The organism is Pedobacter sp. ISL-64 (assembly GCF_018613605.1).
In the GTDB taxonomy this organism is placed as follows: Bacteria; Bacteroidota; Bacteroidia; order Sphingobacteriales; family Sphingobacteriaceae; genus Pedobacter.
Genome location: NZ_JAGGPU010000010.1, coordinates 123,946 through 181,616, shown reverse-complemented (window position 1 = coordinate 181,616; position 57,671 = coordinate 123,946). Strand labels below are relative to the sequence as shown.

Below are 57,671 nucleotides of genomic sequence, written 5' to 3'. Positions count from 1 at the left end.
GAGGTAATTTGGGATATTGTTAAAGACTATGATTTTCCAGTCTGCTTTAATTTTCCAACGGGACATATCGATAACAACCTCAGTATGGTTTTAGGAGCTGAGGTAAACTTAAAAGTAGAAACAAATAACGTTCAATTTAAATATTTATAGGATGGCAATTTTAGATAATTTAGGAAAATACCGCAATACCGGCTTGTTGCTGCTACGTATTGGTTTGGGCACAATGTTTATTATTCATGGTTTCCCGAAACTTGCAGGTGGCCCAAACGGTTGGACCGGACTGGGAGGAAGTATGAAAGTAATCGGCATAGACTTTTTACCTATATTTTGGGGTTTTATGGCCGCCGCTACCGAAACCTTTGGTGGTTTCCTGCTAATTGTAGGGTTGTTTTTCCGTCCGGCGCTAATTTTATTAATCTTTACGATGATTATAGCAGCATTGGTTCATTTCGGTAAAGGCGATGGCTTACAGGGTGCCAGCCACGCAATTGAATTGGGCATTGTATTTTTTGGATTGATCTTTATCGGCCCCGGGAAGTATAGTGTGGATAAGAAATAAACGGTTACTATATAAACAAGAAAGCCTAGCGAAGTAAATTCTTCGCTAGGCTTTCTTGTTAAAGAACAAATCTAATTCTGAACAATCAATTTATTGTTTTGAACCTCATTAGCCGATATTGGCCAAATATAGCCTGCAGTATTAAATGGAATTGCAGGAGCAGTACCTTGAGATCCACTTTTCGCCACGAAGCCAGCACCCAACCTCATTACATCTGGAGATCTAAAACCTTCCCCAAGCAATTCGATTCTTCTTTCGGTTAGGATAGTGTTTTTCAAATTAGCAGGCAATAAATCGGTTGCTGGAAATACATACCCTGGATTGGATCTTTGTCTAACTGCGTTTAATAGCGCAATAGATCTTACAGGATCAGTTACCACAGTAGCTTCTGCTAAGTTTAATAAAACCTCAGCATATCTAATTACAGGAATATAATCGGTATATGGAGACGGTCTCTTAAATTTAGTTAAATAAGTGTTAGCACCTGAAACTGTTGTTAAACTTTTTCTAGCATCAGTTGAAGCCGCTGCAAAAGCGGCATTTCCAAAAATCCCGGTAGGGTTTAAGAAAAACTCTTCATTACCACCTGCTCCATTCGGCGTAACATTATAATAGTATGCCAATTGGTTTTGTGTACCAGGAGCATCAAGATCGGCCATCGGAAGACTTAAAACAGCCTCTGCTCCTACATAAGTTCCCCCAAATACTGTTGCGATATTTGCTTCTAATTTATAAGTGGCACCGGTTGTAGCTTGAAATGGAGCTGTTGCGCTAACAATCTTATTTGCTTCAGTTACTACAGCAGGCAAATTGCCCATTGAGAGATACACCCGGGTTTTAAAAGCAATTGCGGTATTTCTAGATGCCCTGGTAGGACCAACTAGCGAAACAGCTAAATCTGGTTCAGCTTCGTTTAGGTCTTTTAAAATTTGCGTATAAACTTCTGCTACTGTACTCCTTTTTAAATCGTTACCTGTTAAATCCTTTTCGCCTTTAAGTCTAAGCGGCACACCTAAACTAGCACCGTTGTCGGTTATATAAGGTTTCGCATATAATTGCAATAGGCTATAATAACATAAGGCACGCAAAAATTTGGCTTCTGCAACATATTGTTTCGCTACTGCGGGGGTAAGTAAAGATGCGTTGGCATTTACACCTTCGATAACCAGATTAGCCCTGTTTACTGCAGCATAAACTGCACCCCATAAATTGACAACCTCATTGGTGTTCGAAGTTAAATTGAACCTCCAGGTATCTAAACCTGTTACCCCATTCGGTTTGTTTACAACAAAGTCCTCTCCACGGATATCGTTATAGATTAAATACCTTCCACCATAAAACTGACCATTTTTCACGCCTGCATATACACCATTTACCTGAGACAAAATTCTTGAAGGATTTGAAAAGGCATCTTCGATAGGCAAGGATGTATCGGGTGCGGCATTTAAGAAATCCTTTTTACACGATGTTGCGAAGAAAAATGGTGCGACAAGAAAAAGATATTTTACTTTATTATTTATTTTAATTTTCATGATCTCTAATTTTTAAAATCCAACATTAATACCAAAAGTAAATGTTCTGCCTGATGGCACAGAGTTTCTATCTACACCGGGAGCAAGGTTACCACTATTTCCAGTTGCTGTAGAGTTTCCGTTTACAGAAACCTCTGGATCTGGTCCTGGATAATCTGATATAATCCAAAGGTTGCTAGATTGTGCATATACCCTGATGTTCGAAACACCATATTTACTTAAAAGTGTTTTTGGTAGTGTATAACCCAAAGCTAAATTTCGAACTTTTAAGAAATTACCAGAGAAAACATTTTGAGATTGTGCAAAAGCCGATCCATTTGAAGTATTATCTCCATAAACCAAACGAGGAATATCTGTTACTTGTCCGGGGGTAGTCCACCTGTTCAATACACCAGCTTCATTGTTCCAAAAACGTTGATCGCGAAGACCTGCTAATGATCCGTAATAAATTTTATTACCGCCAGAGAAAGTTAAACCCAATGTAAGGTCGAAGTTTTTATAACGGAAATTATTATCAAGACCGCCAAACCATTTCGGAATTGATGGTCCGTCAATTATAGCATCAAGCGCGGCATCAATTGCAGGCGCATTTTGGCCTGCTTTTGGTCCATCAAGGTATTGATAACGGGCAGCTGTTGCTCTTTGAAAACTGAATCTCAATTTCTCACCATTTCTATTGATAAAAATTCGTTCACCTGTTGCCGGATCAACTCCAGCTGTTTGTACGGTATAAATTGATCCGATTGGATAACCTACACGGGTAATGTTTGCCGTTTCTAAAGAAGTGGCACCAAAAAGATCTGCATTGTTATTACCTAAGGCGGTAACTTCATTTTTTAGTGTACTAAAGGTAAAAGTGCTTGACCATGTAAAATCATCAGTATCGATATTCCTTGAATTTACAGTAAATTCGAACCCTTTATTATACATCTTACCAACATTTGTTGTAATGGCATTACCTGGGACACCTTTTGAAGGCGCTTGAGGAGCATTTTGAACAAGATTATCAATATTATTATGATAATAATCAACTTCTAATGAGAACCTACCATCCAAAAACTCTAAATTAACACCAACATCGGCCTTTTTACTGGTTTCCCATCGAAGATCCGGATTACCTGCCTGAGAGAATGATAATGCTGCATCAGATCCGTATAAACCTGGATTATACAAAAATAGAGAAGGGTAATTACCGATATTAATATTACCAACCTCGCCGTAACTACCACGTAGTTTAATACGGGTTAATACTTTGCTTAAGCCTGAGTTTTTATAGAAACCTTCTTCTGAGATTGCCCAACCTGCTGATGCACCTCCAAAGTTACCATACTTATTACCTGCTGATAAACCAGAATAACCATCTCTTCTGAATGAGCCTGATAAGTAATATTTTTTCTTATAGTCGTAACTTAAACTTCCAAAGTAAGACCGGAATGAATTATCGCCCTGTACTAATCCCGACGGGGTAATAATACCAAAGGCTCCCTGGTATACTTTAATAAAAGGATCAATTACGTTTTGTCTGGTGGCGCCATAACCATCCGATCTTGTTTGTTGATCTTCAGCACCAATTAAAGCACCTAAACTATGGTCGCCAAAGGTATTTGCATAGTTTAGGGTATTAGACCAGTTCCACCTTGAATTCTTAACAAAACTACTGGTAGCACCACCGTTATAGGCAACACCATCGCCCTGTAAACGGTTCACAAAAGCGTTATTGTCAATCTTTAAGTTATCTAATCCATAAGTGGTTTTAAAGCTCAATCCTTTAACCAATTGAATAGAGGCATAAACATTAGCAATAATCCGATCACTTTCTGATGTATTTTTATCCTCATTTACCAGAACGGCTGCATTTGGATAATTCGAAGCGATTGTGTTTGCGCCTAAACCAACAGCAGATCCGTTCACGTTATAAGATCCATCTTCATTATAAGCGGCAACGTTAGGGGGCAACACAATAGCTAACCTACCCAAACCTACTGTTGAAAAGGTTTGTCCAGGAAGCGAACCTGTGTTTGGAGCACGGTTCATCGTATTGCTATAAGAAAAATTAGTTCCGATAGTTACATTCTTAAATAACTTATGATCTAAATTTACCCTGCCATTTTTTCTTTCAAACGAATTCCCCAAAATAAAGCCTTCCTGATTGCTATAACCAAGGGATACATAATAAGATGTTTTTTCATTTGCTCCAGAAAAGTTTAAAGCATGGTTTTGAGATGTTGCTGTTCTATAGGCATAATCATACCAATTGGTTTCTACCTGCGATCCATCTGATCTGGTTTGTAGAAAAAATGCTGGTGCAAGGCCTATATTCGTTCTAGACTCATTTTTGATCTGAACGTACTCTGCAGCGTTCAATAAAGGAGTGAGGTTTTGAGCTTTAGTAGAGCCCACCCATCCTTCATAGTTAATTTTAGTACTGCCTTGCTTTCCTTTCTTTGTAGTAATTACAACAACACCATTTGCTGCCCTAGAACCATAAATTGCAGATGAAGCCGCATCTTTTAGGATATCTATTGATTCGATATCAGCAGGGTTGATGTCGCCCAATGCATTACCTGCAGCACTGTTAGCCGATTGATCGCCTGTAAATACAGGTATACCATCAACGATAATTAATGGGTAAGAACTTAAAGAGATAGAGTTAAAACCACGCACCCTGAAAACAGGAGGGTTATTTAAAACGCCGTTTGGCTGAATGATGTTTACGCCTGCTGCTTTACCGGCAAGTGCCTGCTCAAAACTCTGAACTGGTTGATTTTTAAGCTTTTCTCCACTTACACTTGCTATTGACCCGGTAACATCTCTTTTTGATTGTGTGGTATAACCTGTTACTACGACATCAGATAATGTTTTAGAATCGCTTTTTAACTGTACGTTAATCACATTACTACCGCCAATAGCTTTTGTCTGGCTTAAGAAACCAATATAAGAGAATTCTAGTGCGGTTGCTTGGTTGTTGACTTTAAGGGAATACCTACCATCTGCACCTGAAGTGGTTCCACCTGATGCACCCTTGATTTTAACACTTACGCCAGGGAGGGGTAATCCATCTTCACTGGCCGTAACTGTTCCTGTGATTGTTCGATCTTGCGCTATTGCTGAGGTGGCAATAAATAGCAATATGAACAAACTTTGTAGAAGTTTTTTCATAAAAAAATAATTTAGTTTAGTTAATAATAATGCAATATATGATTTAGTATTTTGTAATGCAAATTTTACATCACCAAAAGCCACACTCCTTAATCAGGAATAAAATACTCAAAATGAGCTAATTATGAATCGATAAAATCCAAAAATAGATTCCCTATTTTATCTTAATGTTAAATTAGAATAATGCATTAAAGCCACCTTACTTATCTGATTTAATAAGGCTGCTTTTTATTCTGATTGACAATTATTGTGGTGGTTAGAATTTTCTCGCATTAAACTTTTAGAGTAAAAAGTGAGTCATCATTTAAAGCAGGGGGTACTTTTGTGTCCGTATGGCTCTGGATCATTGCAAATGACGCAAAAAATAGCAACAAAAACGGATCTTGCAAGGGTTTTTTCATGAAATTTAATTTAGTTTGGTTAATAATTAATCCAAAATAACATTTAAAACTCTATAACACAAACAATAAATAGAAAAAAGATACAAATCAAGAATAAAGCAAAGAAAAAAGACTACTAATCTTACAAAAACAAAACTAATTTTAGAATATCGATAAAACAATAGCAAAACAAACAAAAAAGCTATCTGAATCATCAAAAAGCAAAAAAAACACTAACGAAAAGTTATTTTATACACCATATTGCATACACAAAGCTTATTTTTAGTGAAATAAAACAGACGAAAAATATCACCCTATTGACAAAAACATAAGGTATAGTGAATGTCCATAAAAAAAGGGCTGCCTATCTAGACAGCCCTCAAGAATCTTAAGATTTTGATTTATGGGTTTTGAGCGCTCTGTGGAATGAGGGGATTTGCATTCAACTCATCACGAGGAATTAAGAACAAAAATTTAACATCGCCCGCAGGAATAGTTAAAAGATTTGCTACTGATGTACCTACATAGTTAGGAACATTTGCAGCAGTTCTATCTAAAGGTAAATTTAAACGTTTTAGGTCCAAATATCTGAAACCTTCACCCCAAAGTTCTACTCTGCGATTAATCATGATTTCATCAATCAACGCAGTTCCGATTTTAACCGTTTTAACTGCGGTTAGATCTCTTACTTTAACCAAATCAAACAATGCAGTTTGCGCAAGTAGATCCTGACCGCTACGTGCATATGCTTCTGCTAAAATCAAATGCATTTCTGCACTTCTCATCCAAGGTGTATCTCCTAAAGAAGGGTCGCCAACCGTTTTTACAGAAAACTTTCTGCTCATATATGCACGACGTGTAAATGCTGCTGTAGGAAGTGGAAAGTTAGCCGCTGTAGGAGCTGGTTCCCATAATTTTCTTCTTACATCATTAACAGGTATTTGATTGTATAAATTTGAATTAATCATTTTTGGTGTACCACGCATGTAAGTGGTATTTGCGTTATAAGCAATTTGACCATAAAAGGATCCAAATGTATCTCCTTGCTCAGTAGTAGGCATTGCACACCACATGAATTCAGATAACGCATTATTATTAAAACCACTTACATAATCTGATTGGCTCATTAATGGATATTTACCACCATCAATCACATCTTTTGCAAATTTAATTGCGTTCGGATAATCTTGCATGGTTAAAGCAACTCTTGCCCTTAAACCTCTTGCCACCCAAACATCAGCATGTGTTTTGTTTGTCTTAGTGGTAGAATTTAAAGCAATTGCCTTATCCAAATCAGCTACTATCTGAGTGTAGACATCTTCTACCGTAGCACGCGGCTTTATAATGTCGGCTGTGGTTAATACCAATGGAACGCCCAATTGAACATTCGGTTTTGCTGCAGCATTATATCTTGTTCCGTAAAATTGCACTAAATACGAATATGCATAGGCTCTAATAGTTAAAGCTTCTGCTTTCAATCTAATTTTTTCCGACTCTAATCCTGTTACGCTTGGTAAATCTATGTTATCAAGCACATAGTTAGCGTTGTTAATCATACGGTAAAAGGTACGGTAATAGTATAGGTTACTCGGATGCGTATCAGTTCGTGGCGACACATAGTTGCCCTCACCAGTTGAAGTGAACCATGTAGCTGCTGCCTGATGCAAATCCTCTCCCATAAAATCAATACCCAACAGGATACCACCAACACCTGGTTTACCTTGTGCGTTTGAGGTGGTGGTTGTAGTTCTGGTATTCATATAAGCATAAATACCACTGACTACAGCATTTGCATTTGTTGTTGAAGTGAACACCTCTTCCAAAGCAATCTGATCGGTTGGCTTGGTTTCAAGGTATTCCTTTTTACAGCCGGGAGCGATTAAAGCTACCACTAAGCTGGTTAATATTAAAAGCTTTTTCATATCTCTTTCTACGCTATTTTTTAAGATTATAAGGTTAAATTAATACCCAAACTAAAGTTTCTGCTTTGAGGATAGGTATTACCATTTACACCGTCAAAAGATTCAGAAGGATTTAATCCTTTTCTTTTTGAATGAAGGTATAAGTTTTCGCCTGTTGCAAAAATACGGGCACTAGGCACCTTAATTTTGTTTAACCAAGCTTTAGGCAAATTATACGATAAGTTAATATTACGTAAGCTCCAATAAGAAGCATCAATTAACCACCTGTTGGATGTTGCGTTAGTATTTGCAGTAGCTCCAAAATCAGCTCTTGGTGTATTGGAAGTATTATTTGCTGGAGTCCAAGAATTTAAGATATCTTGATGTAATGCACCGCCATAAGAACCTGTACTCATTAAGCCTTGATAAACAGAATCATAAGCTTTGCCACCAACCTGGTAATTTACCATAAATGATAACGATAGGTCTTTGTAACTGAATGTATTTACAAACGAGCCCATCAAATCTGGAATTGCCGAACCTGAATAATCAAATTTTGCAAATGATTGATTGGTTACGTATTGTACACCATTCACCGTACGAATGTTGGCAGCAAGAGTTCCATCAGCAGGTACATACAATGCGGCGCCATCATTTGGATCAACACCGGCGTATTGTCTTAACCAGTAATCATAGATTCCATGCCCTACCTCTCGTTTTTTAGTTCCACTGATAATTGTTGGGGTTTCTGGAGGAAGCTTAGTAATCTTGTTCTTAAAAATACTCCAGTTGGTAATTAACCCCCAGGTAAAATTCTGTTCGCGAATAATGTCGCCGCCCAGCTGAAGCTCAACACCTCTGTTATACATGGCACCAATGTTACGATAAACACTGGTAACCGCTGCAGATAATGGCTGCGGAACACTGAAAATTAAATCATCTACTTGTTTGTTGTAGTATTCTAATTCACCATATAATCTTCTCCCAAAAAACGCAAATGAAATTCCTGTATTTAGCGTGTTTTGTTTTTCCCAGGTTAAATCAGGTGTAGCAATAGATGCCAATAAAACACCACCTTCAGTATTACTATTCGAACCTAGATCAAAAAAGGCTCTATCTCCGTAATACCTGTTATTTCCACTACCATCAAGCAAGGCATTATTACCCACTTGACCGTATGAAACTTTTAGTCTTAAATCATCTAACCAGCTTACATCTTTTAAGAAGTTTTCTTTTTTAATGGCCCAAGTAGCTCCTGCTGAGAAAAATGTTCCCCATCTTTGTTCTGCAGAAAATCTTGAAGAACCATCGCGTCTTAACGACGCATCAATGAAATATTTATCATCATAATTGTAGCTAGCTTTAGATAAATAAGACTCAATACGGTCGTTATCCTCTCTACCATATGAACTAGTTGATGTAACAAAATTTGCAAACTCTGTGTTACCACGAGCAACCATATTTGTTCTCTCAGCCTGGAATATTCTATATTTAAAATAATAGTTTTCGTGGCCTGCTAGTACTGAAATCGTGTGTTTTCCAATCGTTTTGTTATAATTTAAGATTTGGTTAAACGTATATGATTTAGTAACGGCATTACTTTGGAACTTGTAACCGTTCGAGCCTGCACCATCACCAACGATTGGATTTTGGAACTGATCAACATTATTGTTTCTCAAATCCATGCTAATTGTTGGTGTAAAAGTAAAATCTTTCAAGAACCTCACCTCAATATAACTTCTTGCACTTAACTGGCTTCTTCTATAAGCATTATCATTAAGCATAGTTTCATAAACAACGTTTCGACCCGGTGAAGCTCCTGCCGGGCGGTTCACAGCTCCTGGATGAATACCATAGTCATACCATTGTTCACCTGTTAAAGTATTAGCTATTGGCTCTCCAGCTGCATTAAAGGCATGTACTGGATAAATTGGGCCAATTCCTCTTGCAAATGAAAACGGATTGACAAAACTTGAACCGTTTCCTGTAGAAGCATCACTTGCAGTATTTGCATCAGACATTGCACCTGATAAATTCAAACCTGTTTTTAACCATGATCTAAGTTTAGTATTTACATTCACACGTGCGTTAAAACGTTCGAAGTCTGATTTCAGAATGAAGCCACTATCCTTTAAATAGCCTAATGACACGAAGTAATCTGTTTTATCGCTTCTTCCTCCTGTGCTAACATTTGCATCTGTTCTTTTTCCTGTGCGCTCTAAAGGTGCATACCAGTTAAAATCGTTATATAATAAAGATGCATTGGGATTAAGTTTACCATCAGTACCTACAACTTGACCTCCAGGAACATTGAATGGGTTATAAACTAAGTTTGTAAACACATCTGCCGACGCTTTTGTTGCCGCAGCAGCATCTGTTAGCGCTGGAGAAGCTGAAAACATTAAGTTATTCTTAATCGCTTGCCAAACCGCTGGATAGTATTGAGCAGCATCTAAACGCTCATACTCAGGAATTCCACGGGTAGACCATCCTTGATTAAAATTAACATTGATTGATGGCTCTGCACCTTTTCCTTTTTTAGTAGTAACTATAATTACGCCGTTAGCTCCTCTTGAACCGTACAAAGCTGATGATGATGCATCCTTTAAAACAGAAATACTCTCAACATCATTTTGATTAATATCGCCGACACTACCATCATACACCGCACCATCTAAAACGATAAGCGGGCTATTTGACGATGAGTATGAGCCAAAACCACGAATACGAATAGCTGAATTATTACCTGGCTGCCCATTAGAAGCTAATACCGAAATGCCTGGGGCTGCACCTTGTAATGAGGCTGTAATATTAGTTACAGTTCTTTTTTCCAAATCTTTTGCGCTAATACTAGAAACCGAACCTGTAATAGATTCTTTTTTCTGCGTACCATAAGCCACCACCACAACATCAGCAAGACTCTTCGAATCAGAAGCTAATCCTACGTTCAGGGTGTTGGATGAAGGAACATTGACTGTTTTGCTTGTAAATCCAATGTATGAAAATTGGATTGCTGTGACTGCAGAACCGACTCTTAGAGAGTATTTTCCGTCAGCGCCCGTTACTGCTACTGCCTGCGAACCGATGGCTCTAACACTTACACCTGGTAGGGGAATATTATCCTCAGCAGATGTTACTGTTCCAGTAATTGTTCGTTCTTGTGCCAATGCATTAAAAGCAACAAACATCAATAGGAACAAACTTTGTAAAAGTTTTTTCATGAAATTTAAGTTAGTTATTGAAATAGTTATTTGAATTCCTAAATATACTGGTGTTTGTTAATAGTTTAACAAATTTTAACAAAACCAACCCTCATAATGACGCTATTTTGACAATGATCCTGTCTGATTAAAAAGGCGGATTTGGGGAGTTTTTCCACAAAAGGTAGAATTTTGTGGGCGCCTACGGTCATATTTTAACCCCAGATAAGTGAAAAATAATGTTTAGAGGTCATAAACCGCGCTGTGTGAGTATAAAAAAACTGTGCCAAAAATCAGCCACTTACTAAACGATTGTTCCTCTATTGTTACAAACACTATTGAAAGCACTAATGCGGTTGTAATTGTACTGATGCTGGAATAGCTATTGGATCGGATTAAATTACTTAATGCGGACTGGTTTATGATACCTATTGTAATTATTCTATAAGCATGGTTAATCAGTAAAATTAACTGAGACTATGTAGGCAGACAATAAAGGATAGCTATGGTGGACTACAAAGAGAAAAAGAGTAGAGGAAATACCTATCTTCAAAAATGATATCGCCTTGGCTATTAGGTTTATCTCATCATAACCGAAGTGCTTAAAGAGTCATGACTTCAACCAACCAGCATCATTATAGTTGGATTTGTTCCAATCAATCTGTTTTAAAACATGCCCTTCTTAAATTTGCTCATAAGAATAGCCCGGCATGAAGGAGAGGGGCTATATGATGGAATAGAAGTTTTTTTAAACTTTCTTTTATACGCGAAACTTGGGCAGCAATAAATTAATTGGCTTTTATAACCTTAAGAACAGCACAAAATTATTCATTTTGGATTGTAGTGCCTTATTGATGTAATTGGGTTGAATAAAAACTAAACACTTTAATCAGATCTTCTTCTTTCTTTAAATTCAATTTATTTTCTTTAATATATTCAAGTAAAGGGGTGGCACTTTCACCAAAAGCCGCCATAATTGATTTATTATCCGCATTAAATTCAAATAGCTTATTTGCGGTATAATAGTAATATTTGGTTCTTTCAATAATTGATTTTGTAGTTGTTGCTGAGTTATATTCTCTATATTCTTCTACCCTTTTAGCATTCTTTTTAGCTAATTTTAATTGTCCATTGTATAAGACTTCATAATAACTTAATTCAGTAGAGCCCCTAAAAGGCTCGAATCCGTTTCTGAATAACGATGATTTTGCTAAGCCATTAACCACATAATCAATTTTAAATTCGGTTACAGGAACGGCAAAACCAAGCTCCTGCCCCTTAGCATCTTTAAATATCAATTCATCCTGGAGCTGGTCATATTTCAGATCGATATCCTTAATGCTTTGTCCGTTTGATTGTTTAATTATTCCTTTACTCCAAGTATTTACAAAATATGGCGATCCCTTGAGGTCAACATAGCTTCTGGACCTAAGTGGCATTCCGATTGACTCTTTTAATCTAAAAAACTCTTGAGCATCTACAATACTGATTGATAAGAAGGTTATAAAAATCAGCGCTTTAATAAATCTTTTCATAAATATATGGTTTAATAAAAAAGGAGCTTTATTAATAAAGCTCCTTTAAATTTAATGTTTATAATTCGATTATGGCTTATCCCACCACATTCTGTTGTTAATACTGTTACTTGTCCAGCCTTGTTGAGCTAGGGCCGCATTATAATTATCTCTATTTGTGGTTTGATCTGCTGTAGGATATCCAACACGTCTAGGAATAACTGTTCCATTTTGCGAGTTCGGCCCTGGAACCAACGCAGGAAAACCTGTTCTTCTAAATTCTGTCCAGGCTTCCCATCCATCCAAATACAGCGCAATCCATCTTTGCGTACCAATTTGCTGTAAAGCTGTTGCAGGGTTATAAACAATACCTGTAGCTGTTTTAAATGTTGGGTTCGCAACACCGTACTGAGCCAATGATGCATCTATACCCGCATTATAATATGTTGCGGCAGCTACATCACTACCAGCTATCCAACCTCTCTTAGCTGCTTCTGCTAAAGCAAACTGAACTTGTGCTCCAGTAAAAATATATGCTGGCGAGCCCGCACCTCTTAAGGTAGTTCCGATACGGCTATAAGAATTAGGAATGTTTGTCTGTACTTGCGTACCAAACTGTAACCCAATAACTTGATTTCCCGCTAAAACTTCACCGTAAATTGGCAATCTTGGATCAGTACCTGTGCCATTATTCTTCATAATGTCAACTAAAGTTTTACTGATTGCAAAATCATTACGATTAGAAATGCTATAATTATTATACCATGGATTATAGTTATTTGGATCACCGCTTAAAAACTTATAAGTTAATGTCTCACCCGCCGCAAGTGGGGTAGCTGCTACAGCAGAAGCAAACTCAGTTGCTGCTAGCTCACCTGCATTCGGATAAACTTTTGATAATCTTAATGCCATTAACAATCTTTGGGTAGCTGCAAATTTCTTCCATGAAGTCATATCGCCACCAAACAGAATATCACCTGTAGGTCCAGCACCACCATCTATCTGGGCAACCGCTTCTTTCAGTTCTTTAAAAAGATCTTTATAAATATCTTCCTGTTTCGAAAATTTAGGGGTAATGTTTTCACTATTTAAGGCCTCAGCATAAGGCACATCGCCCCATCTATCAGTTACTTTCCAAAACACATAAGCTTTCATGATACGGGCTACAGCTATTTGGTTATTTATAGAACCATTTGCAGCAGCATCTGCTTCTGGCGCCCCTGCCTTTGCAAACGTAATTACTTGGTTTAAGTTTTTAAGAACCTCAGAATAGAAAGAATAGTAGCTTGGGTTCAATGTACTTCCTGCATCATTAAAAGGAGACACGGTTAAATATGGGCCTTCAGAAATGTGCTGCCCAAAAATCGCCCCTGTTGAAGACAAAATTGTGGTAGGGTTAGCATTAGTAGCTCCATTAACCTGACTTTTTTGTATTGCGTAAGTTAACAATGCTTTCGTTGCTGCTTTTGCTACCCTTGTTTGATCGACATTCGTATCGCCGAACTCACGAAATTTATTACACCCTGAAGCTAAAATACTAACCCCAAGCGTCATAAATATATATTTTTTAATATTTTTCATATCCTTATAAATTAAAGCCCAACTCTTAAATTAAGACCAAATGTACGAGATGACGGTAACTGTCCGCCTTCCTGCCAGAAATTTTCAATTTCCGATGGGTCAACACCATATTTTTTTCCAGGAGCAGATATTAACCATGCATTACCTACAACCAAACCTAAGTTAGCTGATTTAAGGAAACCTGTTTTCACCAAAATTTTACTTGGTAAATTATAACCCAATCTAACTTCCCTTAATTTCAGGTAAGAAGCGCTGATCATAAAAAGTTCACCTGATCCGGTTTGCATACCATTGTAAAATGCGGTACTGGCATCTACATATCTTGTATTTGGTTGGCCGTTTGCCAGAACTCCAGCAAATTTATAACCACCACCTTGGGCAACAGGCAATCTCCAGTCGATACCTTTATCATTTACACCAACCGTTTCTTGAGATAAACCACTACCCATATTAAATGCACGAGTAGTAGAGTTAAACAAGCCACCTTTCTGGAAATCTATTGAAAATCCTAAATCGAAATCAAATACCCTTAATGAACTGTAAGCACCTCCATTGAATTTTGGACGGGCATAACCAATAAATTGATTCGTTGTTGAGGTAGGCAAACCACTTGCAGCAATGATTACATTACCATTAGCATCGCGGTTCCAGGTACGGCCTAATATATAACCCCATTCTTCGCCTTCACGTAAATTTAAGGTATTACCGAAGAATGTACTTGTTTGATAGATTACATTAGTTTGTTTATCTGTGATTTTGTTCACGATAGTTTTAGATTTACTAAAGTTTACTGTCAAATCCCAGCTCACATTTTTTGACTGAACCGGCGTACCAGTTAAGCTAAACTCGAAACCTTTATTTGTTAAATCACCTGCATTGATTAAGTTACTTGTATAACCAGTTGCACCATTTAAGGTTACGCCTAAGATTTGGTTTTTGTTTTTGTTGATGTAATAAGCAAAATCTAATCCGATTCTGTTTTTCAAGAATTTCAACTCAGTACCAACCTCAAACGAATTGGTTTTAGCCGGAATTAATCTTCCATTTCTAAATTCGTTACCAATCGCTAATGAAGGATTAGTCTCATAGGCAGGAGCAGTGTTGTATTGAAGATTTACTCTATAAGGATCTACATCAGAACCTACTTGAGCATAAGCCAATCTTAATTTACCAAACGATATAGCCTTTTTAATACCCTCTGGGAAAAACTCAGAGAATACAAACGAAGTTGAAACAGATGGATAGAAATACGAATTCAAATCTGGAGCGAATACAGATGACCAGTCATTTCTAGCTGTAACATCTAAATAAAGAAAGTTTTTATAGGCCAACGATGCTTTTCCGAAAATACTTCTAACTTCTTTTTCATAATAGTCGTTAGTTACTGTTGGGCGAGCTAAAGATGCGGCGATGTTAAAATAGTTAGGGAAGCTTAAACCGCCTGCAGTAGCCATGTCAATTCTCTCTCTTTTTTCATGACGGATGTTACCAGCTGCCAAAGCATTTAAAGTGAAATCGCCGAAAGTTTTATTATAAGTTAAGTTTAACTCATAGTTAAACTCAGTGTCAGTCCAGTTTCTTGTTTTGAAATAATCTTGTTGTAACCCGCCTGTTGCCATACGTTCGTCACCAGATTCGTTATTAATATTACCTCTTAAAAAACCTGCAATAGCTAAACCACTACCCAAATCATATTTTAAGCCTAAATTACCAACTAAACGATTATTTCTTTGCGTTCTATAGTTGTTATTTACAACCCAGAAAGGGTTATCCCAGTATTGAGGAGTTGTAATTGCGTCAAGATCTCCTGTACCATTTGGATTTCCAATATTCCATGAAGTCACAGTACCGTCGGCCAAAACTTGATGATCTCTTAGGTAATTCATGTCTAGTTGACGTTGAAACCACTGGTTAAATCCTTGAACCACATTTAAACCATCGTTGCGGTAAGTTTCATAAGGCTGTCCGATTCTATTCTCTTTAGCAAATTGAAAATCAGTGGATACTGTAAATCTTTTACTAATATCATATGACCCATTAACATTTAAAATATTCATTGATCGATTAGCATTCTCTTGGACAAGAGATCGAGTTTGATTAGTATACCCAACACGTAAATTATAACCTTCTCCGCCTGTTGTGAATGCAATACTATTATTATAAGATCCGCCTGTTTTTAAATAATCTTTGATATTATCTGGCTGAGCAGTTAAAGGAACCAGTTTACCAAATTCTTCACCAGGGTACCAGCTGTAATAAGGACGATAAAGGGTTGTGCCGTCGATTTTTGGTCCAAAACTTGCATCGGCTCCATAATCCAACATATTTTGTCCATTAAAAGCCGCCCAAGAAGCTGGGTGAATAGCTGGATTATAAACAAATTTTTCGAACTGTCCGGTATATCCACCAGCATACTCATTCTGATAATCAGGCAATAAAGAAGTTTTCTCGATTGCAAGCCCAGAATTAATTTCGATCGAGGTTCCTGCTTTTCTACTACCTTTTTTACTGGTTACAATTACAACGCCATTATAGGCACGTTGGCCGTACAATGCTGTAGCAGCCGCACCTTTAAGCACGGTAATGCTTTCAATATTATCCATATTGACGTTGGCCTGATCAGCAGGTGTTCCATCCACAACAAATAATGGAGATCCTACCGTAAAACCATTAATTCCACGAACAATAACTGAAGCATTATCGAATGATGAACTTGGTGATCCATTTAACTGAACACCAGCAACCTTACCCGCTAACGCAGTACTGATGTCAGTGTTTTTTGCAATTGTAAGTTTTTCACCCTTTATTTCAGTGGCAGCATAACCTAAAGCTCTAGCTTCCCTTTTTTCACCTAATGCAGTTACAACAACTTCAGATAATGAAGTGGCATCAGAAAGTAAAACAACGTTTATTGTTGTAGAGGAACCAATGGTTTTGGTTTGTGTAGCAAATCCTATTGAACTAAAGACTAATGCTGTTGCAGAACCTGAGACTCTTAAAGAGTATTTACCGTCTGCACCTGTAACGGTACCTCCTGAGGCACCTGAAATTTTTACGCTTACACCGGGAATTGGTAATTTGTCATCCGCAGCGGTAACCGTACCAGTGATTGTTCTTTCCTGAGCAATTGCCGTTACAGCAACGCACATAAGAATGAACAAACTTTGTAGAAGTTTTTTCATAATTTAAAAATAGGTTAGTTAATGATTCGCCTAATTTAGGTTATGAAAGTCAGGATCGAAAATTTTTTTTAACAAATTTTAACAAATCGCCGCATTACATATCTAATAAATTGATTTTAAGCATTTTACAAAAAAATAAATTTTGTTTCTTATCTGAATTAAATGACATAAGCAACAGATTCTGAGTGAAATTCTTAAAAAAAATGCTCTTTTTAAAGAAAAAAATTCAAGTCTTGAACCGAAAGTATGTTTAATTTGACGAAATAAGCTTGAGATTTTCTTTCTTAAGCCCAAAAAATGATTGTATATAGTTCATGTAAAGTATTTTACATACATGTGCAAAAATCTATTCAGAAAGATAAATCTGTGCGTATTAAAAAAAAGTAGAAATCGCGCCTAATACCCACAAAAAATTATATTCCCGAATAAGGTTTTTCCACCCTCCCAGAAGTTTCTAAACAGCGGGTCATTAGCCAAATAAATTACCTTGCCACGGCCGAAATCTTGTACACCGATTAAAAGCCCAGTTTTAAGCTCTTCCCTTGCCTTTTTACCCACTACACCGGCAATTAAACTTTTTTCGTTAATTAAACCCACATTCCAACCTTTAACAAAAGGCTCATAAATCTTACGGTCTGTTTTTAAACTGTAGTAAGTTTTACCCAAACCATAGGAAAACGGGTGACTAGCATCGAGATTGATCCGATAAATGGCACCTGGTATGGTAGTTTCGAAATCATCTCTGTCCTTATCCTTGAAAAGAAGTTTGTTTGCCTCTGGCTTTTCATCTTTTTTTACAACGGCCTCCTTCTTTTTAATATCAAATCCCTTTTTCTCGAATACACTTTCGATGGCATCTTCCATCAAAATCAATCTTCCTCCTTTATTCAGCCACGCGGTTAAACCATCGCCTATAAAAGCACTGTAACTTCCATCTGGTAAAATCAAGGTGTTTACCTTATTAATATCCAGGTTATTCAGATCCTTGGCATTAATAATACTTGGTGAAAGATTTAGATCATGTTCAAGAAAAAACCAAGCTTCGCCAAACGCAAGAGAAGAAACCTCCATACCAGATACAATGGCAATTTTAGGCTGTTTTAACAATGGATAAACGTTAGAGCCAAAATCTTTCCCCTTTTCTACAAAACCACTGCTAATTGCCTGAATTGGTCTGTTCAAGTTTTTGGCGATCGATGCAACCTTATCTTTCATCCCTTTGATCAGTCTTTCGTTTTCTGCCCTCAACACAATTAGGGTTCCGGCAGGATAGTCTTTACCATTTACAGAAAAGGGCTGATCGGCCTGCCTAACTTTTATGTTTTCTTTTTGTAGTGCCGTTAAAACCTGAACATCTTCGCTTGTTCCCCAACTAAACAACCAGGCTAGGGGCTTCTCAAGTTCATTACTGATTATCTTTGGCTCTTCAATCACTGAGAATTTTCCTTTTATGCTTTCTTTGCTGGCATAGCCCTTTAATCCGTACACATAAGGTAGGGCCCAGGCTGTAATATCATAAGTATTAGAATCCGTTACGAGGGTTTGGGGCTCTAATAAAACGTTAGCCAAAACTGCCCTTGGCTGCTGAATATTAACAATTAAATCGTTACGGGTGATGCTAAAATTTTCTTCCTTTTGGGTATCATAGTCATAACCTCTTCCCGTTTTATCACCACCAAAAGCAAATTCGATTTTATTTTTAGTTAGCAGTTCAGCCAGTTTTTTTAAGCGTGACAAATTAGTCGCTTTGATGATATAGCTTTTATAAATGCCAGGACTACTGGCCAATTCTTGCTGGAAATATTTTTTATACTCCTCTAATAATTTATTATGGTTTAAAGAGGTTATTTCAAGGGTCGACATCCCTGTTGTAAAGTGGTGTGCTATACGGTCTTTTAGGGTTAACGTATCGCCATCATTAGTTACTACAGATAACCCGGCCCTGATTCCTCCCTGCTCATAGGTCATACCAATTGATCCATTATATAAAGGATAAGTATCGCCATAAGATGGGTATAGCAAATCAAACCGTTCCTTGGTGAAGTATTGCCATCCTTCTGCATCAAAATATTTGGCATTATTTTTACCGACTACCACCTGGAAACTTTTTTGCCAAGGCGTAATGTCCTGATGAACCGGTTCTGCCGCCGGTGCAAAATAGTAAGGTTCATTATAGCTTTGCTCATGAAAATCGACATGCACCTGAGGCATCCATTGGTTATACAACGCTAACCTTTGCACGCTTTCAACCTGTGTTTGCCAGGCCCAATCGCGGTTTAAATCGAAATAATAATGATTTGGCCTACCACCTGGCCATGGCTCTATGTGTTCTCTTGATAATGGATCGGAATTGGGGGTTTTCCCCACTACACTATTAAAATAATTCACATAACGGTCTCTTCCATCGGGGTTTAAACAAGGGTCAATCACTACAACTGTATTTTTTAACCATTCTGTTGCAGGTTTATTATTACCCGAAACTAAGGTATAAAGCATCTTCATTGAAGTTTCAGTTGAGTTTGCCTCATTACCATGTACATTATAACTTAACCAAAGTAAAGCAGGCTGGTTTGTTAAATCTACACTATTAGTGGTGCCCGTTGCTAAAACTAAATTGTTGTTCCTAATCTGTTCGAGTTTGCTTATGTTTTCTGGTGAAGAAACAACTGCCACCATTAAGGGTCTGCCTTCATTGGTTTTACCGTATTCTATCAGTTTCATGTTTTTAGCAGAAGCCGCAGCGGTTTGCCTAAAATAATCGGCTACTTTATGGTGTGGAGTAAAGTGCGAACCTAACTGGTAGCCCAAAAAATCATCAGGACTTTGTATTTGGCTATAAACGTTTAGATTAGTGAATAAAGCAAGGCAGAACAGAACGTATCTCATGAAAAAATAATTGTTTAACCAATAATACATAAAATAAAAATGATTTGAACCCCCACATTCATATCATTTTTGTGGTCAAGTACTTCTTCTGAATAAAAATAAAGCCCCCATTACCGGAGGCTTTATTTTAAAATCAGATCATATAGCCACACCATATTGGCCTGCTATGTAAACCAAATCTAATTGGCCCACCAAACTTTAGTTGACGTAGCTATACTTTGCTGGGGCTGTGGATTTGACGTGATTTCTTGTGAAGGGTAAGGAAAGCGCTGTGGGATATAAGGCTTAAAGGCATTCTGTACCACAGATAAACTTGGATATCCTGTTCTACGCCAGTCGTTGTACACTTCAAGAGATAAAAAATCGGCAACATATTTTTCGCCAATTATAGTTTTTAACGGAGTAACGGCATCAAGTGTTGCGTGAGTTGCCAAATAAGTAGCCTTATCTGTTGCAGCAACTTTTAGCATATCCATATGGGCAGCAATGGCACTGTTATATATCGGCGTAGCCGCTGCCGCTCCTGATTTGTAAAGTGTAGCCTCCGCTTTAATAAATAATGCTTCAGCATAGGTAGCCAGATAAACCGGGGCTGCTTGTGCAATGCCCTGTTTGATCTCATCTTTGTCAACATACCCTCCATAAAAATAACCGACGGTAGCGTAAGTAGCTGGGTCCGTGGCTGCAGCAGTACCGCTCGTTCTGCCAATATAATCTTTACCAGAACCTGGATTTGCTAATATTGGTAATCTTGGATCGTTGTTTGATTTTAAAGCATTAACAAAATATGAGGACAAAACAACACCTCCCGCGCCTGGCAAAGTATTCTGGTACCAAGGATTTTCGGCTTTTGGTCCACCAGCATAGATTAGCCTGGCATTATCATCATTTGACTCGAAACCGTTTTGAAGAGCGGTAAGTGCCAAATCTGCCTGAGTTGCCGCATTGTAGCCTGCTGCTTTACTTAAACGCAGGTAGTACCTTGCTTTAAGGGTATAAGCAAATTTTTTCCAGGCAGCCAAATCCCCCCCGTAAATAAGGTCATCTCCGCCCATAGCCTTATTCGTATTTGGTGCATTTAGCTTCACAATGGCATCATCAAGAGTTGTTTGAATAACTTTATAAATGCTTTCTTGCGAATCATAAGCTGGCTTAAGTCCATCCAAAGCATTAAAAGCCTGGGTGTAAGGTATATCGCCCCACAAATCGGTACAAACGGCTAAATTATAAGCCAATAAAATTTTACCTACGCCCGAATAACTGGTATTACTTTTCTTATCCGCATCGCTGATCATATTGCGCAGGTTATAAAAAATAGCAGGATAAAGGTCAAAGCTCCAGGTATTGTTTACATCTGTTGGAGTAATACGATAGGTATCGATATTTGGCGATTCTTGATTTAGCGCCAGCTGTTGTGTCCAATAAGCCGTCGTTATTGAAGGGTACCCCCCAGCAATCTGCGTAGTGGTATAAAGCTCAACAGGGGTTAAAATTAACGATTCCTGTACTTTTAATGGATTATTGGGATCTTGATTGATATCAAGAAATTTCTTACAACTACTAAAAGAAAGCAGTAATAAAGTGGCTATTGAATAATATATAACTTTCATGTTTGCTTAGATTAAAAGGTTGCTTTTATTGCAAAATTATAACTCCTGTTTGTTGGGGTAACAAAATTGGTAAAACTTGCTCCATTACCTGTTCCATACAAACTCACCTCTGGATCTGAACCAGTATAATGGGGGGCATAGATCCATAAGTTTCTGCCAGTGGCAGCTATACTCAATCCTTTAAATGGAGTTCTCTTTAGAAGCGATGGATTAAAACTGTAAGATAAGGTTACCTGTCTTAATTTATAATAAGTGCCATCCTCTACACCTGTTTCATCTACCACGCTCTCATTATTTTGGTAGTATCCCTGATCCAGTTTTGCAACCGTTGTATTTACCTTCCCGTCACTTTCTCTGATTCCGTCGAAAACTGTTGTTGCTGTTCTATCTTCAGTCTTTTTAGTTGTCCCGTAAAAATCTAAATAATGGCCATCTAAATTATAAACATCACCGCCATACCTCATGTCGAATACGACTGATAAACTAAAACCTTTATAAGCGAAACTTGTAGTTAAGCCGGCATTCCATTTTGGTGTTGTGTTTCCGATTACGCCAAGTTGATCATCAATAATCGGATAGCCCTCATCATCAATCAATAACTTACCATCGTTATTTCTTTTATACCTGGAACCATATATTACACCATAAGGTTGGTTTTTGTAGGCAAAAATACCTGGGTTTGTAAAGCCGGCAAATTGGATATTATCCAAATCTTTACCCAGTTCTGTAACTTCATTTTTAATTTTTGAGAAGTTAAGTCCAATATTCCAGGTAATATCCTTTGTTTTAATCGGTGTGCCGTTAAGTATTAACTCTATCCCCCTATTGTACATGCTGGCGGCATTAATTGTTGCAGCATTAAAACCTGATGACGGCGTAATTGGAGTAGTGGTAATCAAATCAACGCTTTTTTTGTCGAAGTAAGTAGCTTCTATACTTAGTCTACTTCTGAACATCTTTAGCTCAAGCCCTGTTTCAAACTCTTTTAATCCTTCATTTTTAAGATTAGGATCACCATAGGTATTGGTCATTAAAAACCCGTTGTTTTTATCGTAAGGGAATTCGATGTTCGAAATTACAGGATGAAGATAAGGTGTAGTTAGTGCATATGGGCCTACGTTATCGTTTCCTACATAAGAGTACGACAGTCTGATCTTACCAAAATTTAATATGTCATTATCTTCTAAATGAAGTGGCTCGGTAAAAATAAAAGCTGCCGATGCTGAACCATATGGATAATAATTTTTATCCTGACTCAAAACCGAAGTTCCGTCATAACGCCCGGTTAATGAAAAGGATAACATTCTTTTATATTCGGTTGTTAATTGTGCATAATACCCAACTTTTCTTCTGGTGTAATTATTTATGGAAGATATTTGAGTAGAGGCATTGTTAATATTGTAAAAATCAGCAGCCGATAAACCTACTCCTTTATCAAACACAACCCTTTGCGAGTTGCTTAGAATGTTGTTACCTACTAATATGCTACCAAACCAATCTTCATTAAAGTTCTTCTTGGCCTCAACAATAATGTCATTATTAAATTGCTTATAATTTATTTCACGGTTATACATCTTACCATCTTCAGATTCTCCACCTACTATTCCTTGTGCCTCATGGTAGTTGCTGTTATCATTGTAAATGTCAGCACCACCACGTTCAGTTATGGTTAACCATGATAAAGGATTGTAACTCACAGTAAGTACAGGTAAAAAACGGTTAACTGCAGATACAAACTTAGTATTATCTACCAACCAATATGGATTGTTTCTGGCCGCTCTGTATACACGTTGCGAGCCATCAGGGTTTGTGGTTGGGAATGGATCCCAGGAGATAGGGGCAGCATAAACAGTCCAATAAGGGCTAGCCAATCCATTTCCTTCTGCTAAACGGTTATTCACAGAATTAACATAATTAAACTGTCCCGTAACAGTGATATCTTTTGTGATTTTATTGGAAAATTTCGTGAATAACGAGTGTCTTCCAAAATCTGTTGATGGCACTGTTCCGTTCGTTTTTAGATAGGAATAAGAAACCAGATAAGTTGAGTTATCTGTTGAACCATTTACTGCTAAAGTATTATCAGTTGTAAAACCTGTTTTAAAGAACTCCTTTCTAGGGTCGTGCTTTTGCACTGGCTGTCCATTTACCGTTAAACCATCAATAAGTGGCCCCCATGAAGATGAACTGAGTTGGCCATTATTCCCATCAACATAAACGCCATTGCTGCCTTGGGCATACTTATCTTGAAACTCAGGAAAAATAGGGTTATCAAATGTTATTCCAGAGCTTAAGGTTACGGAAGGTTTTCCTTTTCCTGTTTTGGTGGTAATAATTACTACGCCTCTAGCGGCAGCAGCACCGTACAAAGCACTCGCGGCAGCTCCTTTTAAGATGGTTACACTTTCAATAATATTTGGATCAATATCTATGGCACGGTTCGATGTTCCGCCGGCACTTAATGCTCCATCAGGATTACCTGCTTCGGAGTTATCAATTGGCACTCCGTCTAAAATAAAAAGCGCGCCGTTTTCTCCTGTTAATGAAGTATTTCCTCGAATTACAATTTTTGAGGAGCCTCCGGCAGCACCACTTGAATTGGTAATTTGCACACCAGCAACCTTACCTGCCAGGGCATTAACCAGGTTATTTTCTTTTGCATCTACCAACGCGCTTCCACTAACCTCTTGTGTAGAGTAGGTAAGCGTACGTTTCTCCCTCTTTATACCTAAGGCTGTTACTACTACCTCTCCTAAGATTTTCGAATCTGGAAGTAGCACCACGTTGATTACATTAGAAGAACCTATGTTTACTGTTTGCATCAAGAATCCCAAGGAAGAGAATTGTAAACTTTTTGCACCCGACGAAATTTTTAGAGAGAATTTCCCATCTGCTCCGGATGACACACCTATATTGGTACCGATTACCTTAATACTTACCCCGGGAATTGGCGTTCCATCTTCTTTAGCGGTAACCGTACCCGTAATGGTTCTTTCTTGTGCCATTGCGATGGATGCAAATAGCAACAGAACGAATAAACTTTGTAATAGTTTCTTCATGATTTAAATTAGTTTAGTTAATAATGATCGAAAAGCAATGCTCAAAAACTGCCGCAATTCGTTTATTCAGCAATGAATGTAGAGTCTTTCTGAAGGAAATTGATGAAGAAATAGTGAAGATTGGAAAAAGAGTGTTTTATTTGGGCTTGATTCGTAATTTTACCTTCGCAATCTATTTAAAATGACAAATACAGAAACCCTTTATCAGCATTACTTACAGCATAATATTATTTCTACCGATACCAGAAACATTAGCCCGGGTTGTATCTTTTTTGCGCTTAAGGGAGATCTTTTTAATGCCAACGAATTTGCTGCTCAAGCTATTGAAAAAGGCGCTGCTTATGCAGTTGTAGATGAAGAAAAGTATGCCAAAAATAGTCAATGCCTATTGGTTGACGATGTATTAAGCACTCTGCAGGATCTGGCACGTTATCACCGCAAACAATTAAATATCCCGGTAATCGGTTTAACGGGCAGTAATGGGAAAACAACCAGCAAAGAATTGGTAAATGCTGTTTTAGCAGAACGATACAAAACCTTTGCCACATTCGGCAATTTAAACAATCACATTGGTGTTCCGTTATCTATCTTGTCCATCACTGGTGAGGTGCAGATTGCGGTAATCGAAATGGGAGCAAACCATCAGAAGGAAATAGAACTGCTTTGTACCATTGCTCAGCCCACACATGGCATTATTACCAATGTTGGCATGGCACACTTAGATGGATTCGGCGGATTTGAAGGGGTAAAAAAGGGCAAAGCAGAACTTTATGCCTATTTAAAAGAAACCCATGGTTATACTTTTATCAATAGAGACAATCCATACTTGCTTGAAATGAGCACTGCCGCAGGTTTAAACAAACTGATTTATTATGGAACAGAAAATGGCAATACCATTAAAGGTAAATTAAAAAGCAGCGACCCTTTTATTGAGGTAGATTGGACTAACCACGAGGTTTCTTCTTCTGTTAAAACCAATTTAACAGGTAGTTATAATTTCGAAAACATTCTTGCTGCAATCTGTATTGGCGATTTCTTTGATATGACTCCGGATGAAATCAATTCCGGTTTATCTAATTATCAGCCAAAAAATAACCGTTCTCAATTAACCAAAACAGAAAAGAATACGGTAATCTGCGATTTTTATAATGCAAACCCAAGCAGCATGACCGCTGCACTGAAAAATATTGCAGTATTATCGGCCGATAAAAAGACTGCTATTTTGGGTGATATGTTTGAGCTTGGACCAGAATCTCATGAACAGCATGAACTCATTGCGAAACAGGCAAATGAAAGTGGTTTAGATCAGCTAATTTTTATCGGGAAGGATTTCTATTCATTTAAAGACAATTTTAAGGGAATATTTTTCGAAAGCCCGGCCGAAGCAGCCGCATATTTACAGGAAAACCCGGTACAGGATCATTTGGTATTGTTAAAAGGATCAAGAGGAATGAAACTGGAAAGTTTGTTACAGTATCTGTAGTTTCAAATCCGCGAAGAGCAGTATCGATAACTTAAACATTCTGCTGTCAGTCTGAGCTTGTCGAAGACCTCTTAATTTTCGAAATAAATAAAACATTTGTCCTTCGACAGGCTCAGGATGACAACGTTTTATTATTTCTCCCTAAGTGAATGGCATTACCTTAGGGCGTAAAACCAAAAAAGCGCCCCGATTTAAAATCTGGACGCTTTTCTTTTTTAAATTTCTTTAAAATGTACAGGCAATTTTGCCATACACATACCTACCGCTAAAACCAAACTGGCTAACAGCTCTTGAGTACAAGAACCTCCCATTCGAGGTATTGTCTAATCCCCCTGAATAATTGCCCGCAGCGTTTCCGCTCAAATTATTTTCATTATTACGCGGATCGATATATAATTTATCAGGGTAAACATCAAAAATATTATTGGCCCCAACAGTAACCGACCAGGTTTTATTTGCTGTATAACTTACCGAGAAATCAGTTATCCATTTTGGCGCAAAAGTTTGATCCAATTGCGTAGGCAAACCATTGGCAGCAACATTGGGATCGATAGCATTTAAATAGGTAACCTCGCCAAAACGAACTGTTCTTGCCACAAACGATAGTTTATTTACATTATAAGTTGCGGTAATATTTAGTTTGTTTTTAGGCACTGAACTTTCGAAACGGGAGCGCTCCAAACGATCGAAAAGTTTAGCCTTTAATGTAGGATCACTTTCAATTTTATCAGAACCCTGAATACTTCTCACCACGGTTTTGTTTACATTTCCGGCAACACTTAAAATTAAGCTGCTTTTTGCACCCAAATTGAACTTATTGGTTAAAACAACATCGATACCTGCGGTATTGGTGGTAATGGCGTTGGTAAAAAACTGTACACTGTTAATTTGTGCCGCTGGATCTACCGTATTTAAAATCTGATTCACCACGCCGGTTGGCACTAAAACACCACCAGAACGTTCGCGGGCATACTGGCTGGAGAAAACAATACGGTCGCTGATATCAATGTTATAAGCATCGATGGTAAAAGTAAAGGTTTTGGCGATTTTGCCTGCTAAACCTAAACTTCCCGATTTAGAAATTTCAGGTTTTAATGCGCCTACACCAAATTGGGACACAATAGGATTTGCATTATTTACAGTTAAAACCTGCGTTGCATTGGTGCCTACAAACTGTGTACTCTCATTATTAAAATATTGTTGGTGTAAAGATGGTGCCCTAAATCCTGTGGAATAAGCTCCACGCAGCGAAACATCACTAAAAAGCTTAACCTTACCCGTAAATTTATACGAGAAGTTAGAACCGAAATCACTATAATTTTCGTAACGGCCCGCAGCCCCTAAAGTTACCCGGGGCCCAAACTCGGCTTCAAGATCGGCATAAGCACCAACATTGTGCCTCGATTTATCTAATGCGTTGCTCGGTTTAAAGCCTGGGAATACCTGCGCACCTGATGCCGTAGGGGATGTCCCGATCAATCTTCCACCATTTGAGTAGGACAAAAGCTCACCTTCTTTGATCTGGTAATTATCTATCCTGAATTCAGCACCAAATGCCGTATTTAATGAGGTTAAAAATCCACCGTCAAAAGTGTGCTTTTTGCTTAAATCAAGATTACTGGTGTTTTGTCTGAACAGCAATTCTCCTGCATAAAACGAAGTAGGACTAGTGCCTGTTGGTAATGAGGCATTTACCGTGTTGTCAATATTAAACTCAATGGTATTTTCTCCACTTGTATTACTTAGGTCGTAATCCCAAGCGCCTATCTTACCCCTCAACCCGGCTGAGAATGAATAATCATTAATCTTGGTATCGATGAAAGGCAAAAATCCATTAGGATAGATGGATAAATCAATCTGTGTTGTTTGTGTCGGCAGGCGATAAAACCCCGCGGCACTTCCGGTTTTATGGGTAAAGCCAGCTGCATAGTACAATTGAGTGGTTTTACCAAAATTAAACTGTCCGTTTAAAAAACCACCACCGTTTTTCGAATCGGAGTTACCCACACGCATGTTGTTTCTATCCAAGCCGTTTGCTCTTGCCCTTGCATCATCAGCAGCCTTTAAGCTTGCAAAACGGGCTTGAAAATCTGCCTCAGTTTCTGTTGAACCTTTAGTTGGGTTAGCAGAATATAATAACGGACGGGTATCTAAGCCACCCCTGTTTGTATAGCCTCTTTGGAGGTACTGTGCCGCAAAATTGATGAAACCTTTATCATTTTTAAATGCCCATCCTTTGCTAAAATCAACCTGGAAGGTTCTGCCATCGCTAAAATCGCGCCCTAAAGCACTTGATGAAGACTGACCGAAAGAGGTAGAAAAACTATACGGTGTTACCTTTTTTAACACAATGTTGATCACCCCTGCAATGGCATCCGAACCGTACTGCGCTGCAGCACCATCACGTAGCACCTCTATGCGTTCTATTGCCGAAACCGGGATGGAGTTTAAATCGGTTCCGACAGAACCCCGCCCGAAAGTACCATTAATGTTTACCAGTGCTGTAGTATGCCTACGTTTTCCGTTTACCAGCACCAAAACCTGATCTGGTCCTAAACCACGTAAAGATGCAGGATCGATGTGATCGGTTCCATCAGCAACGGTTTGCCGGTTAGAGCTAAAAGATGGCGCTACAAAGTTTAAAATCTGCGTTAAATCTGTTTGCGCAAATACTTTAACGTCTTTTGTAGAAATCAGATCAACAGGAACCACACTTTCGATGTTCGTTCTTGGCGTTGACCTTGATCCAACCACAACTACATCACTTAACAGTTCTTTCGCATCCTGCAATGCAAAATCCATCGTTTTTACGGCATTATCGATCTGAACTGCTACTTCGGCCGTTTGGTAGCCTGTAAAAGAAATCCTCACTTTATAAGCCCCGGGTGAAGGAAATTTTAAGGCATAGAGCCCATTTCCATCAGATGATGTTCCAATTTTTGAGCCAACTACCTGAACGGTAGCACCTGGGATAGCCAAGCCGGCAGAATCAGTAACCTTACCCTTTAAGCCTTGGGCAAATAATTGAGGAGAAATTAAAATGAGGAGAAGGGGTAGGATGTTTTTGAGTAAAATTCGTATCATAGTTCATAGGTTTATAAACAATAATAACAATTTTATTACAAAGATTTAGTGCGAGATCTAATTTTTCCAAATAAAATTTCGAAAAACCCAGTCAAAGGCAAATAAATAAGGACAATGGGTTAAATAATCAATAAGATGCTAAGTGAAAACAAAACTTATCTTGCCTCTTCAATCAATAAACCAACATCACTTACTTCTAAAAGTGGGTTATCGCGCATATTCTGCTCGATTTCGATCTCAAACTTACCATTTCGGGGAAAATGATGGTTGGTTAACATCGGCAGGGTATAACTAAATACATTCCCGGAACCACTGCCCAACCATTCGCCATCATTTTTGGCGAGTTTGTATTGATAACGCCGGGTTATCATCTTCTTGCCATCTTTAAAATGGGCAAGGATAAAAATATTGGCATATTTATAATCGGCGGTATGTCTAACCTTAAAATAAATGTTGTAGGCCTTAGTATTATCCTTAACCTCAAACGGTGTAGAAATATGGTTACGGTAGGTCCACCTGCGGTTGGCAATTTCTACATTACTATCAATTACGCTGGGTGTACAACCAACAAATAGCGAAGTAATGAATAAAAAGCCAAGCAAAATTATTTGCTTTTTATTCAGCAGCAGGTTTATTTTCTGAGCCATTATTATTGTTTCGGCGGTTATTGTTTTTCCTACGGTTATTCCTGTTTTTATTTTTGCTCTGTTCTGGCTTAACACCCTCGGCCGCTACATTTCCTTCAGCTTTTACTACAGGCTTTTGTGCTTGTGGCTGCTGTTGTTTTGGCTTATTGTTTTGAGGTTTTGGCCCATTAACATGCTGTGGTTTAGGCACTACCTGTTGTAGCTTTGGTCCATTAGGCTGTTGTTTGCCGCCTTGTTGAGCTTTCTGCGCACCCTGTTGAGGTTGCTGAGTTCTATTATTAGGGACTGCATTTTTCTCTCCGCCAGGAATTCTTTCTCTTTTATTTTGGTTGTTGTTGCGGCTGTTTTTCTGATTATTGTTTTTGTTCTGGCTGTTTTTACCTCTCGAGCGTTCATCTAAACGGGTTAAACTATCCTGACCAACTACATTTTCATAATCGAAAGGTTTTTCTACTACAACTGGCGCAGCAATCTGAACGGCCTCTTCTTTTAAGTTAGGCGCTTTTTTGCCCGCCTTGTTCATTGCCATGATCTCTTTTACACGCGCAGCTTTAACAGGAATCCAGTTTTCATCACCCTGGTAACTGAACCACATGATTTTTTTGAAAATGTCTGTTTTTTGATGACGGGCATAACCAGCCTCAGTATCAAGGTTTTCAATTCTATCGGGAATATCTTTTAAAGCGTCCAAATAGGTATCTAGCTCATAATTTAAACAGCATTTTAATTTACCGCATTGCCCTGCAAGCTTTAAAGTATTTAGTGATAAATTTTGATAACGCGCCGCAGCAGTAGATACGGTTTTGAAGTTGGTTAACCAGGTGGAGCAGCATAATTCTCTACCGCAGGAGCCAATTCCGCCTAAACGGCCAGCTTCCTGACGCATCCCGATCTGGCGCATTTCAATCCTGATACGGAAACTCTCTGCCATTTTTTTAATGAGCTCACGGAAATCCACACGTCCATCTGCTGTATAAAAGAAAGTGGCTTTGGTTTTGTCGGCCTGATAATCTACATCACTGATTTTCATCTGTAAACGAAGATCCAAGGCTAGTTTACGGGCTTTGTGCATCGTTTCCCACTCCATCCCTTTAGCGGCATTCCATTTTTCTACATCAGCTTCTGTAGCCTTACGGTAGATTTTTTTGGTTACCTGATCGAGCGCCGTTTTACGACGTTTCATCTGGATCCTTACCAATTCGCCCGTAAGCGAAACGTGCCCCACATCAAAACCACCAGTTGGTCCTTCAACGGCAACAAGTTCTCCAATTTCGAGATAAATGTTATCGTTATTAAGGAAAAACTCTTTGCGTGAGCCTTTAAATTTGATTTCTGTAACCTGAAAAGGTTTATAATTAGAAGGCATATCCAAATTAGATAGCCAATCGTGAACTTCCATTGTTTGGCAACCACCGGTGCCACATGAGCCATTACTTTTGCATCCATTAGGGGTGCAACCACCACCTGTTGAACAACTTCCACATCCCATATTAATTATATATATATTGAGTCCCCGCGGGGAGCGTTTTAAACTTGATAATTTTTACCAATTGTAAAGATACATCTAAAAACAGAATTTTCGGGTTTGCGTTTCTTTCAATGTGGTAATGTGCCTTTTCCAGTTCGCCTATTATAGCCTCTGCCATAGGCAAGGTAAGTACGTGTGTACTGAGTTTTTTCGCCGTTTCGAAGGTTAGGGGGGGTAATTTCACCAATTCTTCAGCACCACTTAAAATTAAACAGCATTCGCGTAAATAATTTACGCCATATTTTAAAAAATTCTTCTGGTTTTCTCTTCCCCACTTCGCTGTCTCGTCGGTAAATTCGATCAGATCGGGAACTTTGTTGCCAAAACCCATCCTCAACCAGGCCGTAAATGTACCCGAACTATCACTTTGCGTATCGGCAGCCAGTGCTTTTGCCTCAATTAAATTTCCATCGGCCAAAAATGAGTAATCAATAGACTGGTGCTCGCTTAATCCCTTCGCATTCAATAAATATCCGGTTACCTCTTCTGACGAAAGTTTTGGGATTTTCACAATTTGCGTTCTGGATAAAATGGTGGTTAAAATCTGATCCTGGCTTTGTGCAATTAAAATAAATAAAGTATTTGCGGGTGGCTCTTCAATTAATTTAAGCAGCGCATTTCCGGCTTTATCCAAATATTCGGGCAGCCACATAATTAAAACCTTTGTTTCGGCTTCGAAGGCTTTATAACTTAGTTTTTTAATAATATCGTGGCATTCGGCTATGTTAATATTGGCCTGTTTATTCGCCGCATCGAGTTTGGAACGCCAGATATCCATATCGAAATAAGGATCCTGCATTAACATGCCCCGCCATTCTTCCAATACATCTACAGCCGTTTTTACACTTGCCGAGGCAAAAAAAGGATAAGAGAAATGCAGGTCGGGATGAATTAAACGTTCGTATTTTCTACAGCTCGAACATACGCCGCAGCTATCATTTTCGCCTTTATTAAGGCAATTGATGTATTGTGCGTAAGCAATTGCCATTGGCAAAGCCCCAGAACCAGCAGGCGACAAAAATAGTTGCGCATGGCTAATTCGGTTTTCCTTAACCGTTTGCACCAATTGTTGCTTCACTCTTTCCTGTCCGATGATTTCTTTAAACTGCATTTGGTGCAAAATAAGAAATAGATATGATATTCACAGCCTCATCATTCTGAACTTGTTTCAGAATCTGTATTTTTTAGATTAAATCGACATTTTATTTATTAGAAAAGCAAGCTCCGGTAATGCTTAGGTTGGGTTCGGTCCCTCTTTCCGCTATATCCCAAATTGAACTAATTTGGGGATGCCGCTACAATAGGGTTTAGATTGTTGCTGAAGAAGCTTTTTACCCAAAAAACCCATTTCGTAAAAAACCTTACCTTTGGATTTTTAATTTTTTAAACAGCGTTAACGCTCAGCGCCAAACACCTTACGCTTAACTATTTTTATGGCACGGATCCTCGCATTTGATTATGGAACAAAACGTATCGGCATTGCGGTAACTGATCCTTTGCAGATTATTGCAACGGGGCTGGATACGGTACATCCAAAAGATGTGATTGAATATATTAAAAAATACATGCTTACCGAGCAGGTTGAGGCTTTTGTGCTTGGCGATCCTAAACAGATGGACGGTTCTCCGTCTGATTCGGCACAACATGTAAAGGGTTTTGCTACACTGCTAAAAAAATCGTTCCCCGATATCCCAAGGCATTGGGTTGATGAGCGCTTTACCTCTAAACTCGCCCATCAGGCCATTATGCAAAGTGGCTTAAAAAAAATGGACAGAAGAGATAAAGATCGGGTTGATACCATTGCCGCAACCATCATTTTACAATATTTTATGGAAAGTAACCGTTTATAACCAACAAATGAGCCTAATAAACGACGATTTACAGGATTTACTAATTGCCTATTGCGAACCTGAAAGCGAATTGCTTCAACAGATAGACCGCGAAACCAATCTTAAAGTTTTAATGCCCCGCATGTTATCTGGCCACTATCAGGGCCGGGTTTTGAGCATGCTGAGCAAAATGATTTCCCCTAAAAGAATTTTAGAAATCGGCACTTTTACCGGTTATGCTACTTTATGCCTTGCTGAAGGTTTAACCAAAGATGGCCTGTTGTATACGCTGGATATTAATGAGGAATTGGAAGATATGGTGCGCCGCAACTTTGCGCAATCTGCATTTAATGATCAGATCAACTATATCTTAGGCGATGCCACCACCACAATAGCGGGTTTAGACGAAGTTTTCGACATTGTTTTTATCGATGCCGACAAGAAAAATAATGGCACTTATTACGATATGATTTTTGATCGCGTTCGTCCAGGCGGGGTTATCATTGTGGATAATGTATTATGGAGTGGAAAAGTACTGCAGGAGAAACAGGATAAAGACACCAGAAATATTACTAGTTTTAATGACAAGATAGCTGCAGATGAACGGGTTGAGAAACTGATATTACCTGTTCGAGATGGTTTGTTTGTGATTAGGAAGAAAGCTTAACATATAGTGGTTAATCGGTTAATTGTTTTAATCGGTTAATCGTACAGTTAACCAATTAAACAATTTGTACAGTTAACCATGACTAAAAAAATCTTTACTTTTTGTCTGCTCCTTTTAACAGGGATTGTTGCAAGAGCGCAAGATACGGAAGAATATATTGCAGAGCATGTAGAATATGCACAGGGTTTAATGCACGATCATAAAATTCCGGCCAGCGTTATTTTAGCTGTTGCCATACACGAATCGGCTGCAGGAAACAGTAAAATCGCACAACACCTTAATAATCATTTTGGAGTAAAAGGCCCGAATAACAATGCGGAAATCCGTTCATCCTATCGCGATTATTTAAATGCGGATGAATCTTACAGCCATTTTGTAGAAATTATGGAAACCCGCAAGCCTTTTAATAATCTTTTTGAAAAATACGATCAATACGATTACAAAGGCTGGGCTTACGGAATCCGCCGTTGCGGTTATGCCAGCAGTAGAAGCTGGGCCAGCCAGGTAATTGGCTTAATTAAAAAATACGAACTCTACCAATATGATGAAAGGCCAGAAGGATATGAAGAGCCTGTTTATGCAGCGCCAGTTCACCACCGTAGCAAAAGCAGAAGAACAGCCAAAACTTATACCGTAAAATCTGGAGACAACCTAAGTATAATTGCAAAAAAGAAAGGCACCACCGTTAAAGCCCTGATGCAAAAAAACGGCATAAAAAAAGCGAACTTAAAACCAGGACAGAAGTTGAAGCTTTGAGTCCGGGGCCATGAGTCCAAAGTCGATAAAGCCATACAGTTAACCAATTCCAACAATTAACCGATTAAACAAATCATAACATCAATGCGTTCATTCAGCCATTACATCCTTATAGCAGCAACCCTCATATTTTTTAGCTCTTGCGGTACGCGGAAATTTTCTAAAAACAACAAGCAAATAGAAAAAGCAGCCAACAAAGCCAACAACAATTCGTACAAAAGTTACAATACTTTAAGTTACATTGATGAGTTTAAAGGAGTGGCAGTTGAAGAAATGAATGCAAACGGAATCCCTGCAAGTATTACATTGGCGCAGGGAATTTTAGAATCGGGCAGTGGAAATAGCGACCTGGCTAAATACGCCAACAATCATTTTGGTATTAAATGTACATTAGACTGGAAGGGAAAAAACTACTTCCGGGACGATGATCAAAAAAACGACTGTTTTAGGGTGTATAAGGATGCCCGCGAATCTTTCAGGGATCACTCTGAGTTTTTAAAGCGCAAACGTTATAGCTTCCTTTTCCAGTTGGATAAGAACGATTACAAAAGTTGGGCGCAGGGATTAAAAACAGCCGGATATGCCACCAATCCAAAATATCCAGATTTATTGATCAATACCATCGAAAAATACCAGCTTTACCAATACGATCAACCGGAAAGCGAAAAGCAAAAGATTGCCAGGGAGGACCGTGTCTTTTCAGAAATCAATCAGAATATCCCGCAGGAAAAGGCTAAATTTACACCAGTGCCCCCTCCCCCTGCAGCAGCTAAACCCATTCTTGCCGATGGTACTTATACCGTTGTTAAAGGAGATACACTCTACAATATTGCAAAACGTTTTAATTTAACGGTTGATCAGTTAAAAATGCTGAACGAAATGGGTACCGACGCCATTAAACTGGGTCAGATACTTAAGGTTAAATAATGTTAAGTACAAGCCTAGCCTGCCAGATATTTGTAGTTTTGTAGCTTAATGAAATTTTTTATTCCCTTTATACTTGCTTTCGGCTTCTCTACGTTGCTTCATGCACAGAATAAACCTGTGCAGGGAATTGTTATTGATAAAGAAACAAAGCAGCGTTTGGCCAAGGTTTATATTTATAACATCCGTACAGGTGATGGTTTATACAACAATACGAAAGGTGAGTTTAGCACCTTTGCGCTGCCTGGTGACACCTTAGTTGCAGCTTTATCGGGCTATGGAGTAGATACTATTGTTTTTAAGGGACAAACTGCCGCATACTTTCAACTCAGATCGTTGGGCATAAGACTGCGTGATGTACTTATTCAACAAAAAAGATTAAGTCCGCAGCAGCAATACGAAAAAAATGTTCAGGAATATCGTTACCAAACCATGAAAGGAAGTAGTAAAGATTTATTGAATTTAGGTAACGGCGGTGTTGGTTTAGGTATCGATGCGATCTATAATCTGTTAAGCAAGCAAGGAAGAAATGCGCGTCACCTTCAAAAAATCCTCGAAAAAGATTATCGTGAAGACTTGATCGATTATCGTTTCAGCGCCAGCCTGGTTAGCCAGGTATTGGGGATAAAAGATGATGAACTGACTGATTTTATGCAGCAATATCGCCCAACCTATCAGTTTGTGTTAGAGGCAACAGATTATGCCTTTAATCTTTTTATCAGGAATGCCTATAAAAGCTACAGGTTAAATCCTAAAGCCTTACAATTGCCTACATTGCCTAAAATAACCATAGATAAGCTGTGAAAGCGCCAATTATCATCGTTAAAAAACTTCCGGCAGCGGGCATGGCAATCTTTCCATTTATCCTGTTAAAATCGCCGCGGTTTAAAAGTGATCCAATCATTATTAACCACGAAAAAATCCATTTACGCCAGCAATTAGAATTGCTTATTTTCCCTTTTTATATTTTATATCTGGTTAATTACCTGCTTAATCTTATTAAATGCCGGAACCACGATTTAGCCTACCGTAACATCGTTTTTGAAAAGGAAGCCTATGATCATGAAGCCGACCTAAATTACCTAAAAAAGGGTAATTGGTACGGCTGGTTTAAAAAGATCTGAAATAATAGTTTTCACCTCCAATTCAATTGTCAATCTGACAATCATTTTGTTAAATGCTTTTTATCTCTAAAATTTTTCTTTTTCTTTGTAGGTAATGAAGAACTGTTTAGCTGCCATAATCCTGATTCTAAGTTTCTGCTCTACCAAATTATATTCACAGGAAATTGATACTATCCCGATCAATACAAAAGACCTGAATATAAAGTTAAAGCGTAGTCCTTTGCCGAGCAGACAAGGACCGTTAAACTTTGAGCCTGTAAAAATAAAGCCCTTGGTTGTAAATGCAAAGATTAATTACTGGAAAACCAGAACGAATATCGGCATCAATGTAAATCAGGCACAATTTAGCAACAACTGGAAGGGCGGAGGTACCAATTCTGTTGCTGTTGGCGGTTTGGTAAACTGGAAAGCAGAATACAACAAAAACAGCTATAGCTATATAAGCGAACTTGTTTTGCAGTATGGCAAAATAAAAAACAAAGATCAATTACAAAAGAAAACCAACGACCGTATTTTTTGGGATAATAAGGCTTCCTTTCAATTATCTAAAAGCTGGTTTTTCTTTGGATCGTTAAGTTTTGAATCCCAATTTGATGACGGTTATTCTTACAGCATCACAAACGGCCAAGAAACCGCAACCCTAATTTCAAAATTTATGGGCCCAGGTTACTTAACAGAATCTATCGGTTTCGAGTACAAGCCGGTTAAATATTTTTCTACCCGTATCGGTACAGGTACTGCACGCCAAACTTTTGTTTTAGACGAGAAACTTTTCCTTGATCCAGATCCAACCAAACCACTAAAATCTAGCGTTTATGGTGTCAATTTAGGTAAAAAGATACGTAACGAATTGGCTTTTCAAGTGGTAAGCGCATTTGATAAAGATATATTTACAAACACCAATCTTAAGGCCCGATATCAGATGTTTGTTCCGTATGAGGATTTTAAGATGAGTAAGATTGATCATCGCTTAGATGTTGCATTAACGGCAAAAATCAATCGCTTTATGAACACGAGTTTAACTGGAGTAGTCCTGTTCGATAAAGATACAGGCACGAACAAAATACAAGCTAATCAAACATTGGCCTTGGGCTTCGGTTTTACATTCCCGAGGTAGCTTAATATTATCCACCGCCAACTTTACCAATTTCCCAATAGGGCATAGTAATAATCTGCCTAAAGCTTACTCCCCTTTGCTTTAGGTACCTTTTAAACAGCTGTATGGATTTTGCTCTTCCTGTTAGGTAAAAAGTAGCATTTTGCCACATTTCCCAGCACATCGGGTGCATATTTTCCATCCAGTTGATCGCATTTTTAGCAGGAGTATCCACATCAGAAGGCACCACATCGATCAACAAGTTTAGCTGTTCTGCAGCGCAAAGATTTTCTTCCTGCAGCTCTAAAATGCCAAAATATTCCACATCCTCATCTACCACTTTTTTCCCAAGCGATTCGTACAAACCCAGGCTGGTTTCATCGCCAAAAAAGAAATGCTGATTAGATTCTTCCTTGTATTTAATCCGCGCACGGTCTAGAATAAGCTTTAAAGTGTCTCCTTTCTGAATGTTCACGGCAAGACTGTGCCCTGGCCCTTGTCTGTTTAAATAAAAGATAACCTCGCAGGTTTCGTTCATTTGATCAAAGGCAGATAGGGTATAATGTCGGTACTCGTTTGAGTTAACCCTAAACAGCACTTCCATTCCAGGAATAAATTTGGCATCGAAAAAATCGCCTTTAAAGGTAACGCACTTTAAGTTGCTGCTTAACATTTTAGTTTCTACAACTTCTACCTGATATATTTTATTGCTGATCACTTTTTCCATTGTGTTGGCCAGCCATGATGGTAATTTTGGCATCGTATTCTTTTGTTTAGTAACTTTGAACAAAAGTAGTTGTCTAACAAACGCATCTTTTTATACCAAAAGGATTAAAGTTTATATCAAAAGGATTTTATGGCTTTAAACATTTACGATGGTGACGATAAATACTATATTGTTGGTAACAAGTTCGACAATAACGAATTTAATCAGGCACTGGTAACCGAAAGAAGGGACAAATACAGCTTTCCCTTTGGCGATGCAGAGATTGTGGAGATCGCTTTTTCGGGTATTTACATTGTTTACGGCGATATGCTTGTGAAAAAGAGCCGCCTGCGCATTAAATCTTTTGATGAGCCCGATATGGTTGAGCTTCATTTTTCAATTACAGGCGGCGGCATTATGGAAAATTACCTCACCAACAAACGCCTGGATATCAAAGCCAATCAGCACAATATTATTTACAGTCCTGATTTTGATGGGATGGCAGAATTTTCGGTAGGAGGTCCGCATAAATTTTTCGAGGTAAATTTCGAAAGATCACGTTTTGTTGATTTAACTGGCGAAAGCAGCACTTTGCTAAAAAACTTTGCCGACAAAATCATGAACAACCGTTCGGTAGAGCTTTCATCAGAAAACCTGCCCATCAGCTTAGCCATGCACAGTTGTATAAATGATATTATGAACTGCCAGTTTACCGGTGGATTAAAGCTCTTGTTTCTGCAGTCTAAATGCCTTGAACTTTTGGCATTACAAGCCCAGGCTTTTGAACTTGCAGCAAAAAAAACCGATACCTCTACCATTAAATCGGCTTACGATAAAGACCGCATTTATTATGCACGAGAATACCTGTTGGCCAATGCCAGCCATCCCCCATGTTTAACCGAATTGGCAAAGGTTGCAGGCATAAACGAATTTAAACTGAAGCATGGCTTTAAAGAAGTTTTCAAAAACACCGTTTTTGGCTATTTAAGCGATTATAAATTAATGCGGGCTAAAGAACTCCTGGCCGATAGCAGCAAAAATATCAAGAATATTTCCGACGAGCTGGGCTATTCTTCGGTACAGCATTTCAGCAGTGCTTTTAGTAAAAAATTCGGCGTAAGCCCTGGTAAAGCACGTTAGTTTAGTTTGGAGTTGAGAGTTTTTAGTTGTGAATTCAAAGTCTTTAGTCTCAAAGGGATCGTCACCCTGAATTTATTTCAGGGTCTTAATTACAAGAAAGATGCTGAAATAAATTCAGCATGACGAAAAGGGGTTTAAACCTTTTTCCTTTTTTTCTTTAAATCGAGGTAATCAACATAATATAAAACCTTTACAGAGAGGCTGTTATTCTGAGGGGCATTCAAAATTCCACTCAGGTTTTTATTATAACGTTGCGTATAATAGGTATCGTAAGTTTCAGCAGCGTCTTTATACGAAACTGAAAGGGTGCTACCTGGTGCAAATTGCCAGGTATAAATCAAATCAATATTAAACACATTATAGTTTCTATCCATCGCGGTTAATGTTGGCCCTTGATAATCGGTTAAATGGCCATCAGGCTGAAGCAGGTAAAATTCTTTATTTCTTCTATCACTCCAATAATGTCTTAGTACAACGGTCAGCCCCATTAAGTTGGTAAAGGTATATTTAGCATCAAATGAGTTTTCTACCGTTCTGCGGTCGTATTTAGAGAAAATAGCTTTATCACCTTGTGCGGTTACCCAGTTTACATAATCGTAGTTTGGGTTAAAGTTTAGGTCTAAACCAAAAGCAATCTTATCATTTAACCTCAGGTTCTGGAAAAAGTAAAAGTTATACTGTTTACCGCCGAAAAGATGCTGTTCAAAATAGCGCACATTTCCACCAAAATTATAGGCCTTGGCGCGGTTGGGATTTATATACAAGGCAACACCAAAATTTCCTGGCGCCTGATACATTTGTCCATTTCGGGCTTCGTAAAAGTCGTTCCCTTTTCTATCTACACTTAAATCAAACTCTGCCGACCATTGATTTTTAAATTGAACCCAATACCCTGCATTCGTACCTATTTTTTGATAAGCACTCGGTATTGCCCTGCGAGAATAATTTAGATTAAGCCAACTTTCAAATTGATTATACCATTTACTTGGCTTGTATACGTTATAACCAATACCAATCCGTTGATCTAAAAAGTTGTTATTGGTAAAGAAACCCATATCTGATGGATCAAATTTATCATCTGCATATACCTGATTGTAGCTCCAGGTAAAATTGCCGCTCTGTTTTCCAAACCTTAAGGTGTAGCTATAACCCGTGCTCGATTCTTCACCCCGTAAATAGCTCATTTTGCCCCCGCCATTTACGAAATATTTATTGCCTTTATTGTTTAAATTGAAAAGCAGCGCACTCACATTGGCATCGTAAGCAGAGCCTTGCCTAAGTACATTTGTATTGATAAACGTAGCCGAACTGTTGTTTTTTAACGACTGATCGAAAACCAGAATATTATAATTGGTGAGCGGTTGCGTTTCTACCATACGAAGGTTACCCTGAGCATCCTCTACCTCGGTTTCCATGCTATTGGTAATGGCATTAAATATCCCAATACCCAGGCCTTTTGCTGTCCGTCCTGAAATTTTTGTGGCGTTTAATACCTTGGCTTCAGTTTGATCTTTTACAATTTTATCACTGCTGCCTAGCCCGCTGTAATTATAATAGGATGGAATAGAACCGATGCGTTTCGAATAAAACAGGTCACCTTTGTTAAACAATTCTGTTCCTTCGGTAAAAAACTGTCTGTTTTCATTAAATTTCACTTCAAAAGGAGTGAGGTTCAGTATCCGGTTATCGGATTGCACTTGCCCAAAATCGGGCACTAAAGTCATGTCCAGCGTAAAACTATTGTTGATTCCGTATTTAACATCCATCCCCCCGTTAAACCGCGAGGTTGTGTTTTTTACCCCGGGCAAATTAACCGGATAATGGTTTACATAAGCTGAAATATATGGAGAAAAAGATAATCTTAACGGAGGTTTAACATCTTTTATTCCCATCCACAACCCCTCCTGATTGATAAAACCATTTACTTTAGGGTCTACAAAATTCCAAAAGGTTTGAAGGTTTTTCCGTTGCATCCTGCGGCTAAAATTCAAACCCCAGTTCTGGACATCCTTACTAGAGAAACGCAAGGCCGAATAAGGGATCTTCATTTCGCAGGTCCAGCCTTTATCATCAATTTTAACAGCACTTTCCCACACTGCGTTCCAGTTTGCATCTTCATCACCCACCTGCGAGTATTTGGCATCGAACTGAACACCGGCAGCGGTAACGAAAAAGCCATTTCCATTCATCTTATCATAAAAGGGATCGACAATAATTGAAATGAAATCGGCATTGCCAATATTATCTCTCGAAACCAACTCGTGCGAAACACTGTCAGGGTGATCGTACATCCGGGCATAAACATAAATCGCAACATCATCATAAAGCACCTTCATTTCTGTACGCCGATCATGAGTTTCTATCTTTCCCGGATTTGGCCTGATCTGAATAAAATCAGTAGCAATTGGAATATTATTCCAACACTCATCATCTAAAATACCGTCTATTTTGGGGCTTTGCAGCGTTCTTTTTGCTTCCAGTTGGCGCTGTTTCGAAATATCCTGGGCTTGGGAAAAAGCACAAATAAATATAAAAAAAAGGAGGATGCAGCGTTTCATTCGTTTAGGTTAGTTAGATATAAGACCACGCCTTAAGCAAAATGTTGCACCAAAAGAAAAATTTAATATTCATCTTCCTAAAGTTTTGACTTTGAGTTGCTAAGATTTACAAGCAAAATTTGATACATTTGCCTTTTATTAAAAACAAGTAGCTTTTTGCCTTTCGGCATGAAGCTTTTAGCTTAAAAAAAGATGTTTGATAATTTACAGGACAAGCTAGACAGAGCATTTAAAGTACTAAAAGGACAAGGCAGCATTACGGAAATCAACGTGGCAGAAACCATGAAAGAAATTCGTAAAGCATTATTAGATGCCGATGTTAACTATAAAACAGCAAAAGCATTTACCGATGATGTGAGGCAAAAAGCTTTGGGGCAAAACGTGCTTACAGCCGTTTCTCCGGGTCAATTGCTTACCAAAATAATGAACGATGAACTTGCAGCCTTAATGGGTGGCGAAGTTACAGAGTTAGATACTAAAGCAAATCCTACCATTATCTTAATTGCTGGTTTAAACGGTGCGGGTAAAACTACTTTCGCGGGTAAACTGGCTTTGCATTTAAAAGGCAAAGGTAAAAAACCTTTATTGGTTGCTGGCGATATGTACCGCCCGGCGGCTGTAGATCAATTGGAGGTTTTAGGAACCTCGGTTGGTGTTTCAGTTTACGCTAACCGTGCCTCAAACGATCCTGTTGGCATTGCTTTAGAAGGTATTGCACATGGTAAAGAAAATGGAAATAACGTAATCATTATAGATACCGCAGGTCGTTTAGCGATCGACGAATCTTTAATGAACGAAATATCTGAAGTTAAGGCCAAAACTCAGCCGCACGAGATTTTATTCGTAGTAGATTCGATGACCGGTCAGGATGCGGTAAATACAGCCAAAGTATTTAATGACAGACTTGATTTTACAGGCGTTGTTTTAACCAAATTAGATGGCGATACCCGCGGTGGGGCAGCGCTTTCAATTAAATCGGTAGTAAACAAGCCAATTAAATTTATCGGTACCGGCGAGAAAATGGAAGCACTTGATGTTTTCTATCCAGACCGTATGGCATCGCGTATTTTGGGTATGGGTGATGTGGTTTCGCTTGTTGAACGTGCACAGATGCAGTTCGATGAGAAAGAGGCAGCAGAACTTCAGAAAAAAATCCGCAAGAATAAATTCGATTTCAATGATTTCTACAACCAGATTCAGCAGATCAAGAAAATGGGTAACATGAAAGATTTGATGGGTATGATACCGGGTGTTGGTAAAATGATGAAGAATGTAGATATCCAGGATGATGCCTTTAAATCAATCGAGGCCATTATTAATTCAATGACCCCATTTGAAAAAGAAAACCCAGATAGTATCCAGCAAAGCCGCCGTTTACGTATTGCAAAAGGTTCGGGCAGCAAGGTAGAAGAAGTTACTAAGCTGATTAAACAGTTTGAAGATATGCGTAAAATGATGAAGCAGTTTTCTAACCCGGCAGCCGCAGCAGCAATGATGAAAGGTATGCCTAAAATGCCATTTGGCAGATAGTTTAGAAGGTTTAGGGTAGAGGGTTTAGAGTTTAGGGCGTAAGGCCTTATTCTTCGTGAAAATACAAATCCCGATCGCAACCTACAGCGTCATGCTGAACTTGTTTCAGCATCTTCTCAAATAATACAAATCCCAATCAGTAATGGTTGGGATTTTTTGTTTTATGGTTTTGGAAATGAGGGTTCAGCTTTCCATAGCAGGGTTCAGTCCTGCTTTCCCTTCTGCCGATAGAAGAAATCGGCATTCGTCCAATCAGGTTTATTTAACACAGACAGTTTGATCAACCTAATTCAATCCAAAATTAATACTGACATTTCCCTTTGACCGCACTTTTCTGGATTTTAAAGTTGCTGGAATCCACATTTCAGAAGTTCTCAGTAACCGCAATGCTTCTTCATCGCACTTAAAATTTAAACCCCGCTTAACTACTACATCTGTTATTCTACCATCCTTTTCAATTACAAATGATAAATAAACCTTTCCAATAGCTCTATCCTTTTTAGGCAATTCAGCATATCTTGAATTAGTTAAAAGATATCTGTTCCATGCTGTTTCTTCATTAGGAAAGTGAGCAGACGTATCTACTTCATTTGGCCAGTAAACATAGTTTTCCTGTGTTTTTATCAGATCTATTTTAATCGTATCACTTCTCTCCTGTGAATAAAGTTGTTGGCACGAAATCAGGAAAAGTATAACTGCTAAAATTTTCGGCATTATTAGTATTTTAATAGTTAACTAAAATTAAAGATTATTAATTATATTAGCCTAAATCAATATTCATCCCGAATAATTTACATCCGAATTTATTTTAATTAAAATCAATGCTTGTAAAAACATACGGGAGTGCTGTTTATGGCGTAAATGCACTAACCATAACAATCGAAGTGAATATTAGTGCGGGTACAAAATACTATATGGTAGGCCTGCCAGATAATGCGGTAAAAGAAAGTCTTCAACGTGTGGCCAGCGCCATTAATATTTCGGGGTTCCGTATGCCGAAGCAGAAAATTGTAGTCAATTTAGCACCTGCAGATATCAAAAAAGAAGGCTCATCCTACGACCTCCCAATAGCCATCGGCATTTTAGCAGCATCAGGGCAAATTCCTGCCGACGAACTGGACGACTATTTCATCATGGGCGAACTCTCTTTAGACGGAACCATTCAACCCATTAAAGGCGCCTTACCAATCGCGATCCAAGCACAGCAAGACGGTTTTAAAGGTTTCATCTTACCGAAACAAAATGTTCGCGAGGCTGGTATTGTAAACGATTTAATTGCCTATGGCGTAGAAAACCTGGCTCAGGTAATTGCTTTCTTTAATAAGAGTGAAACACTAGAACAGGTTAAAATTAATACGAAAGAAGAATTCTTAAAAAACATCAATAATTACGAGCACGATTTTGCCGATGTTAAAGGCCAGGAAAATATTAAAAGAGCATTGGAAATTGCTGCAGCAGGTGGTCACAATGTTATTTTAATCGGTCCGCCAGGGGCAGGCAAAACCATGCTAGCCAAGCGCCTGCCAACTATCTTACCCCCATTAAATTTAAATGAAGCTTTAGAAACCACGAAAATCCACTCCGTTGCCGGGAAACTTTCTGCTGCCGATGCTTTAATGACCATCCGTCCGTACCGCTCCCCACACCATACCATTAGCGATGTTGCTTTAGTGGGCGGGGGAATAAACCCACAGCCCGGAGAAATATCGCTGGCCCATAACGGCGTTTTGTTTTTAGATGAGCTACCTGAGTTTAAACGCACTGTTTTAGAGGTAATGCGTCAACCTTTAGAAGACCGTAAAGTGGCTATAGCAAGGGCAAGATTTTCGGTAGAGTATCCGGCTAGCTTTATGCTGGTGGCCTCAATGAATCCCTGCCCGTGCGGTTTTTACAACCATCCGGAGAAAGATTGTGTTTGCGCACCAGGCGTGGTTCAAAAGTACCTGAGTAAAATATCCGGACCGCTTCTAGACAGGATTGATCTTCATGTAGAAGTAACGCCGGTTAATTTTACAGAATTAGCCTCCACAGCCAACACAGAACGAAGCAACCTCATTAGGGAACGTGTAATTAAAGCCCGGGAAGTTCAGGACAAACGTTTTCTTGATAAAGAGGAGTTGCATTGCAACGCCCAAATGAGCCCGAAAATGGTGCGTAAAGTATGCCAGATCAGCGAATCAGGTACTACTTTATTAAAAACCGCAATGGAAAGGCTAGGATTATCGGCCCGTGCTTACGATAGGATTTTAAAAGTGGCCCGAACCATTGCCGATTTAGCCGGAAGTGAAAATGTAGAGCTCGAGCATTTAGCAGAATCCATCAATTATAGGAGTTTAGATAGGGATGGTTGGGCAGGGTAAAAAAGATTTGCAGAAAATCAATTTTTAAATACATGTGATAATCCGTTTTGCCTTTAGCTATCTTTAAGAGATAAATATTACTACCGTTTAATTCATGAAGACTAAAAAAATCATAAAATTGCTAATCTATGCCTCCTTATTGGGCATTATTGTAGTGTTGGGTATAAATTTATTGGTAAAATCTCAAACTGATCCAGTAATTTTTTCAAAAGAAAAAGACACACCAGGAACCAAAGTGGCCATTATTTTCGGAGCAGGCATTAACAATAATAAACCTAGCAAATACTTAAAAGATAGGCTCGATGCTGGTATCGAACTTTATAAAAACAATAAAATTGATAAAATTTTGTTATCTGGCGACAACGGTAGCGATGAACATGACGAGTTAACAGTGATGAAACTTTACTGTTATCAGCACGGTGTTGATACCAATAAGATCTATCTTGATTACGCGGGCTTTGATAGCTACTCTACCTTATATAGATCTAAATATATCTTCAAGGTTGATACGGCCATTCTGGTTTCACAAAAATATCATTTAAACCGGTGTATCAATATTGGGAATAAATTGGGCGTCAAATCATATGGCTTTGCTGCCGATCAAGGAACGTATCAGGGTTACAAATATGCTTCTTTTAGAGAATATTTTGCCGTTGTAAAATCGACAATTGATATTTTAATTGGTAGAAAACCACACTTTTTAGGCAAAACGGTAGACATTAACGGACCTTCAAATTATACCAAGGAATAACGTGAAATATATTGCTTTTTGATTTCTTTGAGCGGTAAAAATTACCTTTTTCTTCAAATATCGGTCTATATCAATTTCAATAAATAAGCAATGTTCTTCTAAACTGAACAGTTTTATTTATTTGTGAGCGCAAGTAGCTGTAAAAAATCTATTATGTGCAGCAGGAGTGAAAAACGCCACCAATTGCAATTATAAAAACCTATTAAACAGCGTATTAAATATACATTTTTATGTTGTTTTTATTCTGCATCTCACTATTTTTTGAGCATTAATGACCCGTTTGGCATAGTCATTGTCATAGCCATGTTACATTTATTACCTATTTAAAATAAAAAAGTGAAAGAGATGAAAAAGACAGTTCAAATTTTCAGCATGCTTCTAATAGCATTAACGGTAATGGTATCATGTAAAAAAGATACCGATCCAGCAGATCGAGACTTCTTTGTGGGTACCTACAAAGGAACGGTTTCTTACCGTAGTAACGAAACTACCATTAACAGTAGTGATGGTAAAGTAACCGTAAGCAAAGTGGGCGAAACGTATAATTTTTACTTTGGCAGTGGCATTCCTGATATTACAGGTGTAAAGTTTGAGAAAACAGGCGACAACAGTTATGTTAGTATTGGGTCAGGCTTAACCGGTATCAGTATTGATGCCAGTACCCTTAAAATTTTGGTTTCAAAAGATGGCCAAACCTGGACAGCCAATTGTACCCGATAATTCTTAATAAAAATAAAAGCGCCAATTGGCGCTTTTATTTTATACCTATAATTCAGATTAGCTAAATTTATAGCATGAGTTTTGAATTAAAAGCACACCTCGAAGAAATCATCCCGCTTACCGATCAAGAATTTGAACCTATAATTGCCCATTTCAGGCTTAAAAAGCTCAAAAAACACCAATATTTGATCCAGGAAGATGAACCTGTTAAAAATATCTATTTCGTAATTAAAGGGCTTTTAAAAGCCACTTTCACCGATGCCAACGGTAAGGAATATATTATACAATTTGCCATGGAAAACTGGTGGATATCTGATTTCAGGGCTTTTTACAGCAATGTAAACTCAATTACTAACATCAGCTGCTTAGAAGATGTAGAATTATTGGCCATTACCAAGGAAAGCTTAGACAAAGTATGCGCTGAACACCATAAAATGGAGCATTTCTTCAGAGTGAAAAATAGCTTTGGTTATATAGCCTTACAACAACGGATTTTATCTCTGCTTAGTACAAGTCCTAGAGAACGCTTTGAGCAATTATCGCAACAATATCCACAACTTACACAAAGGGTTTCTAAAACTATTATCGCAGCATACTTGGGTATTTCTAGAGAAACCTTAAGCAGGCTTTCCGCAAAAGTGTGATTTTGCGCACATTAAATTTGTGATTGAGGTCCTTTGCAGCCCTATTCAAGAGCACTAATTTTGTAATACACTTAGCAAAAAAATATGAATAAGAAAGTTTTATTCGTGCTTACAAGCCACGACGAATTAGGAAATACAGGTTTAAAAACAGGTTTTTGGTCAGAAGAATTGGCAGCGCCATATTATGCCTTAGCCGATAAAGGTATCGATATTGTATTGGCCTCACCAAAAGGTGGTCAGCCACCCATTGACCCTAAAAGTGAAGATCCTTCTTTTCAAACCGAAACAACGAAAAGAATGGAAAAAGACACTGTTCTTTTAGCCAAATTAAAAAATACCATTCCTCTTACCGATATAGTGATGGATGATTATGATGCAGTTTTTTATCCTGGTGGCCACGGACCACTTTGGGATTTAGCAGAAAGCACAATCTCGCAGCAACTCATAACCGAATTTTATACCGCCAATAAGCCAGTTGCTTTCGTTTGTCATGCGCCAGGGGTACTTAAAGATGTAAAAGTGAATGGCGAATACCTGGTGAAAGACAAAAATGTAACCGGATTTACCAATACTGAAGAAGAGGCCGTACAATTAACAAAAGTAGTGCCTTTCCTGGTTGAGGATATGTTGGTAAAAAACGGCGGGCATTACAGCAAAATCGCTGATTGGAATCCCTATGCTGTGGTTGACGGCTTATTGATTACCGGACAAAATCCGGCCTCATCAGAAAAAGTTGCAGAAGAATTATTAAAACTCCTTGCCTAAATTTAAATCCTCAACAAGGTTGGCTAAGCCAGTCCATGTTGAGGATTCCTTATTATAGCTCGTCTTCTTCCTCGTCTTCAGGTTCAGGCACATACTTTTCTATGGCCTGCCCAATAGCATTCACTTCCTCGTCTTCTTCAAAAATTGGAAGTTCGGTTTTATAATCCATTTTTAACCAGATTGATGAAGTATCTTTTTGAATCTGAATGTATTCTTTTCCATCTCTAAAAATGGTATACGAATCATTTCCTTCAGGAAAAACTGAATAATTAATTGGCCCTATTTCAATATCAAAAGGTTCTTGCATGGCGGATATTTTTCTTCAAAGATAAAAAATCTTTCGTTGCATAATTACTGTCAACCTGAGCTTCCTGATAAAAATCGACATCGGTAATTGAACGTCTTTTAATATTCCATAATTAAAAAATTACTTCTTATTGTTTAAAAATCCCTTCAATTATATTACTTTACGGCTAAAGATTTTACGCGATAGACAAGAAGATGAAGTTAACGTTTTGGGGAGCAGCACAACAGGTAACAGGGAGTATGCACCTACTCGAAATTGGGCATTATAAAATACTGATAGATTGCGGATTAGATTACGAGAAGGAAACCTACCAGGAAGAAAACCAGCAATTCCCCTTCGATCCGGCAAGCATAAACCTGGTTATTTTAACTCACGCCCATATCGATCACTCTGGTAATTTACCTACACTGGTTCGATTGGGTTTTGATGGCCAAGTACTCTGTACACCACCAACAGCCGATCTTACATCGATACTATTATTCGATTCTGTAGAACTTTTCTTAAGGAAAGCTGGCCGAAAACCCAGAACTAAACGCGGCAATTTTAGCGGACCAAAACCTTTGTACCTGCACAAACATGTAATGGATACGATCGATCGTTTTGTAACCATTGCTTTTAACAAGCCCTTCAAGATCAATGGCGATATTAGTCTAACATTTGTGCCAGTTGGCCATTTGCTTGGCGCTGCTGCAGCTATTTTAACCATCAATGACGATGGCGTAGAGAAGAAAATTGCTTTTACAGGCGACATTGGCAGAGAGAACTACCCGGTATTGGTTAACCCTGAGCCACTGCCAGAGGTTGATTACCTGGTAAGTGAAGCAACCTATGGCGGGAGGGTGCACACCAAAGACCAGACCTTAGAGGAAAGATTAGTTCAGGAAATTACCGAAGCCTGCATTAAAAGCCCTGGGCGTTTGATTATTCCTGCATTTAGTATTGGCCGTACGCAATCGTTGGTATTTGCATTAAACCAGATTTTCACCAAAAAACTCCTGCCGCCCGTTCAGATTTTTGTAGATAGCCCCATGGCCATCCAGGCTACCGAGGTTTACCGCAAACACCATAATCTGGTAAATCAGGAAGCGAAAGATTTTTACCAAACCATGGGCGATGAGTTTGAATTTGAGCACCTGGCCTACGTTCAAACGATGAAAGAAAGTAAAGATGTTTCCAATTATTTTGATCCTTGTATCATCATTTCATCGGCAGGCATGTTAGAAGGCGGGCGGATTCAGGATCACTTGTACTACAACATTCAGAACTATTATTGCACCATTCTTTTTATCGGCTACTGTGCCAAAGGAACACTCGGTTACAAGCTATTAAGCGGAGCGCCAATTGTACGCATTAAAGACCGTGAAATGATGGTTTACGCCACGATACACCAAACCGATCTGCTCAGCGGCCATGGCGATCATAACGATTTGGTAAAAGCAATTAAACAGACAGGCCAGCCTAAAAAGGTGTTTTTGGTTCATGGTGAAGATAAAAGCCTGCAAAGTCTTTCTTTAGCTTTAAAAGCAGATGGCTTTAATGTTGCCGTGCCAGAAAGAGGAGAGGTCTTTGAATTATAATATTATGCTGTCATTCTGAGCCCAGCGAAGAATCTTTAAGTTAGTTGCACTGCGCTAACATTTATACTGAAGGCAACAAATCTAATGACTGTTTTCTATCGTATGCAGATTCTTCATTGCATTCAGAATGACAATAAAACCGATCAGCCCCTCACTTGCCCGTCACCTCTTACCACCCACTTATAACTGGTTAATTCTTCCAACCCCATTGGTCCGCGGGCATGGAGTTTTTGTGTGCTGATACCAATTTCAGCACCAAGGCCAAACTGTGCACCATCCGTAAATCCGGTAGAGGCATTGGCATAAACCGCAGCAGCATCTACTTCGTTTAAAAATTGGGCAATATTAGCGGCATCTTCAGAAATAATGGCTTCGCTATGTTTAGAGCTATAATCGGCAATGTGGTTCAAAGCTTCAGCTAAATCAGCAACTACTTTAACAGCTAGCTTTAAAGATAAGAACTCTGTACCAAAATGTTCAGGTTTAGCCTGATTTAACAATTGTTCAGGATAAGAAGCTTTTAATAGCTCAAAACTTTTTTCATCAGCAAATAACTCAACATCGCCATCAGCTAGGGGAGATAAAAGCGCAGCCAGATCATTAAGCCGATTTTGATTAATTAGTACACAGTCAAGCGAATTACAAACACTTACCCTTCTGGTTTTTGCATTAAAGATAATTGCTTTGCCTTTCTCTAGATCGCCCGTCTCGTCAAAATAGGTATGTACAATCCCAGCTCCGGTTTCAATAACGGGGATTTTACTGTTTTCGCGAACGTAATTAATTAACGATTGACTTCCTCTCGGGATTAAAACATCTACAAAACCTCTTGCATTCAATAAAGCTTGGGTTGCGGCTCTTTCGGCAGGCAATAAGGTTAAAACATTGCGATTGATTTTATGCTTATCCAAAACCTCGTGTATCACCTTTGCAATAGTCAGATTCGAAAATTCAGCGTCACTGCCTCCTTTAAGCACAGCAACGTTTCCAGTTTTAAAACAGAGTGAAAATACATCAGCAGTAACATTTGGGCGCGCTTCGTAAATCACACCTACAACACCTAAAGGCACACTAACTTTTTGTATATGAAGCTGATTTTCCAGCGTTTTATCTGAGAAAATTTTACCCAACGGACTGCTTAAGCCAGCAACATTTTTAAGATCATTCGCAATGTCAGCAATACGTGCTGCACTCAACTTCAGCCTGTCATATTTGGGGTCTTCAATGGGCATTTTTGCCAAATCTTTTACATTTTCAGCAAGAATTAATTCAGTATTGGCCACCAAAGCCTCAGCCAGATCTGTTAGAACAGCATCTGTCGTTTCTTTACCAAGGCTAACCAGGCTACGACTTGCCTGCCTTGCTTTTTCGAAATATTGTTTGTAATCCATTTTGTTAATTATTAACCGCAAAGTGCGCTAAGTTTTCGCAGAGAACGCAAAGCTAGTGATGCTCTTTCGTTTGGTTCATGCTGCCTCAGCGTTCATTTGCGTCTTCTCTTTGTGTCCTTTGCGGTAAACCTTTAAATAGCCGAGTAAAAATAATCGTAATGTACCAACGCTTTCTGTTTCTTTTGTCCAATTCTTTCCCTGGCTTTGTCCGATCCATATTCTGCTATTCCGAGCCCGATGAGATTGTTTTTTTCGTCTATGATTTTAATAATATCACCTTTTAAAAAATCTGTTTGTATTTCGATAATCCCTACGGGCAACAAACTGGTGGCTTTACCAGAGGTTAATACTGTTTTTGCGCCATCGTTTAATTTCACAATGCCCGTAGCAGCAGTTTCAGAATGGGCAATCCATTTTTTCTTGCCGGATTTACTTTTTTCGGGAACAAAACGTGTATGCACCAGTTCATTGTTTAGCAAAGAAGTGAGCACATCATCTTGCGTTCCGTTAGCAATATGGACCGTAATGCCCAGTTTTGCTACTTTTTGCGCCATGGTCGATTTAGTGATCATACCGCCACGGCCAAATTGCGATTTACCCGTTTGGATAAAAGAAGCCAGGTTAGCAACCGAACCGTTAATTTCCTCAATAACAGCCGATCCTTCAATTTTCGGATCCCCGTTGTAGATGCCGTTTACATTCGACAGGATAATCAAGGCATCGGCATTTAACATCGAAGCAATTAATCCAGCCAGTTCATCATTATCGGTAAACATCAATTCAGTAACCGAAACTACATCGTTTTCATTCACCACAGGGATTACCTCATTTTGAAGCAAAATCTGTAAGCAGTTCTTCATGTTTAAATAATGTGCCCGGTCGCGGAAATCTTCTTTGGTAACCAAAACCTGTGCACACTGAATTTCATGTGCTGAAAAAAAATTAGCGTAGGTATTTATCAGTTTAACCTGACCAATGGCTGCTAATAGTTGGCGGGTAGTTACGGCGTCTTGTTTTTCAGATACCTTGATCAAACTTCTGCCTGATGCTACCGCACCCGAAGAAACCAAAATAACCTCAATACCAAGTTTTTTTATATCGGCCAGTTGATTTACAAGGTGTTTAATCCTTGCTTCATCAGGCAAACCATTCGCCTGTGTAATTACATTCGAACCAACTTTAACAACTATTTTTTTGTACCCTAATTTCATTATTATTTTCAAGCAATTTGATGTGGCAATTTACCATCAATTTTTCTAATTCAGATGATTATCTATAGGCATAATGGATTTTTACAAAAATGGCAATTCTAAAGGTGAGTCGAAAGTCCCAAGTCGTCAGTCTATTTGTGCGATTAGATAATTCATCGCTTTCCTCTGCACTTTGCCCACTAATGAACCAATGGCAAGTGAACTATTGAACTAAATTATTAAATTGCATTCAACCTAATTCAAACCACTATGAAACGTATCTTACCAGGCATAATATTGCTCAGTGCAATTACGGCTTGTAACAACCCTCAAAAGAAAGAAATGAAAGCAATTAAATGGCCCGATGCCAAGGCCCCCATAGCAGAGATTATTCCGCATAAAAGAACAATACATGGCGATACCGTGGTAGATAACTACTATTGGATGATCGATTATTTTAAAAAAGGTCCTGACAGCACAAAAGTTGTCGATTATTTAAAAGCCGAAAATACCTATCTCAACACGATGATGAAAAGTACAGATCAATTTCAGGCTGATCTGTTTAAAGAAATGAAAGGCAGGATTAAAGAAAAAGACGAATCTGTTCCTGTTTTCAAGAATGGCTACTTCTATTACACCAGAACCGAAGACGGGCAGCAATATTTTAAGTATTGTCGTAAAAAAGGGAGCTTATCGGCTGCAGAGGAAATACTGTTAGATGTAGATAAACTGGCAAAAGGCCATGCCTATTACAGCGCAACCGGATTTAGTGTTAGTCCCGACAATAAACTTTTAGCTTTTGGCGTGGATCAGGTTTCGCGCCGCCAATACACCATCAATGTTAAAAATTTAGAAACCGGCGAAATTTTAAAAGATGTTATTACCAATACCCAAGGTGCTGTGGCGTGGGCAAATGACAACAAAACGTTTTTTTATACCTCAAAAAATCCCGTAACGTTATTAAGTGAAAAAATTAAAAGACACACACTTGGCACCGATGCTAAGACAGATGCAGTTGTTTACAATGAAAAAGACAACAGCAACTATATTGGCGTGATGAAATCGAAAAACGGACGTTATATTTTTATTAGCTCGCAAGGGACATTGACTGCTGAATATAGAATGATTGATGCCGATCATCCAGAGGCAGCGTTTAAAGTATTTTCGCCGCGCTCAAAAGATGTTTTATACGATATTTTAACCGTAGATGATAAGTTTTACATCGTAACCAACTGGAATGCCAAAAACTTCCGTTTGATGCAATGCCCTCTGGATAAAACAGAAAAAGAAAACTGGAAAGAGGTTATTCCAAACCGCAAAGATGTTTTACTCGAATATGGAGAAGAATTTAAAGACCATCTGGTATTATCAGAACGTAAAAATGGCTTAACCGAGCTACGCGTACTGAAGAAGGATGGTGGCGATTATTATATCAAGTTTGATGAACCAGTTTACGCTGCCGGTGTTGGCGCAAATCCAGAATATAACAGCAAAACACTGCGTTATTCGTACACCTCTTTAACCACACCAAACTCAGTTTACGATTACGACCTCGAGAAAAAGGATAAAAAACTAATGAAACAGCAGGAAGTTGTTGGCGGTTACGATCCTAAAGATTATGCAACGGAACGAGTTTTCGCGACAGCAAAAGATGGCACAAAAATCCCAATTGCTTTGGTTTACAAAAAAGGCTTTGAAAAGAACGGACATGCACCATTGCTGCTTTACGCTTACGGATCCTATGGATCGAGTACAGATGCAAACTTCTCTTCTCCAAGATTAAGTCTATTAAACCGTGGCTTTGTTTTCGCCATTGCCAACATTCGTGGTGGACAGGAAATGGGACGCCAATGGTATGAAGACGGTAAATTGATGAAAAAGAAAAATACCTTTACCGATTTCATTGCAGCGGGCGAGTACCTGGTTGATCAGAAATACACATCAAAAGGCCATTTATATGCACATGGAGGTAGCGCAGGTGGTTTATTGATGGGCGCTGTGGCTAATATGGCTCCCGATTTATGGAACGGTATTATTGCTGATGTTCCTTTTGTAGATGTAATTAATACCATGTTGGATGAAAGCATTCCATTAACCACCAATGAGTTTGATGAATGGGGAAACCCTAAACAAAAAGCAGCTTACGATTATATGAAGAGCTATTCTCCTTACGAAAATGTAGAGAAAAAAGCTTATCCGAATATGTTGGTTACTACAGGCTTACACGATAGCCAGGTGCAGTACTTCGAGCCGGCCAAATGGGTAGCCAAATTAAGGGCTACAAAAACCGACAAAAATGTTTTACTGCTTAAAACTAATATGGAATTTGGCCATGGCGGCGCATCAGGCCGTTTCGATTATTTAAAAGATGTTTCGTTGCGCTGGGCGTTTTTATTCTCGCTGGAGGGGATAACCAAATAATTTTTTAATAGATTCGTCATTTCGAGCGGAATGCAATGAAGTCGAGAAATCTATATCAAAAGATCTCTCCATTTCGCTAAGCTACAGTCGAGATGACGAATCTTTCTAGAACCTTAAATGATCCTCTATAACCTAAAAATGAACACCAAACTAAAAACACTCCAAACTATCCATCTTGCTTTATGCGCTGGTGTTTTCCTTTTTGCATTGGTAACCATTTTCCTCAACCGGGAAATGATGATTTTTGATGCCAACCCCAAAACCACTTCGCCTTTTAACCCAATATTTCCGATTATGGGATTGATTACCATTTCGGCAAGTATCTTCTTTTACAGAAATTTAATTGCAAAAATTGATAAAGCTGCTTCAGCCGATACAAAGATCAACATGTATCAAAGTGCGTTTATCATCAGTTCGGCAATGCTGGAAGGGGGTGCTCTTTTCAATATCGTTGGTTTTTTTATGACACATAATTCGTTCTTTTTAATATTTGGTGCAGCTAATTTTATTTTTTTGATACTCAAAAGGCCTACCAAGAATAAATTGATTTCCGCTTTACAATTGCAATACCCAGATACAGAGGCTTTGTAAGCAATTAGCCCTATCTTTGCCCCCCAATGGAATACAATGTTCACACTTTGCCAAACGGCATACGCTTACTGCATGTGCCCTCGGCCTCTGCCATATCTCACGCATGCATCATCGTTAACACAGGATCGCGCGATGAGCCTGAAAACAAAGCAGGTTTAGCACACTTTATTGAGCATTTGATTTTTAAGCGTACCGAAAAACGGAGCACCAACCAGATTTTAAACCGCTTAGAGAGTGTGGGAGCAGACTTAAATGCCTATACTACAAAAGAATATACCTGTGTACACGCTTCTTTTTTGAATCCATATTTAGATAGAACATTAGATCTTTTCAACGATATCCTGTTCCACTCAACCTTTCCTGAAGAGGAAATGGATAAAGAAAAAAGTGTAATCCTGGATGAAATCTCTTCTTATTTAGATCAACCGGAAGAGGCCATAAACGATGATTTTGAAGATATGCTTTTCGCTGGCCATGCACTGGGCAATAACATTTTGGGCACAACCGAATCCGTTCAGCAATTTACCAGGGAGGATGTAATCAATTTCAGAAAGGCCAATTACCGCACAAACGAAATTGTGGTAGCCGTTTTAGGCAATTACTCGCTAAATAGTGTTGTAAATAAAGGGAGTAAACATTTTGCTGATGTTGAAGAGAATAATCCAAACAAAGAAAGGGTTAAACCAAGTATAATCGCACAAAACAACACTACTATCTATAAGCCGATTATGCAGGCACACTGCATTTTAGGCAGACAGGCCTATTCTACGCATCAATCGCAAAAGGTGCCCTTAATGCTGTTGAATAATTACTTCGGTGGCAATGGGATGAGTTCGGTATTAAATTTACAGATCAGAGAAAAATATGGGATTGCCTATACCATTGAGTCCAATTTTTCTCCATTAAGTGATACAGGTATTTTTTCCATTTATTTTGGAACAGATAAAGAAAAACAGGCCAAAGCACTCTCTTTAATCTTTAAAGAGATCAAAAAGCTCAGAGAACATCCTTTAAATGAATTGCAGTTACAAAAAGCCAAAAACAAATTTATCGGACAGATTGCTTTGGGTGAAGAAAACAGGATCGGTTTAATCATTTCGATGGCCAAAAGCCTGATCGACCATAACAAAATCGATTCTCTGGAAACTGTTTTTGAGAAAATAAATGCAGTTACCACCAAGCAAATGGCAGAAGTTACGGATGAGATTTTAAATATCGAGCAACTGAATATCTTTACTTTCTGCCCAATAGAGGAATAATTCTTATTTTTGTAAAAAAAATGCTTTTTGCATTGTTTGACTTTTCGTCATTGCGAGGCA

The 57,671-nt window shown here is 38.5% G+C and carries 41 protein-coding genes (1 of these 41 running past the window's edge); 21 read left to right on the top strand and 20 right to left on the bottom strand.

All coding sequences use genetic code 11. The features are described 5' to 3' along the window. Both J7E57_RS14930 and J7E57_RS14925 read left to right on the top strand, forming a co-directional pair. Nucleotides 1-150, top strand: partial view of an LD-carboxypeptidase gene (locus J7E57_RS14930; RefSeq protein WP_215165406.1) — the 3' end only. 750 nt of this gene lie to the left of the window's left edge; the window shows 150 of its 900 coding nt (coding positions 751-900); its start codon lies beyond the left edge, outside the window; the stop codon is at nt 148-150. A 1-nt stretch (nt 151) separates the two neighbouring features. Then, nucleotides 152-559: a DoxX family protein gene (locus tag J7E57_RS14925; RefSeq protein ID WP_215165400.1), complete on the top strand. Its 408-nt coding sequence runs from the start codon at nt 152-154 to the stop codon at nt 557-559. 71 nt (nt 560-630) lie between these two features. Here the strand turns inward: J7E57_RS14925 and J7E57_RS14920 are convergent, their stop codons facing one another. The 10 genes from J7E57_RS14920 to J7E57_RS14875 all read right to left on the bottom strand — a co-directional run bounded on the left by J7E57_RS14920 (nt 631) and on the right by J7E57_RS14875 (nt 24,563). After that, a complete protein-coding gene (locus tag J7E57_RS14920; protein WP_215165398.1) occupies nt 631-2,091 on the bottom strand; it encodes a RagB/SusD family nutrient uptake outer membrane protein in 1,461 nt (486 codons plus the stop codon). Between the two features lie 12 nt (nt 2,092-2,103). Then, entirely contained in the window at nt 2,104-5,250 is a 3,147-nt protein-coding gene (locus J7E57_RS14915) for a SusC/RagA family TonB-linked outer membrane protein (protein ID WP_215165396.1), read from the bottom strand. A gap of 781 nt (nt 5,251-6,031) precedes the next feature. Further along, on the bottom strand, nt 6,032-7,552 hold the full coding sequence (locus J7E57_RS14910; protein ID WP_215165394.1) for a RagB/SusD family nutrient uptake outer membrane protein: 1,521 nt from the start codon (nt 7,550-7,552) through the stop codon (nt 6,032-6,034). A 26-nt stretch (nt 7,553-7,578) separates the two neighbouring features. Continuing rightward, complete coding sequence (locus J7E57_RS14905) at nt 7,579-10,752, bottom strand: SusC/RagA family TonB-linked outer membrane protein (protein ID WP_215165392.1); 3,174 nt, start codon at nt 10,750-10,752, stop codon at nt 7,579-7,581. 827 nt (nt 10,753-11,579) lie between these two features. Next, on the bottom strand, nt 11,580-12,266 hold the full coding sequence (locus J7E57_RS14900) for a hypothetical protein (protein WP_215165390.1): 687 nt from the start codon (nt 12,264-12,266) through the stop codon (nt 11,580-11,582). A 69-nt stretch (nt 12,267-12,335) separates the two neighbouring features. Further along, nucleotides 12,336-13,826 carry a SusD/RagB family nutrient-binding outer membrane lipoprotein gene (locus J7E57_RS14895; protein WP_215165388.1) on the bottom strand — a complete coding sequence of 497 codons (1,491 nt, stop codon included), beginning with the start codon at nt 13,824-13,826 and terminating at the stop codon, nt 12,336-12,338. Nucleotides 13,827-13,837: 11 nt separating this feature from the next. Next, on the bottom strand, nt 13,838-17,008 hold the full coding sequence (locus tag J7E57_RS14890; RefSeq protein WP_215165386.1) for a SusC/RagA family TonB-linked outer membrane protein: 3,171 nt from the start codon (nt 17,006-17,008) through the stop codon (nt 13,838-13,840). Between the two features lie 396 nt (nt 17,009-17,404). Continuing rightward, on the bottom strand, nt 17,405-19,894 hold the full coding sequence (locus J7E57_RS14885) for a M14 family metallopeptidase (RefSeq protein ID WP_215165384.1): 2,490 nt from the start codon (nt 19,892-19,894) through the stop codon (nt 17,405-17,407). A gap of 179 nt (nt 19,895-20,073) precedes the next feature. Further along, a complete protein-coding gene (locus J7E57_RS14880; protein ID WP_215165382.1) occupies nt 20,074-21,504 on the bottom strand; it encodes a SusD/RagB family nutrient-binding outer membrane lipoprotein in 1,431 nt (476 codons plus the stop codon). Nucleotides 21,505-21,515: 11 nt separating this feature from the next. Beyond that, entirely contained in the window at nt 21,516-24,563 is a 3,048-nt protein-coding gene (locus J7E57_RS14875) for a SusC/RagA family TonB-linked outer membrane protein (RefSeq protein WP_215165380.1), read from the bottom strand. A 181-nt stretch (nt 24,564-24,744) separates the two neighbouring features. Here J7E57_RS14875 and J7E57_RS14870 point away from each other — a divergent pair, with 181 nt between their 5' ends. Beyond that, nucleotides 24,745-26,046, top strand: coding sequence for a UDP-N-acetylmuramoyl-tripeptide--D-alanyl-D-alanine ligase (locus J7E57_RS14870; protein ID WP_215165373.1), 1,302 nt, complete (start codon nt 24,745-24,747; stop codon nt 26,044-26,046). A gap of 225 nt (nt 26,047-26,271) precedes the next feature. Here the strand turns inward: J7E57_RS14870 and J7E57_RS14865 are convergent, their stop codons facing one another. The 4 genes from J7E57_RS14865 to J7E57_RS14850 form a co-directional block, all read right to left on the bottom strand. After that, nucleotides 26,272-29,130 (bottom strand): TonB-dependent receptor, encoded by a 2,859-nt coding sequence (locus tag J7E57_RS14865; RefSeq protein WP_215165371.1) that lies wholly within the window; start codon nt 29,128-29,130, stop codon nt 26,272-26,274. Between the two features lie 155 nt (nt 29,131-29,285). Next, a complete protein-coding gene (locus J7E57_RS14860) occupies nt 29,286-29,777 on the bottom strand; it encodes a gliding motility lipoprotein GldH (protein WP_215165369.1) in 492 nt (163 codons plus the stop codon). Beyond that, nucleotides 29,746-31,266, bottom strand: a complete 1,521-nt coding sequence (locus J7E57_RS14855) for a stage 0 sporulation family protein (protein ID WP_215165366.1) — start codon at nt 31,264-31,266, stop codon at nt 29,746-29,748. Before J7E57_RS14855 ends, J7E57_RS14860 begins: the two co-directional genes overlap by 32 nt. A gap of 1 nt (nt 31,267) precedes the next feature. Further along, nucleotides 31,268-32,416, bottom strand: coding sequence for an ATP-binding protein (locus J7E57_RS14850; protein ID WP_215165365.1), 1,149 nt, complete (start codon nt 32,414-32,416; stop codon nt 31,268-31,270). 322 nt (nt 32,417-32,738) lie between these two features. Here J7E57_RS14850 and ruvX point away from each other — a divergent pair, with 322 nt between their 5' ends. The 7 genes from ruvX to J7E57_RS14815 all read left to right on the top strand — a co-directional run bounded on the left by ruvX (nt 32,739) and on the right by J7E57_RS14815 (nt 37,722). After that, nucleotides 32,739-33,155 (top strand): Holliday junction resolvase RuvX, encoded by a 417-nt coding sequence (ruvX, locus tag J7E57_RS14845; RefSeq protein ID WP_215165363.1) that lies wholly within the window; start codon nt 32,739-32,741, stop codon nt 33,153-33,155. Between the two features lie 7 nt (nt 33,156-33,162). Beyond that, nucleotides 33,163-33,801 carry an O-methyltransferase gene (locus tag J7E57_RS14840; protein WP_215165355.1) on the top strand — a complete coding sequence of 213 codons (639 nt, stop codon included), beginning with the start codon at nt 33,163-33,165 and terminating at the stop codon, nt 33,799-33,801. 78 nt (nt 33,802-33,879) lie between these two features. Then, on the top strand, nt 33,880-34,557 hold the full coding sequence (locus tag J7E57_RS14835; protein ID WP_215165353.1) for a glucosaminidase domain-containing protein: 678 nt from the start codon (nt 33,880-33,882) through the stop codon (nt 34,555-34,557). 84 nt (nt 34,558-34,641) lie between these two features. Continuing rightward, a complete protein-coding gene (locus tag J7E57_RS14830; RefSeq protein ID WP_215165352.1) occupies nt 34,642-35,484 on the top strand; it encodes a glucosaminidase domain-containing protein in 843 nt (280 codons plus the stop codon). Between the two features lie 48 nt (nt 35,485-35,532). Further along, entirely contained in the window at nt 35,533-36,285 is a 753-nt protein-coding gene (locus J7E57_RS14825; RefSeq protein WP_215165350.1) for a hypothetical protein, read from the top strand. Then, nucleotides 36,282-36,605, top strand: a complete 324-nt coding sequence (locus J7E57_RS14820; RefSeq protein WP_215165348.1) for a hypothetical protein — start codon at nt 36,282-36,284, stop codon at nt 36,603-36,605. The genes J7E57_RS14825 and J7E57_RS14820 overlap by 4 nt, the downstream gene beginning before the upstream one ends. A gap of 94 nt (nt 36,606-36,699) precedes the next feature. Then, entirely contained in the window at nt 36,700-37,722 is a 1,023-nt protein-coding gene (locus J7E57_RS14815; protein ID WP_215165346.1) for a DUF3078 domain-containing protein, read from the top strand. A 7-nt stretch (nt 37,723-37,729) separates the two neighbouring features. Here J7E57_RS14815 and J7E57_RS14810 read toward each other — a convergent pair whose 3' ends face one another. Then, nucleotides 37,730-38,461, bottom strand: a complete 732-nt coding sequence (locus J7E57_RS14810; protein WP_215165344.1) for a hypothetical protein — start codon at nt 38,459-38,461, stop codon at nt 37,730-37,732. Between the two features lie 96 nt (nt 38,462-38,557). Between J7E57_RS14810 and J7E57_RS14805 the strand changes: the two genes are divergently transcribed. Beyond that, nucleotides 38,558-39,547: a helix-turn-helix transcriptional regulator gene (locus J7E57_RS14805; RefSeq protein ID WP_215165342.1), complete on the top strand. Its 990-nt coding sequence runs from the start codon at nt 38,558-38,560 to the stop codon at nt 39,545-39,547. A 134-nt stretch (nt 39,548-39,681) separates the two neighbouring features. On the opposite strand, the gene J7E57_RS14800 is transcribed toward J7E57_RS14805, so the two are convergent. Then, nucleotides 39,682-42,105 carry a DUF5916 domain-containing protein gene (locus J7E57_RS14800; RefSeq protein WP_215165340.1) on the bottom strand — a complete coding sequence of 808 codons (2,424 nt, stop codon included), beginning with the start codon at nt 42,103-42,105 and terminating at the stop codon, nt 39,682-39,684. 192 nt (nt 42,106-42,297) lie between these two features. Between J7E57_RS14800 and ffh the strand changes: the two genes are divergently transcribed. Beyond that, complete coding sequence (gene ffh / locus J7E57_RS14795; protein WP_215165338.1) at nt 42,298-43,635, top strand: signal recognition particle protein; 1,338 nt, start codon at nt 42,298-42,300, stop codon at nt 43,633-43,635. 285 nt (nt 43,636-43,920) lie between these two features. On the opposite strand, the gene J7E57_RS14790 is transcribed toward ffh, so the two are convergent. Next, a complete protein-coding gene (locus J7E57_RS14790; protein ID WP_215165330.1) occupies nt 43,921-44,349 on the bottom strand; it encodes an energy transducer TonB in 429 nt (142 codons plus the stop codon). A gap of 107 nt (nt 44,350-44,456) precedes the next feature. On the opposite strand from J7E57_RS14790, the gene J7E57_RS14785 reads away from it, so the two are divergent. The 5 genes from J7E57_RS14785 (at nt 44,457) to J7E57_RS14765 (ending at nt 48,875) form a co-directional block, all read left to right on the top strand. Next, nucleotides 44,457-45,995, top strand: coding sequence for a YifB family Mg chelatase-like AAA ATPase (locus J7E57_RS14785; protein WP_215165328.1), 1,539 nt, complete (start codon nt 44,457-44,459; stop codon nt 45,993-45,995). A 94-nt stretch (nt 45,996-46,089) separates the two neighbouring features. Continuing rightward, nucleotides 46,090-46,746, top strand: a complete 657-nt coding sequence (locus J7E57_RS14780; RefSeq protein WP_215165317.1) for a vancomycin high temperature exclusion protein — start codon at nt 46,090-46,092, stop codon at nt 46,744-46,746. 345 nt (nt 46,747-47,091) lie between these two features. Further along, entirely contained in the window at nt 47,092-47,466 is a 375-nt protein-coding gene (locus J7E57_RS14775) for a hypothetical protein (RefSeq protein ID WP_215165316.1), read from the top strand. A 74-nt stretch (nt 47,467-47,540) separates the two neighbouring features. Continuing rightward, nucleotides 47,541-48,110 carry a Crp/Fnr family transcriptional regulator gene (locus J7E57_RS14770; protein WP_215165315.1) on the top strand — a complete coding sequence of 190 codons (570 nt, stop codon included), beginning with the start codon at nt 47,541-47,543 and terminating at the stop codon, nt 48,108-48,110. An 84-nt stretch (nt 48,111-48,194) separates the two neighbouring features. Continuing rightward, nucleotides 48,195-48,875 (top strand): type 1 glutamine amidotransferase domain-containing protein, encoded by a 681-nt coding sequence (locus tag J7E57_RS14765; protein WP_215165314.1) that lies wholly within the window; start codon nt 48,195-48,197, stop codon nt 48,873-48,875. A 52-nt stretch (nt 48,876-48,927) separates the two neighbouring features. Here the strand turns inward: J7E57_RS14765 and J7E57_RS14760 are convergent, their stop codons facing one another. Further along, on the bottom strand, nt 48,928-49,182 hold the full coding sequence (locus tag J7E57_RS14760; RefSeq protein WP_215165309.1) for a hypothetical protein: 255 nt from the start codon (nt 49,180-49,182) through the stop codon (nt 48,928-48,930). A gap of 194 nt (nt 49,183-49,376) precedes the next feature. Here J7E57_RS14760 and J7E57_RS14755 point away from each other — a divergent pair, with 194 nt between their 5' ends. Next, complete coding sequence (locus J7E57_RS14755; RefSeq protein WP_215165307.1) at nt 49,377-50,759, top strand: MBL fold metallo-hydrolase; 1,383 nt, start codon at nt 49,377-49,379, stop codon at nt 50,757-50,759. A 143-nt stretch (nt 50,760-50,902) separates the two neighbouring features. Here J7E57_RS14755 and J7E57_RS14750 read toward each other — a convergent pair whose 3' ends face one another. Then, nucleotides 50,903-52,150, bottom strand: coding sequence for a glutamate-5-semialdehyde dehydrogenase (locus tag J7E57_RS14750; RefSeq protein ID WP_215165305.1), 1,248 nt, complete (start codon nt 52,148-52,150; stop codon nt 50,903-50,905). A 131-nt stretch (nt 52,151-52,281) separates the two neighbouring features. Next, nucleotides 52,282-53,361 (bottom strand): glutamate 5-kinase, encoded by a 1,080-nt coding sequence (gene proB / locus J7E57_RS14745; RefSeq protein WP_215165298.1) that lies wholly within the window; start codon nt 53,359-53,361, stop codon nt 52,282-52,284. A 249-nt stretch (nt 53,362-53,610) separates the two neighbouring features. On the opposite strand from proB, the gene J7E57_RS14740 reads away from it, so the two are divergent. From J7E57_RS14740 to J7E57_RS14730, 3 genes are all read left to right on the top strand, one after another. After that, nucleotides 53,611-55,761, top strand: coding sequence for a S9 family peptidase (locus tag J7E57_RS14740; RefSeq protein ID WP_215165297.1), 2,151 nt, complete (start codon nt 53,611-53,613; stop codon nt 55,759-55,761). A gap of 138 nt (nt 55,762-55,899) precedes the next feature. Beyond that, nucleotides 55,900-56,352, top strand: a complete 453-nt coding sequence (locus tag J7E57_RS14735) for a hypothetical protein (RefSeq protein WP_215165295.1) — start codon at nt 55,900-55,902, stop codon at nt 56,350-56,352. A 26-nt stretch (nt 56,353-56,378) separates the two neighbouring features. After that, entirely contained in the window at nt 56,379-57,611 is a 1,233-nt protein-coding gene (locus J7E57_RS14730; RefSeq protein ID WP_215165287.1) for a M16 family metallopeptidase, read from the top strand. Nucleotides 57,612-57,671 lie beyond the last annotated feature (60 nt).

Bases quoted from the DNA above. Each gene is read 5' to 3' on its own strand.
- J7E57_RS14925 (WP_215165400.1), top strand. From the start codon at position 152: ATGGCAATTTTAGATAATTTAGGAAAATACCGCAATACCGGCTTGTTG.
- J7E57_RS14920 (WP_215165398.1), bottom strand. From the start codon at position 2,091: ATGAAAATTAAAATAAATAATAAAGTAAAATATCTTTTTCTTGTCGCA.
- J7E57_RS14915 (WP_215165396.1), bottom strand. From the start codon at position 5,250: ATGAAAAAACTTCTACAAAGTTTGTTCATATTGCTATTTATTGCCACC.
- J7E57_RS14910 (WP_215165394.1), bottom strand. From the start codon at position 7,552: ATGAAAAAGCTTTTAATATTAACCAGCTTAGTGGTAGCTTTAATCGCT.
- J7E57_RS14905 (WP_215165392.1), bottom strand. From the start codon at position 10,752: ATGAAAAAACTTTTACAAAGTTTGTTCCTATTGATGTTTGTTGCTTTT.
- J7E57_RS14900 (WP_215165390.1), bottom strand. From the start codon at position 12,266: ATGAAAAGATTTATTAAAGCGCTGATTTTTATAACCTTCTTATCAATC.
- J7E57_RS14895 (WP_215165388.1), bottom strand. From the start codon at position 13,826: ATGAAAAATATTAAAAAATATATATTTATGACGCTTGGGGTTAGTATT.
- J7E57_RS14890 (WP_215165386.1), bottom strand. From the start codon at position 17,008: ATGAAAAAACTTCTACAAAGTTTGTTCATTCTTATGTGCGTTGCTGTA.
- J7E57_RS14885 (WP_215165384.1), bottom strand. From the start codon at position 19,894: ATGAGATACGTTCTGTTCTGCCTTGCTTTATTCACTAATCTAAACGTT.
- J7E57_RS14880 (WP_215165382.1), bottom strand. From the start codon at position 21,504: ATGAAAGTTATATATTATTCAATAGCCACTTTATTACTGCTTTCTTTT.
- J7E57_RS14875 (WP_215165380.1), bottom strand. From the start codon at position 24,563: ATGAAGAAACTATTACAAAGTTTATTCGTTCTGTTGCTATTTGCATCC.
- J7E57_RS14870 (WP_215165373.1), top strand. From the start codon at position 24,745: ATGACAAATACAGAAACCCTTTATCAGCATTACTTACAGCATAATATT.
- J7E57_RS14865 (WP_215165371.1), bottom strand. From the start codon at position 29,130: ATGATACGAATTTTACTCAAAAACATCCTACCCCTTCTCCTCATTTTA.
- J7E57_RS14860 (WP_215165369.1), bottom strand. From the start codon at position 29,777: ATGGCTCAGAAAATAAACCTGCTGCTGAATAAAAAGCAAATAATTTTG.
- J7E57_RS14855 (WP_215165366.1), bottom strand. From the start codon at position 31,266: ATGGGATGTGGAAGTTGTTCAACAGGTGGTGGTTGCACCCCTAATGGA.
- J7E57_RS14850 (WP_215165365.1), bottom strand. From the start codon at position 32,416: ATGCAGTTTAAAGAAATCATCGGACAGGAAAGAGTGAAGCAACAATTG.
- ruvX (WP_215165363.1), top strand. From the start codon at position 32,739: ATGGCACGGATCCTCGCATTTGATTATGGAACAAAACGTATCGGCATT.
- J7E57_RS14840 (WP_215165355.1), top strand. From the start codon at position 33,163: ATGAGCCTAATAAACGACGATTTACAGGATTTACTAATTGCCTATTGC.
- J7E57_RS14835 (WP_215165353.1), top strand. From the start codon at position 33,880: ATGACTAAAAAAATCTTTACTTTTTGTCTGCTCCTTTTAACAGGGATT.
- J7E57_RS14830 (WP_215165352.1), top strand. From the start codon at position 34,642: ATGCGTTCATTCAGCCATTACATCCTTATAGCAGCAACCCTCATATTT.
- J7E57_RS14825 (WP_215165350.1), top strand. From the start codon at position 35,533: ATGAAATTTTTTATTCCCTTTATACTTGCTTTCGGCTTCTCTACGTTG.
- J7E57_RS14815 (WP_215165346.1), top strand. From the start codon at position 36,700: ATGAAGAACTGTTTAGCTGCCATAATCCTGATTCTAAGTTTCTGCTCT.
- J7E57_RS14810 (WP_215165344.1), bottom strand. From the start codon at position 38,461: ATGCCAAAATTACCATCATGGCTGGCCAACACAATGGAAAAAGTGATC.
- J7E57_RS14805 (WP_215165342.1), top strand. From the start codon at position 38,558: ATGGCTTTAAACATTTACGATGGTGACGATAAATACTATATTGTTGGT.
- J7E57_RS14800 (WP_215165340.1), bottom strand. From the start codon at position 42,105: ATGAAACGCTGCATCCTCCTTTTTTTTATATTTATTTGTGCTTTTTCC.
- ffh (WP_215165338.1), top strand. From the start codon at position 42,298: ATGTTTGATAATTTACAGGACAAGCTAGACAGAGCATTTAAAGTACTA.
- J7E57_RS14790 (WP_215165330.1), bottom strand. From the start codon at position 44,349: ATGCCGAAAATTTTAGCAGTTATACTTTTCCTGATTTCGTGCCAACAA.
- J7E57_RS14785 (WP_215165328.1), top strand. From the start codon at position 44,457: ATGCTTGTAAAAACATACGGGAGTGCTGTTTATGGCGTAAATGCACTA.
- J7E57_RS14780 (WP_215165317.1), top strand. From the start codon at position 46,090: ATGAAGACTAAAAAAATCATAAAATTGCTAATCTATGCCTCCTTATTG.
- J7E57_RS14775 (WP_215165316.1), top strand. From the start codon at position 47,092: ATGAAAAAGACAGTTCAAATTTTCAGCATGCTTCTAATAGCATTAACG.
- J7E57_RS14770 (WP_215165315.1), top strand. From the start codon at position 47,541: ATGAGTTTTGAATTAAAAGCACACCTCGAAGAAATCATCCCGCTTACC.
- J7E57_RS14765 (WP_215165314.1), top strand. From the start codon at position 48,195: ATGAATAAGAAAGTTTTATTCGTGCTTACAAGCCACGACGAATTAGGA.
- J7E57_RS14760 (WP_215165309.1), bottom strand. From the start codon at position 49,182: ATGCAAGAACCTTTTGATATTGAAATAGGGCCAATTAATTATTCAGTT.
- J7E57_RS14755 (WP_215165307.1), top strand. From the start codon at position 49,377: ATGAAGTTAACGTTTTGGGGAGCAGCACAACAGGTAACAGGGAGTATG.
- J7E57_RS14750 (WP_215165305.1), bottom strand. From the start codon at position 52,150: ATGGATTACAAACAATATTTCGAAAAAGCAAGGCAGGCAAGTCGTAGC.
- proB (WP_215165298.1), bottom strand. From the start codon at position 53,361: ATGAAATTAGGGTACAAAAAAATAGTTGTTAAAGTTGGTTCGAATGTA.
- J7E57_RS14740 (WP_215165297.1), top strand. From the start codon at position 53,611: ATGAAACGTATCTTACCAGGCATAATATTGCTCAGTGCAATTACGGCT.
- J7E57_RS14735 (WP_215165295.1), top strand. From the start codon at position 55,900: ATGAACACCAAACTAAAAACACTCCAAACTATCCATCTTGCTTTATGC.
- J7E57_RS14730 (WP_215165287.1), top strand. From the start codon at position 56,379: ATGGAATACAATGTTCACACTTTGCCAAACGGCATACGCTTACTGCAT.